Source organism: Gilvimarinus sp. 1_MG-2023, assembly GCF_030548285.1.
On record NZ_JAUOSC010000009.1, the window covers coordinates 57,672 to 115,342 of the forward strand.

At 48.7% G+C, this 57,671-nt stretch carries 40 protein-coding genes (2 of these 40 cut by a window edge); 23 read left to right on the forward strand and 17 right to left on the reverse strand.

The window, feature by feature from the left end; genetic code table 11:
• The 5 genes from Q4563_RS11215 to Q4563_RS11235 form a co-directional block, all read left to right on the forward strand.
• On the forward strand, positions 1 to 912 hold the 3' portion of the coding sequence (locus tag Q4563_RS11215; protein ID WP_303604549.1) for a chondroitinase-B domain-containing protein. Its footprint begins 1,338 nt before the window's first position; the window shows 912 of its 2,250 coding nt (coding positions 1,339-2,250); the start codon falls outside the window, past its left edge; the stop codon is at positions 910 to 912.
• A gap of 108 nt (positions 913 to 1,020) precedes the next feature.
• Complete coding sequence (locus Q4563_RS11220; RefSeq protein ID WP_303604550.1) at positions 1,021 to 1,785, forward strand: SDR family NAD(P)-dependent oxidoreductase; 765 nt, start codon at positions 1,021 to 1,023, stop codon at positions 1,783 to 1,785.
• Positions 1,786 to 1,975: 190 nt separating this feature from the next.
• A complete protein-coding gene (locus Q4563_RS11225; protein WP_215976562.1) occupies positions 1,976 to 3,217 on the forward strand; it encodes an NRAMP family divalent metal transporter in 1,242 nt (413 codons plus the stop codon).
• A 12-nt stretch (positions 3,218 to 3,229) separates the two neighbouring features.
• Positions 3,230 to 3,712, forward strand: a complete 483-nt coding sequence (locus tag Q4563_RS11230) for a gluconokinase (protein ID WP_215976561.1) — start codon at positions 3,230 to 3,232, stop codon at positions 3,710 to 3,712.
• Positions 3,713 to 3,786: 74 nt separating this feature from the next.
• Entirely contained in the window at positions 3,787 to 4,878 is a 1,092-nt protein-coding gene (locus tag Q4563_RS11235; RefSeq protein WP_303604551.1) for a polysaccharide lyase family 7 protein, read from the forward strand.
• 109 nt (positions 4,879 to 4,987) lie between these two features.
• Here the strand turns inward: Q4563_RS11235 and Q4563_RS11240 are convergent, their stop codons facing one another.
• A complete protein-coding gene (locus Q4563_RS11240) occupies positions 4,988 to 5,260 on the reverse strand; it encodes a hypothetical protein (RefSeq protein WP_303604552.1) in 273 nt (90 codons plus the stop codon).
• Positions 5,261 to 5,864: 604 nt separating this feature from the next.
• Here Q4563_RS11240 and Q4563_RS11245 point away from each other — a divergent pair.
• The gene (locus Q4563_RS11245; protein ID WP_215976559.1) at positions 5,865 to 8,261 is read left to right on the forward strand and encodes a glycosyl hydrolase family 18 protein; all 2,397 of its coding nucleotides are present in this window, start codon (positions 5,865 to 5,867) and stop codon (positions 8,259 to 8,261) included.
• A 278-nt stretch (positions 8,262 to 8,539) separates the two neighbouring features.
• A complete protein-coding gene (locus tag Q4563_RS11250; RefSeq protein ID WP_303604588.1) occupies positions 8,540 to 8,941 on the forward strand; it encodes a ubiquitin-like protein in 402 nt (133 codons plus the stop codon).
• Between the two features lie 117 nt (positions 8,942 to 9,058).
• On the opposite strand, the gene Q4563_RS11255 is transcribed toward Q4563_RS11250, so the two are convergent.
• Complete coding sequence (locus Q4563_RS11255; RefSeq protein ID WP_303604553.1) at positions 9,059 to 9,721, reverse strand: hypothetical protein; 663 nt, start codon at positions 9,719 to 9,721, stop codon at positions 9,059 to 9,061.
• Positions 9,722 to 9,936: 215 nt separating this feature from the next.
• Entirely contained in the window at positions 9,937 to 10,683 is a 747-nt protein-coding gene (locus tag Q4563_RS11260; RefSeq protein WP_303604554.1) for a hypothetical protein, read from the reverse strand.
• Between the two features lie 476 nt (positions 10,684 to 11,159).
• On the opposite strand from Q4563_RS11260, the gene Q4563_RS11265 reads away from it, so the two are divergent.
• Positions 11,160 to 11,402, forward strand: a complete 243-nt coding sequence (locus Q4563_RS11265; RefSeq protein ID WP_303604555.1) for a TIGR02647 family protein — start codon at positions 11,160 to 11,162, stop codon at positions 11,400 to 11,402.
• Between the two features lie 237 nt (positions 11,403 to 11,639).
• Here Q4563_RS11265 and sodC read toward each other — a convergent pair whose 3' ends face one another.
• Complete coding sequence (gene sodC, locus Q4563_RS11270) at positions 11,640 to 12,158, reverse strand: superoxide dismutase [Cu-Zn] SodC (RefSeq protein ID WP_303604556.1); 519 nt, start codon at positions 12,156 to 12,158, stop codon at positions 11,640 to 11,642.
• 555 nt (positions 12,159 to 12,713) lie between these two features.
• On the opposite strand from sodC, the gene Q4563_RS11275 reads away from it, so the two are divergent.
• Positions 12,714 to 14,714 carry an Ig-like domain-containing protein gene (locus Q4563_RS11275; protein WP_303604557.1) on the forward strand — a complete coding sequence of 667 codons (2,001 nt, stop codon included), beginning with the start codon at positions 12,714 to 12,716 and terminating at the stop codon, positions 14,712 to 14,714.
• Positions 14,715 to 14,897: 183 nt separating this feature from the next.
• Here Q4563_RS11275 and Q4563_RS11280 read toward each other — a convergent pair whose 3' ends face one another.
• The 3 genes from Q4563_RS11280 to Q4563_RS11290 all read right to left on the reverse strand — a co-directional run bounded on the left by Q4563_RS11280 (position 14,898) and on the right by Q4563_RS11290 (position 21,793).
• The gene (locus tag Q4563_RS11280; RefSeq protein ID WP_303604558.1) at positions 14,898 to 16,772 is read right to left on the reverse strand and encodes a cellulase family glycosylhydrolase; all 1,875 of its coding nucleotides are present in this window, start codon (positions 16,770 to 16,772) and stop codon (positions 14,898 to 14,900) included.
• 1,114 nt (positions 16,773 to 17,886) lie between these two features.
• Positions 17,887 to 20,412, reverse strand: a complete 2,526-nt coding sequence (locus tag Q4563_RS11285; protein WP_303604559.1) for an EAL domain-containing protein — start codon at positions 20,410 to 20,412, stop codon at positions 17,887 to 17,889.
• A gap of 322 nt (positions 20,413 to 20,734) precedes the next feature.
• Positions 20,735 to 21,793, reverse strand: a complete 1,059-nt coding sequence (locus tag Q4563_RS11290) for a hypothetical protein (protein WP_303604560.1) — start codon at positions 21,791 to 21,793, stop codon at positions 20,735 to 20,737.
• 342 nt (positions 21,794 to 22,135) lie between these two features.
• Between Q4563_RS11290 and Q4563_RS11295 the strand changes: the two genes are divergently transcribed.
• Together Q4563_RS11295 and Q4563_RS11300 are read left to right on the forward strand one after the other, a co-directional pair.
• The gene (locus Q4563_RS11295; RefSeq protein ID WP_303604561.1) at positions 22,136 to 22,678 is read left to right on the forward strand and encodes a hypothetical protein; all 543 of its coding nucleotides are present in this window, start codon (positions 22,136 to 22,138) and stop codon (positions 22,676 to 22,678) included.
• Positions 22,679 to 23,506: 828 nt separating this feature from the next.
• Positions 23,507 to 26,644 carry a cellulose-binding domain-containing protein gene (locus Q4563_RS11300; RefSeq protein WP_303604562.1) on the forward strand — a complete coding sequence of 1,046 codons (3,138 nt, stop codon included), beginning with the start codon at positions 23,507 to 23,509 and terminating at the stop codon, positions 26,642 to 26,644.
• Between the two features lie 582 nt (positions 26,645 to 27,226).
• On the opposite strand, the gene Q4563_RS11305 is transcribed toward Q4563_RS11300, so the two are convergent.
• A complete protein-coding gene (locus tag Q4563_RS11305) occupies positions 27,227 to 28,972 on the reverse strand; it encodes a discoidin domain-containing protein (RefSeq protein WP_303604563.1) in 1,746 nt (581 codons plus the stop codon).
• A gap of 1,246 nt (positions 28,973 to 30,218) precedes the next feature.
• Here Q4563_RS11305 and Q4563_RS11310 point away from each other — a divergent pair.
• On the forward strand, positions 30,219 to 32,210 hold the full coding sequence (locus tag Q4563_RS11310; protein ID WP_303604564.1) for a metallophosphoesterase family protein: 1,992 nt from the start codon (positions 30,219 to 30,221) through the stop codon (positions 32,208 to 32,210).
• 440 nt (positions 32,211 to 32,650) lie between these two features.
• On the opposite strand, the gene Q4563_RS11315 is transcribed toward Q4563_RS11310, so the two are convergent.
• Both Q4563_RS11315 and Q4563_RS11320 read right to left on the reverse strand, forming a co-directional pair.
• On the reverse strand, positions 32,651 to 34,333 hold the full coding sequence (locus tag Q4563_RS11315) for a hypothetical protein (protein WP_303604565.1): 1,683 nt from the start codon (positions 34,331 to 34,333) through the stop codon (positions 32,651 to 32,653).
• 726 nt (positions 34,334 to 35,059) lie between these two features.
• Positions 35,060 to 35,464 (reverse strand): RidA family protein, encoded by a 405-nt coding sequence (locus Q4563_RS11320; RefSeq protein WP_303604566.1) that lies wholly within the window; start codon positions 35,462 to 35,464, stop codon positions 35,060 to 35,062.
• Between the two features lie 159 nt (positions 35,465 to 35,623).
• On the opposite strand from Q4563_RS11320, the gene Q4563_RS11325 reads away from it, so the two are divergent.
• Positions 35,624 to 36,205: a TetR/AcrR family transcriptional regulator gene (locus tag Q4563_RS11325; protein ID WP_303604567.1), complete on the forward strand. Its 582-nt coding sequence runs from the start codon at positions 35,624 to 35,626 to the stop codon at positions 36,203 to 36,205.
• Positions 36,206 to 36,584: 379 nt separating this feature from the next.
• Entirely contained in the window at positions 36,585 to 37,961 is a 1,377-nt protein-coding gene (locus tag Q4563_RS11330) for a hypothetical protein (RefSeq protein WP_303604568.1), read from the forward strand.
• A gap of 683 nt (positions 37,962 to 38,644) precedes the next feature.
• Here Q4563_RS11330 and Q4563_RS11335 read toward each other — a convergent pair.
• Positions 38,645 to 39,337 carry a hypothetical protein gene (locus tag Q4563_RS11335; protein WP_303604569.1) on the reverse strand — a complete coding sequence of 231 codons (693 nt, stop codon included), beginning with the start codon at positions 39,335 to 39,337 and terminating at the stop codon, positions 38,645 to 38,647.
• Positions 39,338 to 40,565: 1,228 nt separating this feature from the next.
• Here Q4563_RS11335 and Q4563_RS11340 point away from each other — a divergent pair.
• Together Q4563_RS11340 and Q4563_RS11345 are read left to right on the forward strand one after the other, a co-directional pair.
• Positions 40,566 to 41,333, forward strand: coding sequence for a hypothetical protein (locus Q4563_RS11340; protein ID WP_303604570.1), 768 nt, complete (start codon positions 40,566 to 40,568; stop codon positions 41,331 to 41,333).
• A 633-nt stretch (positions 41,334 to 41,966) separates the two neighbouring features.
• Positions 41,967 to 42,284, forward strand: coding sequence for a transposase (locus Q4563_RS11345; RefSeq protein WP_303604589.1), 318 nt, complete (start codon positions 41,967 to 41,969; stop codon positions 42,282 to 42,284).
• Between the two features lie 65 nt (positions 42,285 to 42,349).
• Here Q4563_RS11345 and Q4563_RS11350 read toward each other — a convergent pair whose 3' ends face one another.
• The 6 genes from Q4563_RS11350 to Q4563_RS11375 all read right to left on the reverse strand — a co-directional run bounded on the left by Q4563_RS11350 (position 42,350) and on the right by Q4563_RS11375 (position 51,162).
• Complete coding sequence (locus tag Q4563_RS11350; RefSeq protein WP_303604571.1) at positions 42,350 to 43,201, reverse strand: hypothetical protein; 852 nt, start codon at positions 43,199 to 43,201, stop codon at positions 42,350 to 42,352.
• A gap of 62 nt (positions 43,202 to 43,263) precedes the next feature.
• A complete protein-coding gene (locus Q4563_RS11355) occupies positions 43,264 to 43,830 on the reverse strand; it encodes a hypothetical protein (RefSeq protein WP_303604572.1) in 567 nt (188 codons plus the stop codon).
• 4 nt (positions 43,831 to 43,834) lie between these two features.
• Positions 43,835 to 44,653, reverse strand: coding sequence for a TIGR04255 family protein (locus Q4563_RS11360; RefSeq protein WP_303604573.1), 819 nt, complete (start codon positions 44,651 to 44,653; stop codon positions 43,835 to 43,837).
• Positions 44,654 to 45,277: 624 nt separating this feature from the next.
• On the reverse strand, positions 45,278 to 46,867 hold the full coding sequence (locus tag Q4563_RS11365; protein WP_215976637.1) for a general secretion pathway protein GspF: 1,590 nt from the start codon (positions 46,865 to 46,867) through the stop codon (positions 45,278 to 45,280).
• Positions 46,868 to 47,372: 505 nt separating this feature from the next.
• Complete coding sequence (locus Q4563_RS11370) at positions 47,373 to 49,949, reverse strand: LamG domain-containing protein (RefSeq protein WP_303604574.1); 2,577 nt, start codon at positions 49,947 to 49,949, stop codon at positions 47,373 to 47,375.
• Position 49,950: 1 nt separating this feature from the next.
• Positions 49,951 to 51,162 (reverse strand): hypothetical protein, encoded by a 1,212-nt coding sequence (locus Q4563_RS11375; protein ID WP_303604575.1) that lies wholly within the window; start codon positions 51,160 to 51,162, stop codon positions 49,951 to 49,953.
• Between the two features lie 352 nt (positions 51,163 to 51,514).
• Here Q4563_RS11375 and Q4563_RS11380 point away from each other — a divergent pair, with 352 nt between their 5' ends.
• The 7 genes in view from Q4563_RS11380 to Q4563_RS11410 are tightly spaced (at most 27 nt apart) and all read left to right on the forward strand, a layout consistent with a single transcriptional unit that may run on beyond the window.
• Positions 51,515 to 54,220 carry a hypothetical protein gene (locus tag Q4563_RS11380; RefSeq protein ID WP_303604576.1) on the forward strand — a complete coding sequence of 902 codons (2,706 nt, stop codon included), beginning with the start codon at positions 51,515 to 51,517 and terminating at the stop codon, positions 54,218 to 54,220.
• 20 nt (positions 54,221 to 54,240) lie between these two features.
• Positions 54,241 to 54,984 (forward strand): SH3 domain-containing protein, encoded by a 744-nt coding sequence (locus tag Q4563_RS11385; protein ID WP_303604577.1) that lies wholly within the window; start codon positions 54,241 to 54,243, stop codon positions 54,982 to 54,984.
• Positions 54,954 to 55,592, forward strand: coding sequence for an outer membrane beta-barrel domain-containing protein (locus Q4563_RS11390; protein ID WP_303604578.1), 639 nt, complete (start codon positions 54,954 to 54,956; stop codon positions 55,590 to 55,592). The genes Q4563_RS11385 and Q4563_RS11390 overlap by 31 nt, the downstream gene beginning before the upstream one ends.
• A gap of 9 nt (positions 55,593 to 55,601) precedes the next feature.
• A complete protein-coding gene (locus Q4563_RS11395) occupies positions 55,602 to 56,087 on the forward strand; it encodes a TlpA family protein disulfide reductase (protein ID WP_215976643.1) in 486 nt (161 codons plus the stop codon).
• The gene (locus Q4563_RS11400; RefSeq protein WP_215976687.1) at positions 56,087 to 56,305 is read left to right on the forward strand and encodes a DUF4266 domain-containing protein; all 219 of its coding nucleotides are present in this window, start codon (positions 56,087 to 56,089) and stop codon (positions 56,303 to 56,305) included. The genes Q4563_RS11395 and Q4563_RS11400 overlap by 1 nt, the downstream gene beginning before the upstream one ends.
• Before the next feature lie 13 nt (positions 56,306 to 56,318).
• Positions 56,319 to 57,470 (forward strand): DUF3570 domain-containing protein, encoded by a 1,152-nt coding sequence (locus Q4563_RS11405; RefSeq protein WP_215976644.1) that lies wholly within the window; start codon positions 56,319 to 56,321, stop codon positions 57,468 to 57,470.
• Positions 57,471 to 57,497: 27 nt separating this feature from the next.
• Positions 57,498 to 57,671: the 5' end (the start) of a DUF1287 domain-containing protein gene (locus Q4563_RS11410; protein ID WP_303604579.1), read on the forward strand. The gene runs 426 nt beyond the window's last position; 174 of the gene's 600 nt are visible here — the first part of the coding sequence; the start codon lies at positions 57,498 to 57,500; its stop codon lies beyond the right edge, outside the window.

Consider the following 57,671-nt stretch of genomic DNA (forward strand, 5'->3'; position numbering starts at 1 on the left):
TCTGATGTTGGAGCCGGATTTTATCCTAAGCAGGAGTCTAATATCAGTTTTGGTAGTGGCAAACGTACTATGGTTGCTGCAGGACTAGATACTTTAATCGACGCCGTTGATAACAGTGAGCCGGGAGATGTCCTAGTACTAGAAAATGGCAAGGATTATCTGCTGACTAAGTTTGTCAAAATAAATCACCCCGTCACGATACTTGCCGAAAATGGCAATAAGCCCGTTATTCGATCGCAAAAGCCAAGCTTTATTGTGATTGAAAACGGCGGATCTTTAAAGTTGAATAATTTATGGTTTGATGGGGCTGAATCACCAGACTATAAAGGCAATAGTGTTATCAGAACCAGCGATAACTCTATGAATCGTAATTATTCACTCTTGGTCGACAAGGTCAAGGTGACGGATCTGAACGTTAATGGTTATTTTGATTTCTTTAAAGCGAATCCAGGTACTTTTGCCGAACAGATCTCTTTGACTAATAGCCAAATGTCCAATATTACGGGGAGCATCTTAGTTCTTAATAAAGAAACAGATGATCTTGGCGTTTATAGTGTGGAGAACCTTAGCATTTTGAACAATACCTTCACTGACATTAAAGCAGAGGTTGCCGTCGTTTACCGAGGTGGATTCGATGAAAGCACTTTTGGGCCTGTGGTGAAGGTTGAAAATAATGACCTAAACAACGTAGGGAAAGGCTCTACTCACCGCTCAGGATCCTCGATGTATTTTCATGGCGTACAGAATTTAACAATAGAAAATACCGAATGGGTAGACAGTGCACCACTAAAGCTGTACTTAACCAATGGCGACCCAGAGACGGTTATTAACAATGTCATCATGAAAAATACAGGTGAGATTGAAGCCAATAATTCGAGTTATAAAGCAACCAATGTGAAGTACGAGCGTTAGCTTAATCGGTTTTTATAGATTTTTAGGCTTTTAAGCACATGTGATCGGCTAGGCGTTAATTAAGACTTTATGGCTTGGTGGCTGATCACCTAGATAAATGGGTTTGATATGAATACAAAATTAAGCAATAAAAACGTTCTTGTTACAGCCGGCGCACAGGGCATCGGCGAGGCTATAGTTAAAGAGTTTATTGATTGTGGTGCAAATGTTGCCATTCACTATTTTTCCAGCAGCGAGACAGCCGATAAATTGGTGCAATACGCCGTTAATAAAGGGCAAAAGGCAGTAACACTTAAAGCGGATCTTACTCAGGAGGCCGAAGCGGATGCGATGGTTGAGTCGGCGGTTAATGCACTTGGTGGCCTGCAGGTTCTAATTAATAACGCCGGTTCACTGATCGGTCGTAAGTCATTGCTTGAGATGGAGGAGCTGTTTTGGAAGAAGGTAATGGATGTCAATCTAACCTCGGCAATGCTTGTCACTCGAGCGGCAGCGCCGCATTTGGCAAGCCATAAGGCCAGCAGCATCGTAAATTTGAGCTCGTTGGCCGGGCGTAAAGGTGGCCATGCAGGGTCGGTCGCCTATGCTGCGAGTAAGGGGGCTATTCTTACCCTAACCCGCTCCTTGTCGAGCGAATTGGGCCCGGATGGCATTCGTGTCAATGCTGTTGCGCCAGGCCTTATTTTGGGTACGTCTTTTCACAATACCCACACTACTGAAGAATCGGCCCGTGAGACAACGTTAGGCATACCAATTGGTCGTGCAGGCAACGCAGAAGATGTCGCACGTGCAGTGGTTTACTTGGCATCGGAATACGATGGGTTTATTACAGGCGCAACACTCGATATAAATGGCGGTGTCTACACGGCTTAAAACTCGGTTATGTTGTTCTACTTAGATATCATCGAAAATGAATAATAATTCTTGATAAGAATATATTAAAAGGTTAGGTGAATCTTGAGCTTCACGAGATTCAAACTAATGAAACAGCAGCCACTGCTTGTATAATTTCACGCAAAGTGGTGGTGTTGGGTCAAATAATAAATAGTTGGAGAGAATAATAATGTCTGCATTAATAAAAGCGATCCTTAGCTTTGGTCCTGCATTTTTAGCAATTGGTTATACCATTGGTACTGGCAGCGTAACATCCATGATTGTTTCGGGCAGTGCATTTGGTATGCAGCTGCTTTGGGTGTTGATGTTGAGTTGTTTGTTTTCCGGGGCGTTAATATATGCCTATGGTAATTTTACTCTGGTAACAGGTGAGACTGCTCTCTATAGTTTTAAAAAACATTTAAAGTTTGGCAAGCCCATGGCAATTCTTATTATCGTGGGAGTGATATTTGGCCAATGGAATTCTCTAATCGGAATTTTAGGTATATCGGCCAATATTATATTTGAAATGATTGCCATGTACTTCCCCTCTGTGGTGCCTCATAAATATGAGGTGGTTATGGCCATAGCTGTTGCCGTGATTGGTTTTATGTACGCTATGCTACTGATTGGTCGTTATTCAATTTTTGAAAAAATCCTTGTCATATTCGTCTCGTGTATGGGTATCTCCTTCATCCTTTCACTTTTTGTGGTGCATCCATTGCCGTCCGAAGTGGCTCGAGGTTTGATCCCAGTAATTCCCGATGTCGAAGGTGGAAAAATGATGGCTGCTGCATTTGTGGGAACCACGATGGCTGCTGCAACGTTTTTATCGCGACCGTTATTTATTCAAGGTAAGGGTTGGACTATTGCAGACTCGGCTCAGCAAAAGAAAGATTCTATTGTTGCCGCATTTCTGGTGTTTTTTATCAGTGGTTCGGTAATGGCCGTTGCCTCTGGGGCATTACACGGTGGCGGCCAAGATGTTAACAATGTGCTTGATATGGTAACCGCTCTGGAACCTATCGCCGGTAAGGGCGCCTTAACGGTCTTTATCTTTGGCACCCTCGCCGCTGGCTTATCATCGGTGTTTCCTTGTATGTTGATTGCCCCACTGCTAATCGAGGATTATCGATCCGGTAAGTTGGATACCCAGTCGACGCAGTTCCGCGTTATTACGGGTATTGCTGCTGTTATAGCACTAACCATTCCGGTTCTGGGTTTTAATCCAATAAAAGGTCAGCTGTTAACACAGGTCTTTAATGTGTTTGTCTTACCGCTGGTTATTCTCGGCATCATTCTTATGAGTAATAAGAAAAATCTGATGGATGATAAGTCTGCCGGTGTACTATTGAATATTATTCTTGGCTTAGCCTTTTTATTCTCCATTATTATTTCTTATAACGGCGTTCTTGCGTTAATTGATTTGTAGGGGCTAAGTATTGTGATTTACATTATATGCGGTGTGTCGGGTACCGGTAAGTCTACGATCGGCCGTTTATTGGCGAAGGAAAAAGAAATTCCGTTTTTCGATGCGGATGATTTCCATCCCATCTCCAACGTTAATAAAATGAAAAGTGGCACACCTTTAACCGATGCGGATCGTGAGCCCTGGCTAGAAGAGTTGTCAATACTACTGCAGCGCCAGGAGCAAGAAGGGAGTGCTGTATTAGCCTGTTCTGCGTTAAAAGAGAGATACCGTGAAACTTTGTCACGTCGTTGTCAAAAGCCGGTAGCCTGGGCTGTACTGCATGGTGATGCTGAAACGATCTCGCTGAGAATCGATTCGCGTGAAGATCATTATTTTACCTCGGACCTTCTACGTTCACAGCTACGAGATTTTGAGCTACCACAATATGGTTTGGTGCTGGATATAAGACGGTCACCCAATCAAATTGTAGACACGATTATCGAAACTTATACCTAAACTGGCGACGTTACGATTTTTATGTGCGAAAAGCCAATACCAAATCAAAACATCGTTTAATTGAGGATATTAAAATGCGTGTAAAACAATTTATGGCCGTAAAGCTAACAATAACCGCAAGCCTTTTACTGTCATCTGCTTATGTTTTATCGACTACTAATAACAGTGAGAAATCAGAGTTGAAATATCCTGCGCAAGAATTTGATTTGCAGCAGTGGAGCCTTAACCCCCCCACCGATGTGGATGGTGACGGTATTGTCGATGATGTCAGTGTGAAAGCGTTACAAGAATATCATCATGAGAAATTTTTCTACTTGGATGAAGACCAAAATATGGTCTTTGCTGCCCCTAATAAAGCGGTAACATCGGTAAATTCGACTAATACTCGCAGCGAGCTGCACCAAAGACTCTCTGGTGTTGAGGCGGGGAGCTTTTACACAGATAACTTCTCGATAGCCGCTAATCCAGAATCCGAAAAGTACCCTCAGGTCGGAGGTTATATGGAGGCGACTTTAAAAGTTGACCATGTACCCAGACGCGCCAAATATACTGAGAAACCCACGGCCTACTCTGTGGTTATAGGCCAGGTCCATGCCGTGCAGGACGAGACGATGCAAAAAAAGGGGCAAGGCTATGGCTGGGGTAATGAGCCTTTAAAAATCTATTACAAAAAACACCCTGAGCACGAATACGGTTCGGTTTTTTGGAACTATGAACGTAATTTAGTTAAAAACGATTCTAATCGAATAGACATAAGCTATTCAGTGTGGGGTGAACCATGGTTGAGTAAGCAAGAGCCGGGTAAAGATGGCATTGCACTGAATGAGCCCTTTAGTTATAAGGTGAATATACACGAAAATATCATGTATCTAACATTTACTTCTGATCGTCTTGGCTCTATTAATTACCAAATTGATTTGGCCAATAACGTGGATGCACTGGGAGAAATTGATACTTATGACCACCCCGCCGGCTATACCGGAGAGGCTTTCCACTTTAAGGCGGGTGCCTATAATCAATGTAGCACCAAAGATGCCCTTAGCTTTCGTTACCCCGCCTGCCCAGGCAGCGGTGATTGGCAGACTGATAAATCCATGGGCGATTACACGCAAGTGACATTTATGCAGTTGCTGACGGATAAGGCACGTGAACCCCAAAGCCACTAATCGACAGGCTTTCTCCTTAGGGTGCATATGCTATGTGTGGTAGAAAACGCTCGCGGCAATGTGCGCGAGCGTTTTCGCTGGGTCGGAAAAATAAGTTATAAAAGCTCGGTTAGATACTCTTGGACGACTGCTCGTCAACTATAACCTCAAGCTCTGCATCGTAAGGTTCAGCATAACCTTTGACCTTGTTCACAATCGATGTGTCTTCTAGTGCCTCTAGCAGCGTTAGACATCGAGTGTCGCCGCTTAACCGAAGAATACGAATTGCCCAAGCACAATCGTCGCTTATGGCGTAGGATTTTAAAGTATTAAAGAATGCTTCATTCTCTAATGTCGAGGCGAGTACTGCAAAAGGTAAGTGTTTTTGTGGGGCTGTCGACAAATAACTATTAAAGTATGAACCACATTTTTTTGTAAAAAGTTAATACTATCGTCAGTGTGGTCATGTGTTTTTCGAAACAGCCTGCCAGCTGCCCTCGGTCTTTGAGGGTCGCGTATTAATTTTTTTAATTGCCTCGAAAAGGTCGAAATTATCGGTCATTCTAAGCGCACAAAGCCGTCATTTAATCTGACTAAAAATTGAAAATTGAGTCGTAAGGGGCAACTTTTAGCGTCTTTTAAGCTCGATAAAATTTTATAGATGGCAGATAAATTTTCATTTTAAGCTGATATTTTTTGCGTTTTAATGACAAATGTGACGGATATAATGTGACGTGTGTCGCGTTTTTATGATCTTTTTGTGCGTTTCCTGCGCATTTTTACCGGATAAACCTTGACCAATTAGTTCAAATTGATCTCATAATGGGACAACGTTGTCAGAACGGACACGGCTCATTTCAGTGGGTAGGGCGGCAGCGAATAAACAAACCAAAGGCGCACACCGGATACCCCGTGAGCTTTTGGTTGTGTGGTCGTGTCTGGCAAGCTCTCCGGCAGCCTGGCTCGGCCCGTCATAATGAATTAATAACAATATCGAGGAAACTAGCATGCGAACAATTAGCGTGATTTGCCTAGGTGCAGCCTCCGTTTTTGCGGTGCAGGCTTCACAGGCGGCAGACTGCTCAAGCCTGAGTACGTGGGATAGCAGTGTCGCCTATACCGGTGGCAATCAAGTCCAATACAGCGGCAGCGCCTACCAGGCCAACTGGTGGAGTCAGGGTGATGACCCGGCGCAGAATTCCGGCCAATACCAAACCTGGAGCCTAGTGGGGGCCTGTGATGATGGCGGCGACACAGGCGGTGGTGACGATAGCAACCTTGCACCTAGCGCCGATGCGGGCGGCCCTTACAGTGCCGCGCTGGGTAATGCGATAGCATTTGATAGCACAGCCTCCAGCGATAGTGATGGCTATATCGCCACCTACAGTTGGGACTTTGGCGATGGCAATAGCAGCACTCAGGCTAGCCCCTCACACAACTATGCAGCTGCAGGCAGCTACAGTGTCTCCTTGACCATTACCGACAATGATGGCGTTAGTGCCAGTGCGAACGCAGTGGCTACCGTGACTGAAGACTCTACCGGAGGTGGTGACGACTGTAATGGTCAGGCCTATCAGGCGGGTACCGCATACAATGCGGGCGATGCAGTGATTAATGCAGGTCACACCTACACCTGTGATGTTGCCGGGTGGTGTTCATCCAGCAGCGCTTGGGCCTATGAGCCTGGCGTGGGAAGCTACTGGCAGTCAGCTTGGAGCGATGAGGGTCAGTGTTCGGGTGATGGCACCCCGGCCAATCAAGCGCCCAGTGCCGATGCCGGTGGCCCCTACTCGGGCACCGTAGACACGGCCATTAGCTTTGCTGGAACGGGTACCGACGCAGACGGCAGTATTGCCAGCTACAGTTGGACCTTTGGCGATGGTGCCACAGCCAGCGGTGCCAGCGCGGCGCACAGTTACACCAGTGCCGGTACCTATCAGGTTAGCTTAACGGTAACCGATGATGACGGTGCAACCGCTACCGCCAGCACACAAGTGGAAGTGGTTGCGGCGGATCAAAATCAGGCTCCGGTGGCCCAGTTAAACGGTCCGTTCAACGTCGACGCCAATGTGAGTATCGACTTTAGCAGCACCGGCTCTTATGACGCCGATGGCAGCATCGTTAGCTTCGCATGGGATTTTGGTGACGGTAACACTAGCACCCTAGCCAACCCCAGCCACAGCTACAGTGCCGACGGTAGCTACACCATTTCTCTTACGGTAACTGACGATGAAGGCGCCACCGATAGCGCGGTCACCAGCGCTAACGTAGGCGAAAGCAGCGGCGGCACTGGCGGTGATAAGGTCGTTGGTTACTTTGTCGAGTGGGGTATTTACGGTCGTAATTATCACATTAAAAATATTGAAACCAGTGGCAGCGCAGATAAACTGACCCACCTGGTTTACGCGTTTGGTAATGTGCAGAACGGTCAGTGTGTAATGGACGACTCCTACGCAGCTATCGATAAAGCCTACGATGCACAAACCAGTGTAGATGGTGTTGCAGACTCTTGGAACTCCGACGATGTGCGCGGTAACTTTGGTCAGATTAAACGCTTAAAACAAATGCACCCTAACCTAAAAGTGGTGTGGTCGTTCGGTGGTTGGACCTACTCCAGTGGGTTTGGTCAGGCGTCGCAAAACCCTGAGCAGTTTGCAAAATCGTGCTACGACCTAGTCTTTGATCCACGCTGGGAAGGTGTCTTTGACGGTATCGATATCGATTGGGAATATCCCAACTCTTGCGGTTTAGAATGTGACACCAGTGGCTTTGATGCCTACCGTGAGCTATTGGCGGCCCTGCGCGCTGAGTTTGGTGATGATAAATTGGTCACCTCTGCCATCGGCGCCGGTGAGGCCAAGCTGCTCGCTGCAGACTACGGTGGCGCAGCTCAGTATCTAGACTTCTACATGCTGATGACCTATGACTTCTTTGGCGCCTGGACTGCCGAAGGACCTACTGCACCGCACTCCGCACTCTACACCTACGATGGTATTCCCCTGGAAGGTTTCACCAGCAACAACGGTGTACAAACCTTGAAGAGTTTGGGTGTGCCATCAGAAAAAATCCTGCTTGGGATTGGTTTTTATGGTCGCGGTTGGACTGGTGTTACTCAGTCAGCACCTGGTGGTACAGCAACAGGACCTGCCAATGGCACCTACGAAGACGGTATTGAAGACTATAAAGTCCTGAAAAATACCTGCGCTTCAACGGGTACCTTTGCCGGCACCGCCTACGCACATTGTGGTAACAACTGGTGGAGCTACGATACCCCGTCAACCATCATTAATAAGATGAATTACGCTGACCAACAAGGTCTGGGTGGCGCCTTCTTTTGGGAGCTGTCAGGTGACACCACTGACGGTGAGCTAATCGAAGCCATCGATACCGGCCTGGGTAACTAACATGACCCGTTAAAGTATAAGCGTTTACATCAGACGTATAAGCGGCCCTTTGGGGCCGCTTTTTTTATGAGAGTTAGCTACAGCTTTATGTATTAATGGCCGCATACGCGACACGATTGATGCATTGGGCTGCTTATGGCCCGATAGGCCGGAAAAGGGCAATTGTAATTTATAATTACTCGTGGCACAATTTTCAACGTATGGGGTGGCTTATACAACATTTGTATTCGTAGATTACCAGCCCGATTTCTTAACGAATCGCTTGAGGTGTTAGCTTGATGCTATCAAAGTCGATGGGCTGTGTTTCCGTCAAAGTCGTATGTGTATTATTAAGTCTATTTCTATCAGTCAATGCCATGGCAATGCAGATTTTTGTGCGCGATGAGTCCGGCAAAACATTTACTTTAGATGTTGAAGCTAACGATACTATTGAGAGTGTAAAGTCAAAAATTCAGGAAAGAGAAAGTCATTTACCCGAGCAACAGCAATTGATTTTCGCCGGGGTTGAGCTGGAAGATGACAGAACACTGGGTGATTATAATATTCAAAAGGAATCAACCCTGAATTTGATTGTGCGAGGTGAGACTACCGCATTGCCAGTTGGTTCTCCGTTATTTTATATTTTACTCGCCGGGCTTATGAGCTTAGTTGGGTTTCGCTGCTACCGTACGAATCCATAAATAAAACCTCCGATTTTGTGAATTTCAGAAGCCTGTTATTGGGCAACTCTTTAGCTCGTCCGGGAAATGTCCTAGCACCTCACCGATAATATCTACTGTCAATGACTTGCTCGGTTGTTAACGAGAGTCGGGGCCCCAAAGGGGTTCGGTGATCCAGCGAGGGTGGCTGCTCGAAAGCACAAAGGCGGTGATAATATGAATATAAGACCAAAAATAAAACTGGCTGGTATAGAGTGTGGTAAAACCGAAATGCCCTGCCAGGCCTATAGGCGACATAAGCAAAAATAATCCGGTAATGGACGTGGAAAATACTACATAGCGGCCTAGTTCAGCTTTGCTGATGGCCCAAAGCTTGGGCATAGGAATAAATGCCCACAAAATAAAATGAAACAGCACCAGCTGAAGAAAATTAATATTAACAAAAATCGATAAACCCACCGCGAGTACAGAGAGGGCTTCCACCTGGTGTTGGCTCCAGGGGCTAGCAGTCCGGGGTTGGCGGTTTAGGCTATACAGATAATAAATAACGGTCAGTGCCAAACCGGTACCCAGCACTTCTATCGACAAAGTGTGAAACGATAGACTGGTGCGCAAAATTATTAAATAACAGAGAAGGTGTAAAAGCGCTCGCACCGGCGCCAGTGCTTTGGCTGCTGCAGGGCTTTCAGTACGTTTGCCGTAAGCCTCATTAAGTGCGTGATGGATTCCAAACAGAATGATTAAAGAGAAGCCGGATTCGAACAATAGGACTCCCAGCCCCAAGGTTGTTACACCTAGCATAACTGCCCCTGGGCGGCGTACCAGGTTAGATATACGCTGCCGAGAGTAGTAGTAGCCAAGTGCATAGTGACCCAAGCCTATGGCGAAAACCAGTGGCAGCCAGTAGCCTGTGCCAGAGAGCGTCGAGGCAGCTAAAGCGGTGAGGGCCGCAGCTGCCAAACGTATGGCGGTAGGTAAATAAAGCACGGTTAGTTTAGTGAGTTAACCCGTCTCAGTTATGAGCGCACTTTGCGGCGCTGAGATGCCACACCAATAAGAGACAGCAGTACAGCCATAATACCCAAACCCACCGGGCCGAAAATTGGCAGAGCGGAAACAAACCCACAGCTGGCACTCATCACAGAGGTAAACTCTGCAGGCAAGGGGGCATCGTCATCGGCTCCTGCACAGCCGATTTCTACGATAGAGCTTCCGTCTTCCAAAATGGTATAACTGGCCAGTACCATGGTGAGGTCAGCTGTTGAAGCGGTCACACCGTCGATAGAAAAGCTTATTTCACCGGTATCCGAAGGAATCAAGCCCGAATTCGCCGGGCTAATATAGTAGAACTCCTGATCCGGGTTAGACAGCAGGTCGCTGAAAAGGCAGTTATTGTTAACAGAGTCGTAAGCGGCAAACGCGCTCTCCATATTTGCCAAGCCTATGAAGGGAGGAACAGACTCGGTAGGAATACTAACTCCGTTGACTGTTCCGGAATAGCTTCCCGAGGCGGGGCTCCAACCGCTTTGGCCATTCACAGCAAAGATAACCCCCTCCCCTAAAATATCATCTTCAACGCTGCCTGGGAGGCCATCTTTAGCATCATCAATAAACAAATAGTTATGAGTTGCGTTTACCAAAAGCTCACTTTCTGTTTGTTGGCAGGACAGGCCAGTTAAATTGCAGCCGCTGGCCATAAGTGCCAGAGCCATAACAGTGCCAGCGCTCCAGCGAGATAAAGGTGAATGGCTGAGTTGAGTCATCCTGATAATCCTTTTTGTTTCAATGGCTGCAAGATTAGAGTGGCTACTGACCCTGTCAGTACGAATAGTGAACTATTATACACAAGAAAAATGGCTTAAAGATTACTCACCTATCTTTTAGCGTTAATTAAGAGGCGATTAAAATTATCTATGCTGATATTGCCGGGCCGCTACTGATTCTTAGGCGGGATAACCAATCCCACTGTTTGCCTGATTGATACTGTATTGGCAGTAATTAGGGGTGTTTTTAAGGCACTATGGCAGTCACCCCGAGAAGGGCCGTAAGTTCAAAATATTGATTATGCTTAAGACTCTTTTTGTAATGGGCAGGCTTGATAGCGAGCTTGGCATTAATAGTGACGAAATAGGCTGCAATTTATTAGCAAAACCAAGTAGAGTCGGTTTATGCTAGCCTTACTAAGGAGGGCTCTTCCCGGCGGAGGGGCGCCTACCCATACAACAATAAGAGATGCCTTATGCCATTTTCCCAAGAACAGCTCAACGAACTTAACCTACTCGCGCTATTTCACTCATCGTCTTCGCAAGAAGGCATTAAAGTGCATAAACATTCTGCCGATCCCGCAACCGTAGCCGCAGCCGAACGACTCTATACAAGGGGGCTTGTAACCCAGCCCGACGGTGGTTATCTCACGCCTTTGGGTAGTGAAATCACCGAGCAAGTGCACAAGTTACAGTCGGTGCTTAACAGTAAACCTTAGATGTACACCGCGGGCAGAGCCACGGCTTGTATGAGGGGCGTTGGGTTCGATGGCCTTGCCGGTGGAGTGAGGTAAAAGACGCGGAGCCGAGTGAAGCTCGCTAGGCTCGTTAAGTCTTTTGGAAAGTTTTAAGCCAGAGCGTTTTAGTCTGTACATTATAGTATGCAATATACATAATTAATCTAGCCGTCTCGGGAAGGCACCAGCTTTGCCGGTGCCTGTTTGCGCTTGTCACAGTTAATCGATAACGCCACAGGCGACACGTTTACCGCCGCCCCCTAATTTTTGGGGCGTATCAGAGTAATTATCGCCACCGCGGTGAATAATCAACGCTTTTTCATCTAAATCGCTCAGCTGCAGTCGTGGTGCCAGAACTGCGCTTGTGGCTTCGCCGCTTTGGGATACATACAAGGCGGGCAAGTCACCTAAATGGCCTTCACCCCAAGGGGCGCCGTGCTTATCGATATTAATGGGGTCGTAATGGCCGCCCGCTGCACCGCCGGGTGTGCCATCTTCACTGGGCTCACAACTGCCGTTGCTGTGCAAATGAAAGCCGTGAACGCCCGGTGCCAGCCCCGATAATTCGGGCTTAAACACAATACCGTACTGATTGTGCTGGATGTACATTTCACCCAAAGCTTGTGAGGTTCCTTTGGCGTCAAGGCTATACATGGTGATCGATGCAGTCTCGGTCGCGGCTTGGCTGACGATTGCCGAGCAACACGCGGCGGTTAACAATGTCTTTAAGGGCAACATAGTGGTCTCCTTTTGACTGAAAATAATATGTACATAGAAAATGCACACAGACAATGTCAATCAAGCAACGTCGGTGCCAGTGTTGTAAAGGCTAGCCGTAACCTACCAAGGCCCAGTAAGAGGGCGATACAGAAGTTTTTTCAGATAGAAGGGCGGGGAATAATCGAAGTTTTAAACTAGGATTTTGTAATTAACGCAAAACAAAGTAAGTAGAACACAACAGTCAATCGTAAGTGGTCTAATCCGGCGGTGTAGGCAGGTAGTTAAAGAACAAAAAGTAAAGTCTAAGGATTGTGGCTAATCTTTAAATCTGCCAAAATCTTGTCGCCTCTAATGTGCCAGTTAGGGCGGTAAGATAATAAGAGCGTGCACAAGGTAACGTTAACCCTCTTCTATCGTATCGTCAAAGCACTCTCGGAATTTTTGACTCGGAACCTTTTGGACACTGTACTTGCAAGTGAATTGTAAGACCAGCACCAATGGTTTGTCTATTTTAGGCTCCGAATAACTAGGCTCACTGAGTTGTTTTGATGCAAACAAGGAAAATGCTCTTACATGAAATCTACATCGATTGCCCTTACATTAATATGCGCCTTAGTGTTTTGTCTGTTCAACCCGGCTCAGGCTTTTCAAAGCAACATCGGAAGCGCAGAACAGCTTGGTCCGTCAGCTAATGTTTGTTTTGAGGCCCGCTGGGGTGCCTCGGGTAACACCCGTATCCAGCATCAGGCAAACAATAGCCAATTAGTCGCAGGTGAGTTTTGGTTAGCAAATACAGATACCATTATGCCAGGGTCCACGGTGACAGTAGCTTCGATTGAAAGCTGTGGCTATACAGCTCCGGTTATTATTAGCCAAGTCGGCCCAACGGGCGCCACTTATGCCGCGGATGATTATATTGGCATTATTTGGCGCGCTAGTGAGTTGGGTGGTGCTGACGTTTATCAGTATGAATTTGCTATTACGGGCGCTGTAACCACAAGTGCTCTGAATACGAGAACGCTGATGGGCACGCGTCCAACGGTGGGGGTCACATCCAGCTCGGCGGCGGTGGCTGCAGGTGACACTGCGACAATCACCTTTACTATTGATCAACCGGTCACACTGGCAAATGCCGCAGCTATCAGCGTTAGCGGGGGAACGTTAAGCAGCGTGACGGGTTCAGGCACAAGCTACAGTGCGACTTTTACCCCTACGAACAACTCTAATGCAACGGCCCAAATATCCGTTGGCAACGGCGCCTTTGAAGTGAGCCCAGGGCAAACAAACCAGGATGCGGCCGACGCTAACAATACGGTGAGTATTGCCGTGGACACTTTGTCCCCGACCATAGCCATAGCGCCTTTTACCGGGCCTGCAAACGGCAACCAAACCGCGCTGATTACCCTATCGGAAAACAGTACCGATTTTACGCTCGCCGACTTAAGCCTAACCAACGCCAGCGCCACCTTGACCGGCTCGGACGCCAGTTACACCGCTGTGCTTACTCCTTTAAGCGATGGGTTAGTTACCCTATCGGTCGCGGCTAATACATTTAACGATGCGGCAGGTAACGACAACACTGCCTCCAATCAAGTATCGATGACTTATGATGGTACGCCGCCCAGCATAAGCATTGGGGCTTTTACCGGGCCTGCAAACGGCACCCAGACCGCGCTGATTACCCTATCGGAAAACAGTACCGATTTTACGCTCGCCGACTTAAGCCTAACCAACGCCAGCGCCACCTTGACCGGCTCGGGCGCCAGTTACACCGCTGTGCTTACTCCTTTAAGCGATGGGTTAGTTACCCTATCGGTCGCGGCTAATACATTTAACGATGCGGCAGATAACGACAACACTGCCTCCAATCAAGTATCGATGACTTATGATGGTACGCCGCCCAGCATAAGCATTGGGGCTTTTACCGGGCCTGCTAACGGCAACCAAACCGCGCTGATTACCCTATCGGAAAACAGTACCGATTTTACGCTCGCCGACTTAAGCCTAACCAACGCTAGCGCCACCTTGACCGGCTCGGGCGCCAGTTACACCGCTGTGCTTACTCCTTTAAGCGATGGGTTAGTTACCCTATCGGTCGCGGCTAATACATTTAACGATGCGGCAGGTAACGACAACACTGCCTCCAATCAAGTATCGATGACTTATGATGGTACGCCGCCCAGCATAAGCATTGGGACTTTTACCGGTCCCATTAACGGTGATCAAACTGCGGTTATTACTCTGTCCGAGTTAAGTACAGATTTTGAGGTAAGTGACCTGACGGTTACCAATGCAGCAGTTGATTTAACCGGGGCGGGTGCCAGCTACACCGCTGTGTTAACACCTTTAGCCAACGGTACCGTTACACTTTTAGTTGGAGCCGGTACCTTTAGTGATACGGTAGGTAATGTAAATGATGCAGCCTCAAATACAGTGAGCCGTGAAGTATATCCATTATCACTGGGATCAACACACTCACTTCCGGCCGGAAGCGGATTAACTTATTTATTATTAAGCGCGCTTATTTTGATATCTGGCTTAACTTATTTGTACTCTACACAAAGAGCTCGTTAGGTAATAAAGGGTTAGTTGCAATTTGCGGAATAAAAGGCGAGCTTTTAATTTTATATTGATCGCTCTCCTGAACAGCCTGTTGCTATTCTCGCAAAATCTGGTGTGATGAGTCTTGAAGTGTGTAGGATTTTAGCTTGAAAAAAACCGGGCACTGGGCCCGGTTATAGCTGCGATGGGGAGAGGTTAATTTTCGCCCCACAACTCAAACAGAAGGTTCCATTTGCGTTGCTCGAAACCGTCCCATGTGCCCCAGCCTGCTGGGTTAGATACGGGATCATAGGCGTGTTCGTATAAACCACCGGTGTCGCCCGATTCGGGGTTGGTCGACCAGTAGCAGCCATGGATATTCTTTTCTGCCATGTAGTCAACGAGGGCGCCCTGCCACTGCGCATCGACACCAGGCTCAATGTGATCCCAGCGCTCTTGATCGCGCAGCGGTGCACCCATTGGCCAATCCAGATAGCCACCAAATTCACCCACAATCATGGCGTAACCCTGATCGCGCAGATAGCCAAAGTGTTCTTGCCAACCCGGCTCAAGACGTGTTGAGTCAATCACAATATTACACTCAGCATCGCCTGCCGCATCGCCGTCCAGGTCCGCACATTCAGGCTGTGCTTGATCTAAGAAATGGTTCTGTACAAACACAGATGGACCGTAAGTATGCGGTGATAAAATCAAACGCTCTTTGGGGATATTGAGTGGATCATCCTGGAAGGGGTATAGGTTTTCACCCCAGTTAGGGTTGGTTTTTTCCGCGCCGTGAGGCACTTCCGTTCCATCACTCGTTTGGTTAGAGATGCCTTCTACCATGATCAAAACATCATCATTGACTTCACTAATGGCGGCGTAGGCGTTCTCAGCTAGAGTGCTCCATTCGTCCCAGGTGTAATCCCATGGTTCGTTGAAAATATCAATAGCCATAATATTATCCACACCAAGCTGTGCAGATAAACCAGCAATTTCACGTAAGTCGTCTAACCACATTTGCTCGTTATACTCATGTACGATCACGCCATCGTCATCAACCTGGCCGCACGAATAACCTTCGCGAGTATAGTCGTAGTGTTCACGGTCGCGATCGACGTAAGGCGGGGTGGCATCTAATCGACCCGCACGCCAGCCCACATAGTTTGAGCAGGAGTGAATATCGACAATAACCTCAATATTATTTTGATCGGCTTGAACGATAAAGTCTTCCAGTGCCTGACGCGCGTTATCTTGCTGAATTGATGCGGCATTTTTCAGTACACCCCCTTCGCGAATATCTCCAATACCTTGTGGGTCCGTTGGATCGAGTGTTTGCGGCGCAATAGGCAAGCGTATGGTATTAATGCCTTGGGCGGTAATCTCATCCATGGTTTGTTGAATATCGCGGCCGGAGTCTACCCACCACATGTTACCCACATACAACTCCATGGGCGCGCCATCGGGGTTGTCTGCAGCTGAAGGCGGTTCGTGTTGGCCCTCTAAGCCAAACCAAGACGAACATTTAACTGGAAACAGATCGCCATTTTTGGTGATATTACCAGTTTCGTCCACTCGGAAATTGCCATCACCTGATGGAGTGCTAGACGAAGAGCTAGAGCTAGAGGATGTAGACGAAGAGCTGCTTATAGAGCTACTCGATGAACTGCTGGAGCTGGATGAACTGCTGGAGCTGGATGAGCTGGAGTCGCCGCATACATCGCCGGTGACTATTGGTGTTTCAGCTGAGCTGCCATTAGTGTTGCCTTGAAATCCAAAGCTAACCGTTTGGCCCGGCGAAATCGTGCTGTTCCAGCTTAAGTTGGAAGCGGAATAAGGGTTGCTTCCGTTCATGTTGGCATTCCAACTATTGGTTAAAACATTGTTGGTGTATTGCCAGTTGACGTTCCAGCCATCAATAGGGGTACTGCCATTATTGGTAATATCAATGGTGCCGGTAAAGCCAGTCCCCCAGTCGTTGCTGACTGTATAACTGCAGCTGGCATTTTGGGCAGCTGCGCCATGAGACGCCGCGGCAATTGCCAAGCCAAGTAAAACCGCAGGTCCGCGGCGTTTTCTTGTAGTGATCATTATATTGCTCTCCATTACGGTAGAAACTTTTTATTTACACTGTGTATTGCTGACCAACTAACACATGCACGCAATCAGACGCGTTACTCTTAATCATCATTGGCAGCGTTTTTTACGAAAATGGCAGCGCTGTCATTGTGGCTAAAAATAAAACCCGCATAAATTATTATTTTTGATGATTTTGTCAGGCGCATATCAATGATCAGATAGTGCATCCTTGTCAAAAAAAACAAAAAACCTATTTTTCGGATTTCTGAAAGTCACCGATTAAATAGCTGGTGCTATAAATTGCATCAGCGATGCAATTGCTGAGAAGTATAGTGATGAAAAAAAATAACAAAACGGCATTACGTGCCCTCCTTAGCGACAGGAGTCACAAAAATAATTAACTCGCGGCGCATAAAACAAAGTTGTAAAAAAATATTTTCTATTTTTCTTTAGGGCGTTTATTGGAGTTACTGATGATTGGAATTATTAGAGTTAACTAAAAGCAATAAGAACAGGTTGGTTTAATTTCAATAAATAGAAAAAATTTTATAAATAAAGAATTGAATTCATTTTAAATTATTTCAGGCTTCTAAATAAAATTATTCTTTCGATCACTTTAACGTTACCATTTGTTTTGCTTCACAACTAATATGAGAACTGTACGGCTTTATAGATGAGACGTAGATGCTTTAGTTATATTTAATATCCAAAAATAGGATCATTAAGTTGGCAATAATTCTGTAGACGGTTGGTTATGTATATTATCGCGGTAATGTTTCTGGTCGTAAAAAGACCATAAATATAGCGTGTTTTAGTGGTGCCAATATAATTTTGGAATTATGTAAAAGGTTTTGACAAATAAAAAATCACTATCATTGTTTTTATCATATTTTAAATGGGAGGTACAAAGCGAATTAAGCTATAACGTGGTTCTATCTTCTATGCCACTTGGGTAAAGGTTTGTCTGCCTTGTATGTGACATTGCACACGTTTTGAAAGTTGTGAACAATGATATCTAATGAATCTTAGGGTGTTTTAATAGGTTACTTTGGTATCGGGGCTCTGTGCCCCCGTTGTATTGGAAATAAACTCATCAAGAGTCACGGAGGGGGCAAGGCGCGACTTTCTAAAATTGGCGTGGCCGGTTGATTTGCTCACGCATTAATTCAGAAAATTTTTCTGGAGACTTGGGTGGGCTAAAATAGAACCCCTGTGACTGGTCGCAATGATTCAGTCGTAAAAAGGTTTCTTGCTCCACGGTCTCTACCCCCTCAGCAATAACGGTTAAATTTAAGGTTCGTCCCATGGCGATAATAGCTTCGGCAATCGCTCGGTCTTCGGTATTTTGGGGAAGATCACATATAAAGGACCGATCAACTTTAAGGGTATCGATAGGGAAACGTTTAATTTTTGCAAGGGAGGAATAGCCAACCCCAAAGTCGTCAATAGCCAGGCGAACTCCAAGCCCTTTTATGGCCTGCAATATACGGATAGCACGCTCGGTGTCTTGCATCACCATACCTTCGGTTATTTCCATCTCTAGTAGTTCGGGCTGTAATCCCGATTCTTTGAGTGCCTGTGCAATATCATCAACGAGATGTCCGTCATATAGCTGTCGAACGGATAAGTTAACTGCCATGCCAATAGGAGCAAAGCCGTCTTTTTGCCATCTTCTTGCTTGCGTACAGGCCGTCTTAAGTACCCAGCGTCCAACGAGCACAATCAGGCCAGTTTCTTCAGCCAGTGGAATAAAATTGTCGGGTGGAATCACGCCATACTTCGGATGCTGCCAGCGTATAAGGGCTTCAACGCCGCAAATATCGCCCGTCTTAAGATCGCGTTTTGCTTGGTATTCCAAAAACAACTCATCGCGCTCTATTCCTAGGCGCAAGTTGTTCTCTAGAGTGAGTCGATCGAATGCCCGTGTGCTGATATCCGCCGAATAAAATTGATAGGTGTTTTTACCTTCGTCTTTCGCGCGATACATGGCGATATCGGCATTTTTCATTATGGATTGAGTATCTCTGGCGTCGCCGGGGTAAATTGATACGCCAATACTGGCGGTAACACGGCACTCTTGCCCAAGTATAGTTGCCGGGCTGGCAGTTGCATTAATTACTTTGCGAGCCACTTTAGCGACTTGTTCTGGATCGGTAATATCTTGTATTAAAATGGCGAACTCATCGCCCCCTAAGCGAGCGACAACATCACATGAGCGTAGGCTGGTCGAGAGACGAGATGACATCTCAACAAGTAGGGTATCGCCCGCATAGTGGCCGAGGGTATCGTTAATATTTTTAAAACGGTCTAAATCAATAAATAGCACAGCCAACTTTCGTCGGTTTCTCTGTGCGGAGTCAATGGCAAGGTCTAGTGTTTCAAAAAACATGGCTCGATTAGGCAAGTTGGTGAGACTGTCGTGAGTGGCCAGATACTGTGTATGTGCTTCGGCGGTTTTACGCTCGGTAATGTCGCAGCCGATGCCCCTGTAGCCATCAAATTTCCCGTCGTCGCCAAAATTAGGTAGACCGCTTAAGCTTAAATAGCGGTTGTTTCCTTCAGCATCGACGACTTGAAATTCAAAATTGCGAAAAGGTAAGTTCGAGCTGATGCATTTTTGATGTGAATTCCAATCGGAACTAAGTGCTTTGGCATGAGGCAGCTGTTGTAAGGTTTTACCGCGAACATCGTTGAGGCGGTAACCCGATTTATGATTTGGATCGGCCAGTTTAATGAAGGCAAAGTTTTTATCTTGCTCCCAATACCAATCGGAGGATAACTCTGTCAGGTTACGAAAGCGCTCTTGGCTCTCTTGTAATGCCAGCTCACTGGCTCGCCGCTCGGTAATGTCTCGGCCTATTCCAACTATACCGATAACCTTACCCGCACTGTTTCGCACAGGTACTTTGCTGGTCATTACCCAGCTTAATTGATTTTTTCCTTGGTTGAGATAGGGCTCTTCTAGGTGTACTGGCCTGCCGGTTTGAACTACCTTTTGCTCCGAGTCAAAAAAACTCTGAGCCATTTTATTGGGGAAAAATTCAAAATCAGTTTTGCCTAACAATTGTTCAATCGTGGTTCCCATGGCGTGAGCAATGGCCTGATTGGCCAGTAAAAAACGGCTTTGAGTATCTTTAACAAAAACATTATCGGGCAGTGAATCCACTAAGGTGCGCATTAAATTTCGTTCATGTGCTAACACATCGCTGAGCTTTTTTAACTCTTGGGTTCGTTCTTCAACCCGTTTTTCAAGTTCAATATTCAGCTTTTTAGCTTCTTCCTCGGCCTGTCTTCTGGCTGTTATATCGCGAGTTATCCCCATGATGCCGATAACTTTTCCGTTATCAGTGAGCGGGACTTTTGTGGTGGAGTGCCAGCGGGCCTGCCCTGTATCGGAATCCAAAACCAGCTCTTCTCGGTCGGTCAGGGGCTTGTTTGAAAGAATAACCGCTTGATCATCCTCGAAATACCCTTGTGCTAAATCCTTGGGGGAGAAGTCAAAGTCAGTTTTACCGATCATTTTATCGGCAGAGTCAACGCCTGACATCTGGAGGAGTTTTGCGTTGACGTAAAGAAAATGCCCTTCTAAGTCTTTAGCGTAGATTAAGTCGCGAGTATTGTCGCCTAGGGTGCGTAGTAGGGTGCGATCCATATAGACATGCTCGTCTGGGGCTTTTACCGTTGTTCAGTAAAGTATATAGGATAGTCAATAGAGAGCAACTTTGCCTGTAGAGCATGGGTGAAACTCACTCACCACCCTGCTAAAACCCGCTGTAGGTGGGAGTACAGCGGGTTCTGGTTAGCTTAATGAGCCCGAAGTATTAGAAGTTATATGGCGAAGTCGTTAAGCGGATACCAATGCACGAAAGTCGTACTACTTCCGCGCATTGGGCCCTGTGAGCCGTTATGTCGATTTTTGAGAATGTAATAATTAAGAATCAGCGAGCGACTTCACAGGTCAGCACTAGGGCTACTTAGTGTGGATACCCTGGGATTGGGATTGGGGTTGGGTTAATATAACCCGGCCCGGCAAAAGGGAAGCGCTCCTGATAAGACGGATAATCTTTTGCAATTTCAGACAAAGTGTTTGCGGCGTATAAGTTATAATATGGCCATGTATTGCTCACGGGTTGATGAAGGCTAGGTTTAAACGGGTTTACCATCGTGTGATATTGCGTTAAAGATGTCATTGTTGTTTTCAAATTATTGTCTGGAGACACGCGCAAATCGATAATCTCAAACGCCCAGCCGTTATTCATATTAGCCTGAGTTGTCATTTGTACAGTATCGTAGCCGGCGCTTTTGGCCAGATTAAAATTATCCTCATCCACCTGCCAGCCAGTGTCGTTGACGCGGCCATAAAAGTAATTGGTCTCATCAATCGCTGCATCAATAATCGCGTTTTGGGCCGTTTCAGTCGTTACACCATATTGGTCCACATACTTCGAGACTAAATCTCTGAAGAGCTTCTGACTGCCCGGCGGTGGTAGCTGGCCTCCGGTGTAGTAAGGCCAGTATGCTGTAGCGGGAGTATTCAGCGCCGTTGCAATCTGATCGTTGCTACAACCCAGTTTGCGCATTACATCTAATTTGTTGCGGGCCACAAGAGTTTTGCCAAGATCAACCGCAATGCCCGAGCCGGGAGCCAAATAGTAGTAGATACCCGCGCTACCGTTGTAGACATTCGAGTGGCATACCTCTACCCGGCTGCCGGATGCAAATCCTTTTACAAACTTGTTGTTGAGAGGGTTGGTAGGGTCATAAGGATTACGGCACCAAAAGCCTTGCGGGTTAATCACAGAGGGCCAATAAAGCTCGCCAATTTGGGGCAACTCGACCTGATTACGTGGAGAAATTTTCCCCGGAGGAATAACATCGATAGGTTGCGGGCTAAGTTGAAAGTAAAAGCTCAGGGAATTGAAAAATTCATTTACCGAAGCATCACTTATAGTGTCTAAATCAGACTGTGCGAGTGGGTATACATGCTTAAGGTAATCGCGAATGGACATAGTAGAACTGGTCATTTTTAACACTCCCTGTATAAATCAACTTATAGAAATCCTATAATAGGCGCGCAGCAAGAAACAAGTCAAAACCTACTTCAGCGCATCGTTCCAGTTCAGCCATGTTTGGCGGATAAATCCATAAATATAAACACCATTTAGGTTTTAAAAAACGAGCTGGATAGATACTTTCAATCAACTGGAGCACTTAAGCGTAGTCCATTCATAAAACAGATAACAATTAACAAAGATTCTGGTTCGGCTATTCAAGCTGAGTTTCTGGATTCATAAATTACCCCTAAATAGAGGTTCGTTTCGTGGGAAGAAGTACGATATGCTTCGCCCCTCATATTGATTTCAAGGAGATAAATGATGGAAAAAATTATCGCGTTGGTAGCCGGCCTTTTCGCCGTGAGTTGTTTGGCCGGCGAGGCGCCAAACTTTCGTACCAGTTATCAGAAGTCTTGTAGCGATCATCAGCAGGAGTTAGGGCTCAGTGCCGAAGCGGCCGAAGAACAATGCAATTGTATAAGTGATGTATTGGCTCAAGAAGCCAGTGTCGATGAGAAAAAAGTTTATCTATCGGGTAACTTCACTATACTCAATGCCGTTAATGATAGAAGTAAAGAGGCGCTGAAAAAGTGCCAGACAACAGCGACGGAAAAAGCACTAAAAGGCAATGCTAGCACCTACAGCTATGCTGTTTGTAAGCACTGGATTGGTACCACTAAACACACTTGTAAAAGAACTATTACGGGTGGTCATGCTTGGTGCTTTACTGGTAATGACAACCTAAATCCAGGCGATGTTTTGTGCAAGGATGCCCCTACCGAGAGTACTTGCTCGAAAGACACGGTGCAGTTTGGCATTATTCCTACCCTTCTGCCCAAAGATATTTGCACATTTAGTGGGTGACGCATAGCTTCGCCTTTGTGATTAGAGAGGGGGCTATTGTGGCGCCCCTGGTCGATCATAAAATAGGCTCTTGTTGAGGTGTTTCTGTCACTTGAATCAATCGGGAGATAGCGCCGTCCCACGGTGGCGCTTTAAACGCACTTGGTGCGCAGAGTTATTAAACCAATATTCAATTTCCAAAAGTATAAATTTGATATAAAAATATAGCCAATCAAGAAGGTGAAATAATAAAAATTAGTTTAAAGTTTTATCTAGTGAATGTTCTTATGGACTGCTAACACTAATTTATTGAATGGGTATATCGCTCAATAATTTTATTATATAACCAAGGAAATGAGGTTAATATTTATGAGCTACGTTATTTTTTAGCAAGTTTTTTCATCGGCACCTTCGGATTATGTACTGCAAAAATTTCAAGGGCTTCCTCAATCGAGAGAACCTTCAGGTGCTAATAATGTTTCTCTGGAATCTTTAAATGGTCAGACTCTAAATAAGTATTTGTTTGATTTAAAGATCCCTAAGTTGGCAAGTAAAGATCAATTTTATAAATTGGATAAGCAGGCTTATCGAATCATTGAGTTGTCTAAAAAATGCGCTTTAGGTGATCTCAATAAATCCTCACAAGTTCAAAGAAATGACAACGCTGTCATTGTGTCGGAGTCAGAAATAAGCACTCTGAATAAAGAGCCATTCAGTGTGATTTAAGGCACAACAGAGATATTTTGTTGGTATTTTAGCCAAAAAGACTTGTTTTTAGATCTATGTGTTTGCATACTGATCATGCTTATTCTAGATGTGAAAATGTAATTAAAAGCCGCCGGCTTTTTTTTGGCTGTAAATGACAACGTTGTCCCGTTGGTTCAGATCAATGGGTATGCACGACCAGATGGGCGAACAAGCGCTGCCGGTAAAGCGCTGATGGAGGTGGGCATTGATACTTCGTCAATGACCAATGCTTTAATGACTTGGGAGAACAATAATATGACTATATCCATACGAGGTAAGCTACTGACAGCTTTGTCTCTTACCGTGGGGACAGGCGCTGCTATGCAGGCTCAGGCCTATGATTGCGCGAGTCTCAGCGATTACGCCAACACTACTTATGCCGCGGGTGATCTGGTTCGCCACAATGGTGAGGCCTTTCGCTGCGAGGTGGGCGGCTGGTGCTCCACCGGCGGCGCTTACGAGCCTGGAGTGGGCTGGGCTTATGCAAATGCCTGGACCGGTTTGGGCCAATGCGATGGCAGTAGTCAATCGAGCCTGTCTTCTAGTTCGGCTTCGTCGATGTCATCTGTATCCTCTACGAGTTCATCTATTGCTAGTTCCGCCTCATCTTCAACGGGCAGTTCCTGTGCAAACGCTTGGGATGCCAGTGTCGCCTATACGGGTGGTGCTCAGGTCACCGCCGGTGGCTTTCGCTTTGAAGCCAAGTGGTGGACACGCGGTGACAACCCCCAAAACGCGGGAGACTACGGGCCTTGGGAGCTAATGGGCAGCGCCAGTTGTGGCGGTGATCCGTCGTCGAGCAGCTCGTCCTCCAGTGTGAGTAGTGTTTCCAGCAGCAGTTCATCAAGCGTAATCTCTAGCTCGTCATCCAGTGTGAGTAGCGTTTCCAGCAGTTCATCAAGCGTTATCTCTAGCTCGTCATCCAGTGTGAGCAGTGTTTCCAGCAGCAGCTCATCGAGCGCAATTTCCAGCTCTTCTTCAAGCTCGGGTAGCGTTGATGTCGGTGAGCTGTGTGAGGACTACCCTGTTTATCCGAACTGGCCGCAAGCGAATTACGCACAAAAAGACCAAGTGGTGGTTTACGGCAATATCGCTTACAGCGCAAAGTACTACACCGATACGATTCCAGGTAGCGACGATACATGGGAGCACGTGGTTAATTGTGATGGTACTGCTGAAGGTGGTCCGGCTTTGCTTTCTATGCCGAACCCGACCGATCCGGTTAGCCTAAAAGTCGCCGGTTGGCCAAATCAAGTTGTCGCCGCCACACCCTCAACGGCACCTGAAATTGTTGACATCACAGCTTCTATTGCAAGTGTTACCAGTACTGCAATATTGACCAATGCTTTTGAAGCCGCTATTACCACTGCACAAAACGCCGGTTCCAAAACTGTGGTTATTGGTGGTGACCTGCTCGACTCAATTGTGGCGGACAAAGGCGCCTCTTTAGGTACTGTAAATGTTCAAGCGGCACTATCTGCTACCACAGCGTCTATCGATGCAAGCGACCTTAGCAACGATGCTAAAGGCGTGGTACAAGCCTACAATCTAATTCTCAACGAGATGGCACCTAACGCTGTCTTCGGCTGGGAGTTGACCATTGGCAGCTTTGCCAACGATTACCACTCAGGTTACCGCAGTGTTTGGGATGCCGCCTCTAAAGCAGCTGCAGACGCCTTGTATTCTTTCGAGCTGTACCGTGGCGACAACGCCGCTGACATCGTCGCCTTCGTCAAGACGACAGAGACGGCAGCTTTAACGTCGGATCAGTGGGACAATGGATTGCGATTTGTTAAACAAGTCTCCGACTTTATTGAGTCACCTGCCTTGTTGTCTGTACCAACAGCCCAAGCCGGTAGCTACTTTCTGGGTACAACCTCTGCGGAGCGTAAATTGCGTCACGCGGCACACCACAATGTATTTGCGGTTCTGTTTGATGCTGACAGCACAAGCTTGAGCGACAAGATAGCGGACTATGCGACGGCAACTGTTCCTTTGTATTACGAGGGTCAAGGCAGTGCTGTGGACGATAATCTTGAGCTAACCTCAAACGCTTCATTGAACTCAACGCTTCTATCCGTTGAGCAAACAATGAATACAGAGGCATTCTTGTATGAGGTATCTCAGGGCTCTTACGCACCGTCGACCGTTTACAAGTGGAACGACTACCTGAAGGCGTTAAGCTCCATGCATAACGTCGGTATTGCCGGCAAAAAACTTTGGTTGCTCGATGAGAATGCAGACGATGCCACCAATGCCAAATATGCAAAAGTCGCCATCGCCGCTTTCCTCTCGCAAAGCATGAAAGAAACCATTCGTTACAATGCCTGTGATGAAAACAACTGGTCGATTGGTACCGGTGATCCGGTGGACTACCCGCTGAGCTCTTCCTGCGGCCAGCTGCAGCAAGACTATGCCAGCTATGGTGTTAACCCTAGCACCGGTGAAGACCATCCTTATTCGTGCCCACTCGCACCCAAGATGGAAGTGACGGCGACAACACATGCTGGTTGGTACGGTGCTCCTGCGCCGCTGTTTGCTGCGCCGGATGCGGTGCTGGAAGAAGCCGGCTTGTTGGTTAATGGCGCTGTCGGCTACTGGAATTTCGGTGGTGGCTGGTGTGCTGAAACACCTGAGCGCATCGACACATCCAAGCAAGCTTGGGAGCGTGATGAGTGTAAAGTCTATGTGGGCCAAAAAGCGGGTGAGTTTGTTCACAATGGTGCAGCAGGAAAGTCTGTTGAAGGTTGTGGTTGGTGGGGCCGTGGTGTAATTCAAACCACAGGTCGCCAGAACTTTGGTACGCTTAACCACTTTTTGGGGCGCAGCCATGTTGACCCTGCCACTGTGGGTACGGTTCAGGAAGGTATCAATGTTGCACCAGCACCAGCAGACCCGCTATACGCAAACTTAGATTTCTGTTCAAATCCGCAGTTGATCTGTACCTCGCAAGAGCACAAAGAACTCAAGTGGATTGCAGGTCTGTTCTACTGGGTGAACGATGTACAAGGCTACAACGTAGATGGCGGTCCTTACGGTGATTGGGACTACCTGACAGAACTAAAAGCTTATGTTGATGGTGGCATGCAGGGCACCGAGTTTATCGATGACATCTCCGGTATTGTTAACCGCGGTTGCCCGGATTCATCTTGCCCAATCAGTGGTGAAGTTGACGGTATTGAAGACCGTCGTGAAAACTTCTTCCTGGTACTGGAAAAATTGGGTTTGAATCCGCAATAAATTGCAAAGCAGTAAGCACTGACCCGAGGCCTTATTGCCAAGGGTCAGTGTGAATTTCGGCTTCTAAATCTTAAATGTTTGACCGCCGACATTGCATAATTTCTAAAACACCTTCCCTTCTTCATAGCTCAATTCATCACGTTAAATTATTGGCCTTCTGTCAGGCTAAATTTCGTGGCTAACAGTAAGTTCTTATAGTTTAAAGCCTTTCAACGTTTACCGAGTGGCCCCCGTAAATTATGGGCGGTTTTTAGCCGAAGGTGAATTCACTTTTGGGCCAGCCAATGAGGGTGTATAGGCTGTTGAATAAAAAGAGCCGAATGTGGATGCTGTGTTGAAAAAAATTAAAGCGGCGATAGCCAAAAATGGAACAGAACAAACGAAGATTCCCGGTTAACTCTACATTAAGCAACCGCAATAGGCGCGACAGTGTAACCAATGGCTGTGTGTTGGTTTATTCGGTTTATTCGGGAAATACTTAGGCAGTATAGAAAACGCAAACAATAAAAAACCTCCCACAACCGCAATAAGCGGCGGGGAGGCTTTCGAATCAGTTTCCGCTAAGTGCGGAAACGACAACTCTTACTGGTGATCAACCCAGTAGTCGTAGACAACCACTTCACCATAGTTATCTGGGTCACCGGTTTCGCTGCCTTCTTTATCGGCGTTACTTTGTGTGTAGTTGCCAATTTTGAAGTAAGCTTCGCCGTAGCTACGGTCCATAACGTAGTCGTTAGAACCGTCACGTACCAGGTACTGGCTCGCATTGCCTGAGGCATAAGCACTGTCTAGGTTGCCATCTTCGCTGTAGTAAACGTAATGCTTACCGTCAACCACATCAAAGATTACTTCGTGATCGGTACCCAAGCTGTAGTCGTTAGACACGGTTACATCACTGCGCAGCTTGCCGCCGTTAAAGCTAAGGAATAAGTGGTTGTCTTCAAGGCGAAGAACCAAAGCATCGTCAATACCGTCGTCTTTGTTGCCGTGAATCTGGGTGGCAACTAAGTGGCTTTTAACAATTGGCAGATGGGTGATCGCTTGCTTAACGTACACAGTGTGCTGACCTGAGGTGGTCCAGTAAATATCTTTACTGCCATCTGCTTCGCGCTCACGCAACTCTGAGCGAATATAGCTAGAGTTGGGTGTGGTGCCATTGCCGCTGCGAACTGGTGCGAAGAAGACCAGACCATTGCCTTCGGTGTTTACGTAGAAGTATTCGTTGTTATCTTCACCGCACAGGGTTTTATCTTCTACACCGTCGGGATAAGTGATTTTCCACTGGTTACAGTTGCTCATCAAGTCTGACGGAATGCTGGCAGAACCGTTGTTTCCACCGCCATTATCGCCACCACCGTTGTCGCCGCCGCCATTGTCGCCACCGCCGTTATCACCGCCGCCATTGTCGCCACCGCCGTCGGTGCCACCTTCTGAACTGACGCTCATTTCGGTAACCGAGTTCCAGCTGTTAGCGGTGTTGCCGTTACCGACATAACGCACATAACGCGCTTCGCTTTCTTCCACGGCAAAGTTTTCCAGTGAGGTGGTGTTGCCACTGCTTACGGCACTGTAAAGAACGGTGTCCCAGTTTGAGCCGTTGGCGCTGGTTTGAATTTCAAACATTGAATTGCGCTCATCACCTTTAAAGAAGGCGATATCGACACTGCCAACGGTTTGGCTAGTACCCAAATCCAATTCCAGAATTGCACCGTCGCCATTGCCAGACCAGCGAGTATTCAAATCACCATCCAGAACATTTTCAGCTACATTGCCATCATCGGTACTGGCCGAAGCGGTAACATTGGTGCCGCAACTACCACAACCCGCTGAGCTACTTGAGGACGATGAAGAAGAACTGCTCGCGGTAGAGGTTTCGATATCAACTTCGGTAATGCTGTTCCAGTCGTTTGAACTGTTGCCGTAGCCTACAATACGGACGTAACGGGCATCGCTGTCGGTTACATCGAAAGTCTGTTGGCTGCTAGTGCTGGAAGGCTGCTCGCCGGAGAAAACGGTTTGCCAGTTGTTGCCATCAGCTGAGGTTTGAATGTCTAAGGTGGAAGTGCGCTGATCGCCTTTGTACAGCGCAATTTCAAGTGTATCCACAGAATACACCTGACCTAGATCATACTCGATCCACTGGCCGTCACCCTGAGCTGACCAGCGGCTAGACAAGCTGTTATCGAGGGTATTGTCTGGGGTGTTGCCGTCATCGCTAGAAGCGCTAACGGATACTGGGTCGGCGGCGTAACTCACACCGGCGGTTGACAGCGCGATAGCGCCAGCCATTACTTTTAGTGCAGAGGGAATTTGCATGATTTTTTTCATGGGGAATAATCTCCGAGATTGTTATTAGTATTGTCACGACCTGGCGAATCATTAAGACTCACCTGCGTCTGACTCAAAAGATCACTGAACGGAACAGCAAAACGAAAAACCAGAACTGTCTTACATTGCGAATCTAGATTTATTGTTTTTCACATCAGTCATACCGGGCATCGAGACCTTTGCGTTCCAAGGAAAAGGCTCAAGGCTCACAACTGGCAATCAACCTTGTCTTCCTAACGGTTAACCACTAGCGGTGATTGAATGGTAGTTGCTCTAATACCGTTCTGTAAACCAAATAGGCTACCATGCTGTGCAAAAATTAACATTTTGTGACAGGCGTGAAACAAAATGGCGCATTTTTGGAGGTTAATGCTGATATTTATCCCCAAATAAGTGTTTTGGTTGACCAATATGACTACAAAATAATATTTATACTCGAATGATTAAGCGGTTTAGACAACGCCGCACCATAATTACCCATCCCACCGTAAACAGGGTGCACATTTCCCCAAAAAGTACTTTGGTTGCTATTAAAGCTAAAGAGGTGAGATTTAGGCTTGGGAGTTTCGCCCAAAAAGACTTGGATCTTCGATCTCCGCTACTGCTTGAATACGGTGGTTTTAAAGGGAATAGGGGGCTCGCAAATTCATGGCGCAATTAACCACATGAATCCACATTTAACCAGTTAGGAAGGTTAAATAATAAAGGGCAAGGCCCAGATGTTACGCAGTAGTTCTTCCCCCCTGCTTTTTCAATTGGCCCACTTAAAGCAAAAATTTAAATGAACGAACTATTGTGTTTAGGGTTTATGAGTTGTGTGAAATGAAAGGTCTGGCCCGGATGACTTCACAAGCTCTAAGTATTATTGAGAATTAACTTCTGTGAAAAATATTTTCATCCGGCGCGCACCGCGCTGAATAATCTGATGCGGGTAATGAGAAATTCGCCATCAAGGCATCTTTGTCTTAAGTAGCTCCTGTCAAATTCTAAGCATTAAGTACAATAAGGCCTATAAACCTAATTAGGTAAACTTTCCCCGAAAATCCAAGCGCTTAAAGCGTTGAGGAGCTACTACTGTGGAGCTTTTACAGCCAGGTAAGCCAATACTAGGCCATTGGTTTAGCTCTTACTGTTTCTTCATCCAATTGTAACCAAATATAATATCAACCGTCATTTATATAGCTTTTAATGTGCGCGCCACGCTCTGTTTAGGAGTGTAACTCACTATTATCAAGCGGAATGACTTATGTTGACTAAACAAATTTGGACAATATTTGCCTGCTTTGCACTGACAGGACTACTTAGTGCTTGCGGTGGAAGCTCTAATAAAGATAGCGAAAATGCTATACCGGACACCGAAACAGAAACTGAAACAGATAAAGACCAAGTAGAAGCGCCAACGCCAGAATCGACGTTCAAAATAGGTTTGCTACCCGATACACAAGGAGGCACTGACTCAGACAATCAGGCGCATGTGGCTATGCACCCGATGGACGAAGTGTTAGCGCATCAGCAGAAAGCGGGTGTCGACTTGGTAATTGCGGTTGGCGATCTTACCGATCACGGCTCTACGATTGAATTTAATGAATGGCGTAGTGTTGCAGAGCCATACCGAGATTCAGGTATGACCTTTCTACCCGTCATGGGCAACCATGAAACTAGCTATGCCTATACCGTGGAGTGGATCGAGAATATGCGCGATTTTATTCCCGAAGATGCTGTCCACATGCATGGTTATGAGTGGGTGAATTACTATGTGATTCGGGACAATGTGCTTATTATTGGTTTGGCCTACTATAACTTGCCAATTGCTTTTGACTGGATTACCGGAGTGATACTTGAGCACCGCGATGATGTAGATCATATCGTTGTGGCCAGCCACGATGGTCTAATTGGTGCGAAATACGGTCAAACGCGTGAACAGATTGTCGATGGCACAAAAGATGACAATTGGGTGTACGATGTACAGCCTCGCATTCGTGATTTTTTTGCTGAGCACGATGTTATCTATGTGCAGGGCCATGAACATCAATATCAGCGATCAGTGGTTAGTGCCAAAACCATCTTAACGACATTACCTTCGGGCTCGACGCCCACAGGTGGTAATTATCGGATGGACGTTTACACGCAGATTATGTCAGGCAACGCTTCGTATAAAGGCTATGAATTTCGTTACGGCGAGCGCGACTTAGTGCAAGCCATCGTTGCTCAAAAAAATGCAACCATGAGTGGTGGCTCACAGAACTTTGACGTTAACTCCTCGGTGCTGAGCTTTACCGGAACTCGAGTTGATTACGAAAGCTGGTTCGCTCCACACACAGCACAAAGTAACGACGCAGATCAAGACTTTATCGCCGATTGGTCGCTGCTAGATAAATTTTCACGATCGACTAATCGTTGTGAAATGCTGATATACCCTACCTCAATTCCTGAGGGTACACGCTCGGTCATGGTATTGCAGCCGGAATATCGCAGCGACATTTGTATTTCTGACAGTGGTCTAACTGCAAAATTAATAGGTGGTGAAAACGCGACATTTAATCGCACAGATACTCGTACTCGCGATATGAGTTACACCCCCGGAATATCACGTGCAGAGTCGCTGATGGACCTTACCCGTTTAGCCTACCAATGGTTATTCCAGGTGCATGAAAGCTGGACACCAAATTTAAACAGCGCCGCGCGAATTATTCCTAATTTTGAAACAGAAGAATTGGTAATACCCGAAACCACATTCGACCTCAAAGAGCACGTTACATTAAGTTGGTTACCGGCAGCTAATACGGCCTCTGAAATTCTTCTGATCAGTGGCACCCAAAATCAAACTGGCGTGTATCAGGATGACTACGGTGCCCCACTGGATATTGAAGCTGCGACTGGATTACCACTTTCTAGCGCGACAGGCACTGAGAAGCCAGCCGTTGTTCTGCCACCCACAGCATCGAAAGAATGGGATTTGGCTACTGCCGTCTCCGACACCTATGCAGTGTCTCTGCAGTTAAGTGATGATCACAGTGATAGCGAACATACGCTAGCGTGGAAAATCGATGGTCAATGGACTGAACTCGTCAGTCATGATTGTCGTGTTGAGGGCGCGTTCGATGAGGCCTTCCTTAACGAAGCCCCTACACGATTAGAATCATGTCGTACAGAGCCAGTGGCAGGTTTTGATACCGACAGACAGCTTTGGTGGGTCTTGCTGAATCAAGATATTGAGCTTGCATTAATTACTCAATAACGAATCGTTTACCCCTGAATCTTCTCCCGGCAAAGTGGTTAGGTTGCCCACCTTGCCGGGTATTTTTTAATTGAATTAAGTCAGATAGGAATGCTAGCAAAGTCTATTCTGGAAAACCGATTAACCTCCCGTCGATGAATACAGCCTTCTATCAATATTCAAATACTGAAGTTAAATGGATTGTTGGGGGGGTACACGTGATTAACCGTATGGCGGTTATGGTAGATCAGTCAATCTGCCAGAAGGCAGGCACCATAACCCCAGAATTAGCCAGTAAGGAAGGTGAGATAATAAAGGGCAAAGCCCAGGTGTTACGCAGCAACTTATTAGCCACCCCTCCTAACAGCCCAATCAAACGCAAAGCATATGGATAAGTCTTGATTGATAATAAGTTAAAGACCTGACCCAAGTTATTTCTTGTTCTTTACAGGCTAATATTATTATCGCCAAAAAATATTCCAGGAGACTGTCGAATATTCATAGACTATTTCCTCTTCTGGAGTTCCATCGGCGTCAGTATCGATTTGCCTTAAAATTGTCGATAGATTTTCATTACGAGAGTAGGTTTGAATATAATCAATAATGTTATCAGAATCCGAATCTCGTTCCGATTTTGTTAAATATCCATAAGAATCGTAGCTATACCAATAATGCTGGATGTTTAACCCATCACCATTGTTATCAACATCTTGCGTGATACGATTATTGTTGCCATCATAGGTATTAACGATACGATAATCTACAGCCCCATCATTTTCAGTATCTGTTTCGTCTAATAGTAAATTCCCATTAGCATCATAGCTTCGATATCGCGTATATTCTGCGGTACCATCGGCATCGTCATCTCTTTCTATTGAGGTCCAATTTTTATTTTCATCCCACGTATAAGCAAGCGTCCAATATACTTCGCCCTCTGGGTCAATCCTTCTTTCTTCTAATATTTTATTATCATTGTCATCATATGTATAAGTCACCTGGCTAGTGACATCCCCACCGATGCTGAGTCTTGATTGCAAAAGTATTCTATTACCGCGATCGCTGTACTCATAAGTATGATAATAATTCAGAATTCCATCATTATCGGTATCCGCCTCTAAGGACGTTAGGTTGTCTAATGCATCGTAATTGTTACGATAAACAGAATCAATAATACCGTCAGCATTATCATCTTCTTCACGAACAATCAGGTAACCACTGGCATTGTAGGTATAGAAGGTTATTTCGTCTATTATACCATCGCCATTGGTTTCAACTTCATATCTAATTCGTTTGCCAAATTCGTTATAGGATATTATTGTTTTGGAGTCTTCAGTACCATTGTTATCATTATCATGTACGTAGACCGTCGTATTATCGTCAGAATTGTAGGTTCTTATCTCCACACTGTCGGCGTCACCATCAATATCTGTATAACTCTTAAGCTTGCTTATAATGTATATTTCAGGTGTTAAATTTAATGCCGAATACAAACTTTCTATTGCAATGCCTTGATGGATAATTCTTTTCACTCCACCCCAAATTCCAGAGGATTTTCCTTCGGCTATCAATACTCGGAATTCATAAACGCCAGGAAAGTCATAGGATGACTGATGAAAATCAATAGATTTACCAGCGGCTATTGTATGGAGTTCTTCTGGTATTTGAATGCCATTACTTAGATCGTTGTCGGCGTCTAATGTTTGTAAGAATACTGTCATATTAACAACAACATCGAAATTTCCAGCATTTCCTAATTCAGACAGGGTTGCATTAATATCTGGCGCTAAAGTTGGTGCCGTTATTCCCGCAAGATCAAACGGAGATATTGTTTCGGCAACACTAGCACTGCCAATTTCTATATCACCTACATAAAACGCTATTGTTTCTCCATCAACATACGTGAATTCACTGTCACTGTTGGTGTATCCTGATTGAGTTGCCGTTTCAAATCGTAAATTTTCAACTGAGCCACCAGTAAAGATTCCAGTCTTAACCGTTGGTGTAGATGAATTACTGCCACCACTACCTGTGCTTTGGCTACTGCTTGAATTACCACTAGAGCTGCTACCTCCTCCGCCACACGCAGTAAGACTCAAAAACAACCAGGCCACGACCAGTGGCATTCCCACTTTTAACTTAAACATTCCTTTCTCCTGTAGATTTAAAATACCTAACTATATATGTTATTAAGACACGACAGATTAATAACAAAAAATAATGTAAGTTGAGTAATACGAGCATTCTCGCTTGCCTTTATTACTTCGATATCTAGACCAAGCTATATATCGTGAATACATGATGGGGAGAACGTTTTATATAGGTATTAATAAAATATAGCAATTGAGTTCGTTGCCAGACGATTGTCGCCGAAATCTACCAGACGGATTCAATGTGTCGCCTTAATTCTCTTTTTAAAAATATCCATTAAGTTACGTTTATTGTCGGGGATAAAGCTAAGTTTAAGGAGAAGGTAATAATTTACTATATGTCACTTACAATTCAGTATCTTAAAAAATCGTGTTAATACAGGGTGAAATCATCCTTTATTAAAATAACATGGCAGGAAAATTCAACAGAAAACCGTTTGTTAATTTCGGATTAAACCTTAGAGATTCGGATTACAAAATACAAATAGCATCAATTTGATTATGGTTCCCAATACTGCAGAACGATAAACCCATTAATTATTCAAGCTGACAATAACGACAAAAGGCCTTATTTGTCGACGAGAGGCTAGGAGGGTGTTCAAAAATCTGTGTCAGCTAAAGGCGGGGCGTACTTACCAGTTAGCAGTCTAATGTAAACAAAGAGCAATTCGTGAACACCCACAAATCCGATTACTCAAGGGATCAGAACGGTTTGATTCACAATTAATGATCTGACGTCGTTTGCTTTATTCTCGCAACCACTTTGATTTCAAAATCAAAGCCTGCCAGCCAATTTACGCCCACCGCTGTCCAGTTTGGGTAAGGTTTGGTGCTGAACTCTTGCGACTTTACTTCCATAATCTCCCCAAACTGATTCTCCGGATCGGTATGAAAACTTGTCACGTCGATAATATCGGCTAGGGTGCAGCCGGCGGCGGCCAGCACGGCTTTTAAATTTTCAAAGGCTAGCTCTACTTGCCGCTTAAAGTTTGGCTCGGCGGTGCCATCTACGCGACTGCCTACCTGGCCCGAAACAAACAACAAGTCGCCAGACTTTATGGCGGCGGAATAGCCGTGGGCCTCGTATAAGGCGTGTCGGTTGGCTGGAAATACTGCTTCATTTTGCATGTGTGTACCTTTTGAGATGGGTATATCGCGGCGGGTTTCGCCGTCTGGGGCCGGAATGTGTTTTGATTTTGGTGCGAGGGTGGCCTTAACATACGCTGCGTATGTTAAATTACTTCACATACGGGGCGTATGTCAACCGTTTTGTGGGATAATGCCGCCATGAATAAACGTGATGAAAGCGCCCGTCAAAACAGAGCCAAGTTAATTACCGCAGCCCGCCAGGCATTTGCCCAGCATGGCTACGCGGCAGCGTCTATGGATGAACTAACCGCCGCGGCGGGCCTTACCCGGGGGGCGCTGTACCACAGCTTTGGCAGCAAACGCGGTTTGTTCGCGGCGGTGGTAGAACAGCTGGATTCGGAAATGGCCCAATACGCGCAATCGGTGGGCAATAGCGCCTCGGGCGATTGGGAAGGCCTGCTGGCCGAGGGAACCGCCTACATCGAAAAAGCGCTAGACCCCGAGGTGCAGCGCATCGTGCTACTGGATGGCCCCGCTGTGCTAGGCGACCCCTCGCAATGGCCCAGCCAGAGCAGTTGCTTGCAGGCCACTATCTCTATTGTGGAAAAGCTGATTCAGGAACAAACCTTAAAGCCCGTAGACATTGAGGCGGCCGCCAGGCTGCTAAACGGCACGGCGCTAAATGCAGCGCTCTGGGTCGCCGCCAGCGAATCCCCCAAAGACGTACTGCCAAAAGCCATAGAAGCCTTCCGCGCCCTAGCGACAGGCTTATTAAAATAACCGGTAGGTTAGTGCTTTAATGCAGTGCTGTTATCTCAGACACAGCCGGTCCGGTAATCCCTCGCCCCTCCGCCAGAAAGCACCCGGTTGCCAACCCCAAGACTGCATGGCACACTAACCCACATAGCGCGTAGGGTTATGGTTGGTCACCCAACCTGCCAGAAGGCAGGCACCACAACCCCCAGATTTAGCCAGTTAGGAAGGTGAAATAATAGAGGGCAAAGCCCCAGGTGTTACGCAGCAGTTCTTTCCCCTACCTTTCCAATTAGCTAATTCTTCGCAAAACTATTAATGAGTGAATCATCGTACTTGGTCTTTGCATTGTGTGAAATGTAAGGCCTGACCCCGGTGATTCTGCTGAGACCGAGGAAGGTATCTTATGAAAAATACGAATATTTTTGCGTTGTCGGCTTTATGTTTGGCGCTCGCTGCTTGTGGCGGTGGCAGCAGTGATAGCGGCAATAGCAACCCTGGCGGTGAAAACCCAGCCAACCCTGGCGGTGAAAACCCAGCCAACCCTGGTAGTGTGGAGGGCTGCGAGGGCGGGTATAACCAAGCTCTTGGCAAGTGCAACACCGACGGCGGCCCCAGTGAGAACATCTCTTCGTCGCGACACCTGGTAGGCATCGAGGTGATTGGATACGGAGCACACGTCAATTTGCCACTGCTTACCGTTGATACCGGCGAAAAACCAAGCTTCCCGCTCGAAGTAATGGCTGGCTACGAGGCAGATATTAGCGGCTGCGGCGCTTCAGCGGACGGAGGCATGATTGTGTTTGAGTCGGTCAACGACGACTGCACCGCCACTGTTCATGTATCGCCAGAGACTGACGACACTGTTTTGGTTACCGCGCTGCCAAGCACCACTGTAGGTTCTTCGGGGGGACGCATTGTGCCGAGTGAGGCCGTGATCCCTCGCGGCGGCAGTGCAACTCTGAAGGTAGCTGCAAATCCCGGCTTTGTTCCCGAAATTGCCACCACATCGGGGTGTGACGCCAGCATTGCCGGAGACATACTCTCCATTACTGACGCTGCCGAAAACTGCGCGGTCGATGTTCTGTTTGATGTTCGAAGCCCTGGCCTGATAAAGCTGAGCTTTGACGTTTCCGAAGGCGGCTACGTGGACATTCACACCAAAGAGAATGAGCGCTCGATTTTCCGAGTACCCACCGGAGAATCTACGGTCGCCTTGGAGCATCGCACTTTCTTGCATCTTCTAGATCCTGCACCGGCCAAAGGCTATGACGCTGCATATACGGATACCGATTGCGACAATTCTCGCGTTCCCGAGCACTCTGACTCAGAAATGATCGAGGTCCGGGGTGAGTGCTCTATCAATGTCACCTTCTTTAAGGGCGACAAGAGCGATGAACCCCGAACTCCTTTGAATATCACTCGATTTTCACCAGAGGGCGCGTCATCGAGTGTACTGTGGGTTTATGCAGGATCATCAGCTCAGATCGCTATCGCGGATACTTGGGGTGGTAACCCGCTGGCCTCTATAGGTCTTGGCGGCAACATAGTGCCTTACGAGATGCTTGCGAAAAAGGCTGTGCCCTCTGACAGCCCCCTCTCTGGCGATATTATTGAGCCTGAATCTAACGGCTGCTACACAGTACCATCGCTGCATTTGTCTGCAGCCCAATGCGACGCGATCTATGATGCTGAGGCTGGTCTTTTGACCACTCCCCCATTGTCTACAGAAAGCAGCGCAGGCGCTCTGTACGGCTCGACTGCAGTGGACGAAATATACTAACACCAAGTAATAAAAAGGCCGCCCCAAGGGGCGCAATGCTGTTCACTTAAGCATTTGAAGTACAGCGTGGCCTAGTAGAAAATCCGATTTCAGGCATGGAATCGGATTTTTTTATGGCTTTTCAACAAGAGGAATTACGGGGACAGATACCGTCTTAAATGGCAACATCTTTCGCTCCTTTATTGTCGTCAAATGGCATACCACCTGAGTTCCGGGGACAGTTTACTCAATTCAAACCAGATCTTAATTATACTACGTAGTACCGCACCAAACTCCCCTTAGATCCAGCCGAGCGGAAGTCTATTTTAGGGGGTAAGCAAACAGGGAAGTTTGCGCAAGTATCGTCAGGGCATGGACAAGGTGAATGCAGCATAGCGGCAGAGAAGGTGCCCTGGGGTACGCCCTGTCGATACGGCCCTCTAAAATGGACTGGAGCGAGGGAACCCCGCAGGGGCAGGATCTCGCCCCGCCCGGCGACAGAGGGCGATTGTCAAAAAAGAAATATAAAATTTTCGCTTTAACGCAGAGCTCGCTTAGTGCTACAAACCCCACCGCCAAACGGCGAACCCCCAAGCGTCAAAGACGCCAAGCCGCCGCAGGCAAAAAACCTAAACCGGATTCCCAATCCCCCCATTACAAATCGCATTCATCGCCGTTAAAATAAACAGATCATTCTGGCTTAGTTACTTTGATGGAAGCTCTCCATCGTAAAGATAATCATTAAAAATATGAATTGTTTGAATAATATTTCTTGGAATAGCGATCTGAAAATCAGCTAATAATTCTGGATGATCTTCATTGTCGTCTAGAACGTAATCGAAAATCACATCGTATCTTCTGGTAAGCGTAAATTTTAATTCATCTTTTGTTCGGTAGCCGCTGTGCAGGGGAAGTATTGTTAAATGGCTTCGTTCTTGATCGGGAGCTAAAGTATCAGTAATCAAGCCAACATAAACTTTTCGGGATTCAAGTGTTACTGCTATGGGTTTTAAACTATTTAGAGCTTCGTAGCAGATTCTATCAAAATCATCATTCTTCCATGCTCGTACCATTGATTCATATTGAGGTATTAGTCTATTTGTAGCAATCGTCACGCCGCATGAAATCAATAAAGATGTCATAACGATTAATAGTGACTCAACGGATTCAGAAAGTACGAAAATGGGCTCAATAGATAATAGCTTTGTGAGGCAATACGTGATTTCAAAAACGCCTGAGGCAATTAATAAAAAAATAAACCCGACGGCTATTGCTACTAAATACAGCTTGTAGCCGTTTTCTCTCGCAAAACGATAGCGCCAGATATAGCTGAAGTATATATAGCCATAACCCGAGGTGATAGAAGCTAATAAGGCAAATCCAAGTCCGTTTGTCATTTGAATTGGCTAGGCTGTGGAGTGGCTCTTAGGAGTAGGCTTTTGATCTTGTGAGCGAGACATGTTCTTCAAGCGAGCTTTTAGATCAGGGTCTTTCATCATCCGGTTTATATCGGCATGAGCAACGCCATTACCTCTAACTTCGAAGTATTGTGTGAACGCACCTTTCTGTTTCATTTTGCCCCCTGCCTGAATCTCTATTAACCTATTGATATAAAAGAGGTTTCTGCTCTGTCACCGTAAGCTTTAATTTAAAGCTTACGGTGACAGATGGTCGTAGTCAATACACTCTCTATATCCAATGTGCTCGATTACCAACGTAATTATAGTAGATCAAATCTTGTGGTTTTACTTAATTCGACTTAGACACTTTATCTTGCTACGAAGCGCCGAATCAAACTCCCCTTAGATCCAGCCGAGCGGAGGTCTATTTTAGGGGGTAAGCAAACAGGGAAGTTTGCGCAAGTATCGTCAGGCCAGGGAAGGCCTGTCGATACGGCCCTCTAAAATTGACAGTAGTGAGGGAACCCCGAAGGGGCGGGATCTCTGGGGCGTGTTTCTTGATACCTTCTTTTCACGTCAAAAGAAGGTATTCGCCCCGCCCGGCGACAGAGGGCGATTGTCAAAAAAGAAATATAAAATTTTCGCTTTAACGCAAAGCTCGCTTAGTGCTACAAACCCCACCGCCAAACGGCGAACCCCTAAGCGTCAAAGACGCCAAGCCGCCGCAGGCAAAAAACCTAAACCGGATTCCCAATCCCCCCATCCACAATCGGATTCATCGCCGTCATGCGATCCATCAAGGTCGCCGTCCCCAATCCATCATGGCGCCATAAGTATCAACCGACCCCGCTTATTCTCAACCAGTTGCCAAACCCGCCCCGCCATGGCACAGTAAGCCACATAGCGCGTAGGGTTATGGTTGATCACCCAACCTGCCAGAAGGCAGGCACCACAACCCCAGATTTAGCCAGTTTGGAAGGTGAAATAATAAAGGGCAAAGCCCAGGTGTTACGCAGCAGTTCTTTCCCCTACCTTTCCAATTAGCTAATTCATTGCAAAAATATTAATGAGTGAATCATCGTACTTGGTCTTTGCATTGTGTGGATTAAAAGGCTTAACTTCATTTGGAGTCGGTTGAGTATGGTGGGTTCACAATTCAAGATTTGCACCCGCTGCTGAGACCATAGTGATGAAGTTCTTTGTTTTTAATACAGGAGACTAATGGATGAGTGCTGATCGATTAATAAGTGGACTGATGCCGAATAGAATTACTTTCGGATTATTTTTAACGTTTGTGTTAGCGCTAGCGGGCTGTGCTAGTGGGGTAAAAACAATACTAGGCAAACCATTATCTCAAGATGAGACCTACTTAAAAGGGATTATGCGAACGGTTAATGTGGGCGACTTCATGACGTCTTCCGCATCGTTTTTAGAGCGCGATATTATTATACTTCAAACTAAAATTACCGCTAATACAACCCATAGGGGTAAAGTTAGAGAATTAGTTGCAGCACCGGGAAAGTATACAATGGTGCGCGAGCACGAAGATGGTAAATTTTATGAGGCTAGCAAGGGGAGTCTTGTTGTAAATGCTCAAGAGAGGCCGGGTGGTATTTTTATATCCAATAATTCGATTGTCCCCAACGCGTTATATTGGACCTCTTCTTGGACTTGGCAAGCAGTGCCCGACAGTACTATGGCGATGCATATGGCTGACTTCGAAGCTAAGCCGGAGCTAACAAATACTGCCACAATTTTCTCCCCTGATTATAACAGTGGGTTTGTATCAAGCCTTACCTACGCAGGTATGGCTAGTGGGCAAATTAAGTTCTCATATCGTGAGTTTAAAGATGGATTAGCACGAGACGCATTTACCCAAGAGGTGGCGTTAGATTATGAACCAGAGAAGGTGTATGTTTATAAAAGCGCCCAGTTCATTGTCCATCATGCTGATACAACCGAAATTAGTTTTACTTTGTTGCAGTCGTTGTAGAGCTCGCAACATTGGGGGCTGGAATTAAAGTTCATAGTGAAGAGTCAAATGTAAGGCCTGACCCCGGTGGCTACGTGAGGCCTGAAGTTCCTTTTCGAGTTAATAGTAACTCCAACTCCGTTTGTATACCGAGCATCTTTTATACCAAGTCAAAGCATTGGGCGTACGAAAAGGAATTTCGTATTGTTAAAAGGCTCGTAAGTAATGACGAATTAGAATTCTATCGAAAATTATACGAAAACAATGAAAGTATGGCAGATGAGATCTCTGGGACTATTTGTGAAAGTAGTGGGCCGGGCCTTTATGCCTTTGATGAACGCAATGTTCGAGTAGTATATCTTGGTGCAAGGATTGAAGAGTCAGCTAAAATTAAACTTATAAATCACATTAGAGAGAAAAGTAATCGAATAAAAGTTTTTCAATTGAGGATTGATTGGAAATATTACTTACTCAACAGGGAAAGGTTAAAGATCTGAATTATTTATCTAGCTGTGATCAATGGAGGTATGGTGGTTGATTCCCGACTATATTTTATTCTTATGTAAGTCAAAAGCCTTCGAGATCAGGTCTTACAATTCACGCCGAAGTGTAAAATGTAAGGCCTGACCCCGGTGACTATCATAAATCGTAGACCTGACCCCTGTTCTTTTAGGCGTCACACCCAAGCAGAAACAGTCTGGAACATCGATTAATGGACGAAGCAGTCTGTCACGTACTGGACATAATGCTGCGAGGAAAGCCCTTTTTATGCCCGGCATGGTGGCCAAACGCTTCAACCCCGTCATCATTGCCGCATCAACAAGACTCGAGGTAAGAGGACTTACACCTAAAGCGATTATTGGGGTCAGTATGAGGAAGCTGGTTCACATGATCTACGGTGTCGTGAAGTCAGAAACCCATTTTAATGCGAAAATACCGCTTTCAAAGCTTGATTTTCAAGAGGGTATCTGACCCCGGTGATTCCCCGGTGATTCTAACTGTAGCAAGTTCAGCCTAACCCTGGGACGCGGTCTTTCTTAAGTTTTTGAGGGGGTCATTTCAGCGGGAAGAGGATTGCCAGTTCCAAACTCTGATAGGGCATATGGTGAGAATCTTGAAAAATGTCGAAGGTCGTCAAGAGTAATATTATTTTCCTCTTTAACTTCTATCGCCACTCCATGTACCAGATTAGTCCTATCTTCACGAAACGTAACAGAATCCCCAAATGCAGCTAGCACTTCATTGGACAAAATAGCCAGAACAGCATCAATATTTTTTTCGCTAAATTCCGGACGAGCCTCTCGTATATGCTTTACAAGAGCTCTCAACTTCCCAGATTCGATAGCAAGGATAATAGAAACTGTATATTTACCACCTGATAACTCTTCGTAAGAGTGAAGGTGTAAATACAAGCCTCCAACGAATTCATTGTATCGCTTATATAGTTTTTTGAGCTGCCTTTCACGCCGTTTCACGGCAGCATTAAAGGCGTCTGGCCAAGTATCCTGCCTGTATCGTTCCGCCAGCCACTGCTTTAAATCGGATTTAGATGTATCACCTAAGCGATATGACTCGTCAATTTTTAACTTCAGAAGCAGCTCACGACTCACTTGGCTAATGCCTAAGGCATTTGTCTCAAAATTTAGATCTTCACCGTCTTTAGTCACACGGAAATGTAATCGTCTTGCGTTGCGTCCTTTGGATAGATTTTTATTAAATTCAGCAGGAACTGCCACCAAAAGCTGCACCCAAGGCTCTTGATCAAAACATCCGTTCACAACTCCACAGTCATATAAAGCAACAAGAATAACTGCCCCTTGGGCAGAAGCCATACCTATAATTTTTTCTGGCAATTCTGGGGAAAGAATCTTAAGACTATCTTCAGACATAGAAATAACGCTATGCCTTCTCCACCCCTGCTCGATTAAGACTTCTCTCGACAAACCCTACCTCAACCAATTTTTTCGTTGGAGGACAAAGTCGAACGGTATGCTTCAAATTTAGAGAAAAGGCTGTCATACCAGCTAAGCAACTGGTTGCTTTCTGCACCATCCAAAATATCACCACCAAACTTAGGGTCACCATAAATGGGGCTGAAAGCAACTTTGAAAAGCAAGGGACGATGCTCAGGCTCCATTTCATTTTTTAACAAAGACAAGGCAACTAAACGATTTTCAATCCTAGGGCCATTTTTCTTTGCTTTTTCAGGATCGTACTTCCAATTGTAGAGGGACCTTCTAGTAACACCTAACCACTTAGACATTTCGGTGTGCGAAACCCCAAAATCATCTTTCAGTTCTTTGTATATTTTAAGGGCGCCAAGAGGTTCAGGCTTGGAATTTGACTCGACCACGTCTTCAGGTTTTTCCATCGCTATGTTGAAAAAATCGTCAGGAACCCTTTGAGGCATAGAGGACTCGCTAACCATAACAACAGGCGTGATCTCTGCCTGACAAAGCTGCGGTGAAAAAGCCGCAGATGTAGTTAGAGCAAAGGCTGCAGATTTTTTTAGAAACATAGTTTCAATCCTTTGTAGTAATATCAAAATAAACGTTGTTTACTATGTTATGCAACTCGTCAAGCGATCGCTTTACAGCATCCCAACTGTACTCAGAAACATTGTTTTGTTGCCTCGGATCATTCACTGGCGCCTCATGGCGAGCAGCGTTAATATCCACAAGCAACTTTGCCTCAGATTCATTCTGAACCGGAACTGCGCCCCTTAGTTTCCATATATCCCACTCATCTTGAGGTATTTCACTTTGATTCCTCAGAACGACACCACTGGCTAACTGAATTTGCGTTTTATAATCTTGGGAATAGTATTCGTGTCTCGTGGAAGCACCATTACACATGAAATTGTCTTTTAACGTGTCAAACTCCTGGCGCCCCCAGTAGCTCTCCTTCTTTATGTCTACAAAACGATTTTGCTCACCCTCAACAAGATTAAATAAATTAATATTGCGTAAAAATACTCGCGAAAAGTGATAAACACCGAGCACCTCTGTAATGACATCCACAATTTTTTCTATGAAAGCAACTGATTCATCATAAGAAACGTATCTTGCAGTTGAAAAAGCAACTCCGGAATTACCAATTTTAACGCCCCACAAACCATGGGCATCAACCATATGAAGCTCCCTATGGGTCTCTTCTACCTGCTGAGTAGGGATACCACGTTCATTGACATGGAATTTAAACCCCTGAATAACCGGAACTTCTTTACGAGGAAAATAACGGCGAAGCCTTTCCTGCAAATCAGACAGCTTCGCAGCAAAGGTTTCGTCAGGGACAGCCGAATACATTAAGCCAAAGAATTTGACCGATATATGGTTACTCATTACTGCTCCCAGCTCAAGACGTCTTGTTTTAGGGTGTTGCACACCTCTTTGCACATTCTATTGCACAACGACATATTATACAATATTTAATATTAAGACGAATACTACTAGTTATTTTATAACCCACTGATTCTAAAGGATTTATTTTACAGTTATCGAAGCCAAACAATGTGTCTTAATCCGAGCGCAGCTGTTCTTAAGCCGCACCAGCGAGCGCTCAAGAACCTGACTCACCAGAGGAAAATTAGTAGAGCTAGCTATCATATTTTCTTGCCGCCGCCAACGTAAACCGCGCCCAAACTATATCGATGCGCCAAAGACCCTTTTACGGAATTCCGGAGACAGTTTACTCAATTCAAACCAGATCTTAATTATACTACGAAGCACCGCACCCAACTCCCCTTAGATCCAGCCGAGCGGAGGCCTATTTTGGGGGTTAATCGCGCATGGACGCGCGATTAAGGAAAAGCGCGAGGACCGCGATTTTTTCCGACCCTCAAAATCGACCGGAGCGAGGGAAGCCGAAGGCGAAGATCTCGGGGGGACGGCTTTTTGGTGACTTTTTACCGCTAAAAAGTCACTCGCCCCCAAGGGCGAAACCCACCCGCACCGGCAGGTGCAAACCTAAACCGGATTCCCAATCCCCCCATCCACAATCGGATTCATCGCCGTCAACCGATCCATCAAAGTGGACGTCCCCAACCCATGCTGGGGAAACAGCGTGGGGAATAAATGCTGCTCGTTATGCAGCGCCATATAATTCAGCACCAAGGTTTCCACCAACAAATTCACATTGTTGGCCGCCGGGCTCGATGCGGTTTCCACGTCGCCGCTTTGGCGCATGTAGCCCAGTTGTTGGTGGATGGCCTGCTCTTCCAGCGAGCCGCCAACGATACCGGGCCGGCCGTTGGGGTTGTACACCAAAAAATAGCTGGCGGCGGTTTGCTGATTGTCGCCGGTCCATACGCCCTTGCCGCGCCCCTCTGCGGATTCGTCCAGCATGCCGTTGGAGAACACCGAGCCGTCGGAGAATACATAAATCATAACCGGCACGCCGATGCGGGCGGCGTACTCTAAACAGGCGCCGATGCAGCGCCCGGCGCGCAGGTCGCGAATTTCGCCGGTGGCGCGGTCGCCGGTGTGATAGTCGTAGCCGCCCATGGTAATGGTGCCCGCTCCGGCGTAGCCGTTCATCACCAGTTTCATGACCGAGGCGGCCTTGCGAAATTCGCCATCGGAGTCGAACTCGTCAAAGGTAAAAATACCAGCGGGGCCGACAATGTCCGGGTCGGCCACAGGGTCAATGGCGGACGGGTCGCCGAAGCGATCGGCCAGGTCCGCACTTTTGACATAGCCGCAGCGCATTAAGTCTTTTAACATCGTATCGCGCACGCTGCCGGTATTGACCGCACCCAGCTTGGCGTTGCTGATACGGGCCATGGATTCCATCACCGCCACGGTGTCGGATTGCTCGAGCAGGCCGACTAAATCGCCCACGTCCACCAGGCCAGAGACATCGCTGGGGCGGTCCACCTTGGTGGGGCGTGCCTCGGGGTTAATCAGTGCTTCCGGGGCCATTGAGTTGCCGCCCGAGTCGCTGGAGCGCGAGCCAATAAGTGACAGCAGCGAGCCACCGGCCCCGGCGCGATTAATACCGTACATGGGGTTGTGGGGATTGTTACCGGTGTCGTTTTCGGAGCGAGCGGGAATGACTGCACCGTTAATATTGGCGGCGCGGTCGGCGCCTATGCGTTCTAAAATGCCGCGCAGCATTTGGCTGTCGGAGTGAAAGGCGAGGCCTAAATCCTGATTAATAAAGTTGCCCTGGCCGCTCTGGGGCGTCATATCGCCGGGCAGGCCCTGCTTGCTGTAACCGGCCGTGGAGAGAAAATCCATTTGCCCGCCGGCACCGCCCACCAGTACGTTGGAGCCGGCAATATTGGCGCCGCCGGCCAAATCGAAACAGATAAACGGAATTTTGCCCGCGCCCTGAGTGCTGATACCGCAGGCGTCGCGCATGGCGGCCAAATCGGACGACAGCGCCGCCTCGGCCTGGCGCGGGTTGGCAAACAAGCTAAACGCGGAGCCACCCACCACTGTGGCGGCGCCGGTGTAAAAACCCTGGCAGATCATATCGCGCCGGGTAATGGGGCGGCCGTGGTCGTTGAGCTTTAGCGGCGCGTCCGGATGCAGGGGGTGTTTGGTTTTACGCATAGCGTGGCTCCTGAGCCTGCCTTTGTTTATAGATGCCCGTGTCGCCGAGCGTTGCGAGTTACTTACTATCCCTGATTATTTACGCCTTAATTGGCGTGTTACTTTTTACGCAAAAAGTAACTGCGTCGCTCCTGCGCACAGCCCAGGCTGCCTTCTCTGCCTTCGGCATTCACCTTGTCCGTGCGCTCGCGACATTAGTGAATCCCTTCACGTCAAAACTGTGCCCAACAACTGGCCCCTTCGGGGTGTCCTCCCTCCGACAAATTTTCGAGGGCCGCATAGACGCGCCGTGCCCCAGGGCACCTTCTCTGCTGCTTCACAGCATTCACCTTGTCCGTGGCCTGACGATACTTGCGCAAACGCAGCCCAGGCTGCCTTCTCTGCCTTTGGCATTCACCTTGTCCCTGTTTGCTTACCCACTAAAATAAGCCTCCGCTCGGCTCAGTTGTAAACGGGCGATAAACCCAAGCAGTTCCGCGTTCTCCACTTCGAAGTCAAAACATTTTTAATGCACCAACATAATCGCGCTGCCGAGTGCGGCGGCGCAGGTGGCTTTTACGGTGGTGGCGGTGCGGGCGTTGTCGCAGCTGCCGCCGCAGGCGGTCATGGTGTCGATTAGGCCGTTTAGCTCGGCGCGTATGGTGTCCGGGTCGGGCTGGTTGGCGAGTGTGCTGCCGGTGATTTCGCCCGCGACCAGTGCGCCCAGTAAGGGCTCTATCACTTGGTTGCGGCCGCTGCTGTCAAAGGCGCTGGCGGCTTGGGCGCTGAAGTTAAAGCCCGGGAAAAATGCGGCGCGCAGGCTGGTGTCGTCCACCAGTGCGCTGCAGTAAGACACGGCCAATTGGGTAATCCCCATTTGCTGGGCGGCGAGAAAGCCGTCCAGTTGGCTGGCCACGGGCAGTTGCTGCTCGACCTTTTGATAGGTGGCCAATACCGCTTCGGTGTTGTGGCTGACGCCGGTCATGGCCGAGAGCGACTGGTTGATGGCGGCAAAGGTTTTGATGCCAATACTGGGCTGGTCGGCGATATCGGCCGGGGGTTGCGCCGCCGGCGGTTCGGCCTCTACCCGCACGGATTCGTGCTCGCCCAGGCGGTCGAAGGTTAAGAAGAAGGTGTCCAGCTCGGCGCCCTGCTCCAGGCCGATCACCGCACCCTGGCGGGATAAATCCTGCTTGCCATCCACATACGCGGCGGCGGTTATTTCGGTATCCAGCGCGGCGAATACCTGGCCGACGATGGCCTCGCGGCCGTTAATCCCAATGCGAATGCCCTCCAGCGCCACGGTGGGGATGGCTTCGTCCCCCAGGCTGGCGAAGAAAGGGTCGCTAAACAGGTAGCTGTAGTCGTCAAACTGCTGCACTTGAAATACCACATAGGCCTGGCTGAGGCCCACCTGTTCGCTGACGTTAAACAGCAAAAAGTACTTTTGGCCCACACCCACGGCGTAGTTGGCGGCGACTGCCTCGGGGCTGAGGGCGCGGTTGTGAATGGCTAAAAAGCGCAAGCTGCCCAGCCACTGCCGGTCGGAGGAGACCTCATTGCCCACCACCAGCGCGTAGCTTGAGTCCCACTCGTTGAGGTTGCCGGGCTCGGTTGCATCCATATCGCCGGTAAACTCGCCGTTTACATAAATGCGGCGGCCGTTTACCGGGTCAAAGGTGATCACTGCGTGCTGCAGGCTAGCTTGTAAGCGCTCGTCCGCATCCGCCGTGGAGTGGGCGGGCATGCCGTTGCCATCGGTGGTGGAGCTGCGGTGGAAGAAGTCATAGTTGTACAGGGTTTGGCCCAGGGTAAAGTTGCGCACCTGTGTGCTGCCGGAGTAGCTGACGATGTGCGCCTCTTCCTGCGTGACATTGTCGGGAATCACCCAGGTCTCAATGCTGTATTCGCCCGTGGCGGTGATTAAATCGAACAGTTTGCGGCTGGTGGCGGTGGCGGCCTGGGCTTTGCCGTCGGTCAGGCGCAGCCCCCAGCTGGACATCCACTCCACGTCGCCCGATAGGGTTAAATCCGCCGCCGGCTCTACGCCGCTGGTGTCGTAGGCGATGCTGCCATCGCCCGCTTTAAATTCGTATTTGGCGATCAGGTCGCTCTCTACCCGGCCACCGGAGCTGGCGATAATGCCGTCGCCCAGTTGCAGCGCTTTGCTGATGACTAGGTTGGGGTCTACCTCAGTGACCGGTAAGGTGGCGATAAAGTCGGTGATGGCCTGCGACATGGTGTTGGCGTCGCTGGTGCAGTTGCCGCTCCAGCAGTTGTGGCTCTCCAGCGCCAGGCGCTGCACCAGGCGCGAGTCGGCCGGGCTGTCGAGGCGGATACGGCTGCGCGCGGCCTCATAGGCGACCTGAATATCGGCACTGCCTAAATAGGGTTGCTGTTGCAGTGGGGCGCTCTCGGCGTGGCAAGCGCTGCAATATTGGCTCAGCAGTGGGTAGACGGTGGTGCTAAACGCGCCGGGGTCACTGGTAAAGTTTTTACTGTCGGCCACCTCGCGCTCCTCGGGCGGGAGCAGAACAATTTCGTTGGTCAGGGTGCCGACGCTGCTGGCCCAGCTGGTGATATAGCCTTCGATAATATCGGCGCAGGCGGTGGCGCTGTCCAGCCAGCAGTTGTGGCCGCCGCCGACTTTGCTCACCAGAGTCGAGAGTTGCGGTGTGCCCAGGTCGATCAGGGGCTCGGCAATGCGGTAGGCTTCGTTGATATCGTCGTTGCGCACAAAGCTCGGTTGCTGGCCGCCGGCGCCGTGGCACTCACCGCAGCGCTCGGGCGCGGCCAGATTGTCCCACACGTTGAGTTTAAACAGTTGTATATCGTCGGTTTGTGGTGGCGGGCCGTCGTACTCAATGCCTGTGTTGCCGCCGCTGCCGGTGTCCGGGTTGACGTTGGGGGTGGTGGGTGCGCCACTGTCTGAGCCACAGCCGGCTAGCAAGGTTGCGCCTACCAACAGTGCGGTAACTTTCAGTGGTGTGCAGCGCTTTTCGCGCTTTATGGCATTGTGGGGCGAGCGGTAACCGGCGCCGCTACCCGCCCAGTGAGAGAGGTAATTCGCTATTGTGTTCAGGTGTGATTTGATCGCCGCCATATTATTCACCCTTGCAGTAATCGGCGGTGTCGATAAACACCTGCTTTAAGTTGTACCCACTGGCCGCGAAATTGGCGGTGGCATTGGTTACCAGGGCGCGGTCGGCACTGTTGCCGGGCTGGCGCAGGCACACCTGATTGAATACCTTTTCCACCTGGCAGCTGGCAAAAGCACCGGAGTGGGCCAGCTCTTGCCCCAGACTTTTTGCGCCTGTCCCCTCGCCTGCCAGCGTTGGGTCCCAGGCCAAAATAGCGTTGGGGCCGCGGCGCCAATAATTGTCCCACTCATCGTTGGGTGTGACGTAGCCCGGGGCGAATGTGCCGGCGTTGATATGGTATTTGGCCTCTACCCGGGTGCCGGTGGCGGGGTCGGTTTCGCCCTCAAGGTTGTAGTGGATCGCGCCAAACTCGGCGTCCGGGTCTGTGTTCGGGTCGTATTCGTAGTCGTAATAGGCAAAAGCTTGCGCCATGGGGTCCATGCCGGTGTGGCAACCTATGCAGTTGTTGAGGAACACCCGGCTGTCGCCGCCGGGGCTGCGGCTGACATCCTGGCGGATGCGATCGGGTATGCCTGTGGTGTCGTGCACTTGTTCCAGGTCGCGGCACAGGTGGTTGAGCAGCGTAAAGCGGAACATCGCGCGGTTGGTGCCGGCAACAAAAAAGGCCTTGGCGGCGGCGCGGCTGGTTATGACCCCGGCGGTGGCCTCGCTGGGCAGCGCGGTTAAGCTGGATTGGGTTTTCGCGCTCAGAGCGTCTACCAAGGCGACATCGGCGGTTTCCAGCGCTTGGTAGTGTTGGTTATTGGCGCTGCTGTAGGGGGGCAGGCCGAGGTTGTCCGCGCCGGTGTACAGGACATCGTCATACAACAGGGTGCGGAAGTCGCGCTCGTCGCGCACCAGCCCCATAACGGTGGCGGTGTAGTCGTTAAGAGGCGCAAACGGGGTAAGGTCGCGGTTAGTCCAGGGCGTGGCCATGGCTTTTAAGGTAGCGCGGTAGAAGCCGTCGTTGTCCATCGCCAGGCGCACCGCGGCGGCCACATCGTTATTGTCGATATGGTTGGTCATCTCCAGCAGTACGGCTTCGGACGGCGGCACCCCGGCTACCCGGGAGTGTATTTGCAGGGCTTGTTCGCGCGCACCGGCCACTGCCTGCAGGCTGCACAGTGCCAGGCTCAGACACAGCGCCCGCTGTAAAAATCGTTGGGTGAGGGACATTCCCCGGCTCCACGGTGTATAGAATAGGTATTAGGGCACCTCTGAATAATAGAGTAATGCCTCTGCGAGACCTCAAGCGCAACCCGCACTCGTCGTTGCTACTTTTCGGAAGGTCTAGACATTCCCTCAAAGTAGCGCCTAGATTGCGAGTTGCGTTGTAAGCCAGAGGTACCACACTATTGTTCAGAGGTGCCCCTATTATAGGCGGATGCAGCGGGGAAACCTGAGTGTTCAAACCTGCTGCGGGTGTCTACCCATTCACAAATCCGCCAAATAGCCGCAGTTGTTGGCTCCGGTGGCGCTAGAATAGCGAACGTTTGATAACTTTACGCCGCCAGGAGAAGGCTCACCCATGACGAGGCTCCCACTATATCGCCCCCGCGCTCGTCGCCTGCCGGATCGAGCCGCGCCTATTTTTGCCTCGGCATTGGCGGTGCTGACCTTAACCGCTTGTGGCGGCGGAGGCGGGGGTGGCGTATCTGGCGGCGGGCAGGCACCCGACCCGGTCGTGGTGGACTTGCCCATCGCCTACATCGAGCGCCCGCTACCGCGCGATGACGCCGGTGAGTTGCTGCCGCCCGACCCCTTTCGACGCGATGAGTTTAACCCCGGGGCGCAGCTGTTTATTAAAGAGCGGGCCACCGACGATGCGCTCACCACCAATATCAGTGCGCGCGCGTTTGCCGAGGGTGAGGTGGATGTCAAAGATCTGAGCGCCCACCCCGACGGCGATCGCCTGCTGTTTGCCATGCGCGCGCCGGAGATTGAAGACCTCGATGAGGACGAACAGCCCAAGTGGAATATCTGGGAGTACAACCTGGAGCTGGATACACTGCGCCGGGTGATAGACTCCGATATCGTCGCCGAGCAAGCCGACGATATAAACCCGCGCTACCTGCCCGATGGGCGTATCGTTTTTGCCTCTACCCGCCAGGTGCGCAGCCGCGCTATTTTACTGGATGACGACAAAGCCCAATACGCCGCCGAGAGCGAGAGCGGCGATGGCCCGGCTTTTGTGTTGCACTCTATGAATGACGACGGTTCGGACATTCGCCAGCTGTCATACAACCAAAGTCACGAGTGGGACCCACTGCTGCTGAACAGTGGCCGCCTGCTGTTTACCCGCGCCGACAACTACAACAATAACCGCGTCAGCTACTACACCGCCCGCCCCGACGGCACCGATCTGCGCCTGCACTACGGTTATAACACCCGCCTGGAGGATGAAACGCCCTGGCTATTTAACCCAGAACTCATGCCTGATGGCCGGTTGGTGGGTATTTACAAACCGCGCGAGAATTTGCTCGGTGGTGATATGCTCGCCATTAACCACAGCGACTATGTCGAAGACAACCGCTCGGTGGACTCACTCAATGAAGAGGATACCGAGGCCGATACCGCCGCGCTGGATACCTTAACGGTCTTGCCGGTAATGATTGACGGCAGTGTTTCGCGCCACGGTGAGTTTTCCGCGCTGGCGCCTCTGAACGATGGCACCAATCGCCTGTTGGTGAGCTGGAGCCAGTGCCGGTTAACCGAGCCCGCCGACCCGCAAGAGGCCGGTAGCACCGAGCGCTACCTGCCTTGTACGGAGGAGAATTTAGCCGTGGAGCCGGCCCTTGAGCCCGCGCCGCCGGTTTATGGACTTTGGTTGTACAACCTGGACGACAACCTGCAACAGCCGGTCATTGTGCCCCGCGAAGATGTCTACTACACCGATTTGATCACCCTGGAGCCGCGCGCCCCGGCGCCATATCTGGCGTCCGAAGTGGATGCCGATTTGGCCGAAGAGGGCCTGGGGGTGCTGCATATACGCAGTGTGTATGACATCGATGGTGAAGACAGCAGTGCTCAGGGCTTGAGTGCGCTGCGCGACCCGGCGCAAACCACTGCCGCCGAGCGCCCGGCGCGTTTTTTGCGCCTGGTCAAAGCGGTGTCGCTGCCGCCGGATGACATTCTCAACTTTCCCGGCAGCGCTTTTGGTTTTAGCGGGGCGCAGCGGTTTAAAGAAATTTTAGGCTACGTCCCCATTGAGCCGGACGGTTCGGTCAAAACGCTGGTGCCGGCCGATGTTGCCTTTACCGTGTCGGTGGTGGATGCCAGCGGCCAGCGTATCTCCGATCGGCACGAGCACTGGTTGCAGGTGCGCCCGGGCGAAACCTTCCAGTGTAAAGGGTGCCATGAAGATGGCTCGCCCGTGCCACACGGCCGCGCCAATGCCGGGCCCGCGTCCATCAATACCGGGGCCGAAACCACCGGCCAGCCCTTCCCCAATACCGAGCCCGCCCTGTTTGCCGATATGGGTGAAACCATGGCCGAAGTCTACGCGCGTATTGCCGGTGTTCGCACGCCCAGTGTGGATATCGAGTTTACCGATGACTGGACCGACCCCTCCGTGCGCGCCAAAGACCCTGATATCAGCTATCGCTATGCGGATATCTACGCTGCGCCGGACCCCGCCAAGCTGCCCGCCACCGAGCTGTGCCAGCAACGCTGGAGTGCCGCCTGCCGCACAGTGATTCACTATCCGCAACATATTCAGCCCCTGTGGGATGAGCCGCGACTGGAACTGGCCGAGGATGGCAGCCTGTTGGCCGATAACACCTGCACCAGTTGTCACAATACCGTCGATACCGATGGCCTTGTACAGATTCCGGCGGGCCAGTTAGACTTAACCGCCAGCGAGAACAACACCCCGCATATCACCTCGTATCGCAAATTGTTGGCAACGCACTTTGAGCAAGAGGTGGTCGAAGGGGTATTGCAGGACGTGCTGATCGAAAGCGGAGAGTTTGAGCGCGACGAAGAAGACGAGCTGATTCTCGACGCCGAGGGCAACCCAATTCCTATTTTGGTGCGTGTGCCTGTGAGCCGCTTAATGTCATCGGCCGGGGCGCGCTTTAGCGGCGGCTTTTTTAACCGCATGAACCGCTTTGATCAAGAAGACGCGACCTTTGACCATCGCGGCCTGCTCAATGCACACGAACAAAAACTGATTGCCGAGTGGTTGGATATCGGTGCTCAATACTATAACGACCCATTTGACGTGCCCGATTAATGCAAACAACTGGCAACACAATGACAGCCCTGGTGCTGGCCCTCGGCGCCTGTTTAGCGATGCCGGTGCAGGCGGGTTGGTTTGATCAGGCCGCGCCTTTAGTGGTGACCGTCGACAGAGTTTATATCGACGTTTACTCCGGCCCTGGGCGCGGTTATCCAATTTTTCATGCGCTGGAAAAAGGCGAGCAAATCACACTGCTTAAAAGCCGCACCCAGTGGATTAAAGTGCAAACTGAAAACGGCACCGAGGGCTGGGTAAAACGCGAAGCGATGCTGGCGACCTTAGACGCTACCGGCCAGACTCCCGATTTTTCCGACGCTTCGCGCGCCGACTCTGTGGCAGGTAGCTTTGAAGTGGGGGCGGGCTTTGGCGATTTTGGCGGCGCCGATTCCACAACCTTAACGCTCGGCTACCGCTTTACTCAGCACTTAACCATTGAGGCGCGCTATGCCCAGCAAGCGGGTAAGTTCTCCGACAGCGAAATTATCGCCGGCGGGCTGACCCATCAACCGTTTCCGGACTGGCGGGTATCGCCTTATATTGGTCTGGGTGCCGGGCGTATAAAAATTCACCCCAGCGCCACCTTGGTGGACACCGTCGATAGGGAAGACTCCGTGCTGCAAGCGAGCCTGGGTACTTATGTGTATTTGTCGCGCCGCTTTTTTATGCGCCTGGATTACACCAACCACTACCTGCTCACCACCCGTGAGAACAACGATGAGGTAAACGAATGGCGAGTTGGATTCAACGTTTTCTTTTAGCCGGTTGCTGCCTGGCACCACTGGCAGCGAGCGGGCAAAGCGACGACCCGCTGGAGCCGATTGTGGGGGCGGATATCGAACGCCGCGCCATCAGTGAGGATATGCTCGATACCGAGAATTTTGAAATCGGCGTATACGGTGGCGTGTTGGGCATTGAAGATTTTGGCAGCAGCGCCGTGACCGGTGCCAATATCGCTTATCACATTACCGAAGATTTTTTTGTCGAGGCGATTTACGGTATTAGCGACGCCAATAAAACCAGCTACGAATTATTGAGCGGTACGGTGGAGTTATTGAGTGACGAGGAGCGCGAACTCACCTATTACGCTCTATCGCTGGGTTATAAACTGTTTCCGGGCCAAATATACCTGGGTGCGAATACGGCGTTTAATACCCACTTTTATATTACCGCCGGGGGTGGCAATACCGAGTTTGCCGGCAACCGTTACGCCAGCTACACCCTGGGGGCGGGTTACAAACTCTATTTAACCGATTGGTTCGCGCTGGATGTGGGTATGCGCGATCATATGTTTAGCCACGAGTTATTTGGCGAGTCGCGCAACACGAATAATTTTGAAGGCCGCTTGGGCCTGTCCGTGTATTTTTAGGAGTACGGAATGATTAAAACATTACGATCTTTAGCGTTTATTTGCAGTGTGTTTTGCACCGCACAGGTGGCGGCGAATGATGTCGCCCCCGACTTTACTTTAAAAAGTAACGGTGGTGAAAACCTGCGCTTAGAAGAGCAGCGAGGCAATGTGGTTATGCTCAACTTTTGGGCCACCTGGTGCGCACCCTGTCGCAAAGAGATGCCCGTGCTGGAGCAAATACATCAGCGCTACAGCGCCGCGGGGTTTGTACTCTGGGGGGTAAATGTGGAGCAAGACAGCGCCGCGGCCGCCGCCATGGCTAAAGATTTGGGGGTGAGCTTCCCCATTGTGTTTGACCCGGAAAGTAAAGCCAGTCAGGCCTACGGGATTGATGCGATGCCAACCACTATTTTGATCGACCGCGATGGCAATATTCGCTACAAACACCGCGGCCTGCCCAAAGGGTACGAAGAAAAATATCGAACCCAAGTGCGCGAGCTGTTGGCTGAATGATGCGTTGGGGTCGCGTTGGGTTGTTGGTGGCGCTAACGGTTTTCGTTGGCGCCTGCACGCCTTGGGTTAAACCCTATGAGCGCGCACACCTGGCCGATGAGATTATGAGCTTCGATCGCGACCCCATTGCCAATGGCTATTTGCACCATGTGTACGAGGCCCGCGAAGCGGCGCGCGGCGCCGATGGTGCCAGTGGAGGTGGCTGTGGCTGTAATTAATAGGTGGGGCGGAATGCAGAACGCGGAACGCAGAACGCTGGCCGCTCTAGTTGCAGCGCTACTATTGCTGACTTGCAGCTGGGTTAAAGCCGAGGTGTTGGCCCCCGATCGTTTGGATGTGATGTACCACAGTTACGACGGCGGCGGTGCCACCATTGATGGGCCGTCGGTTCTGGTGCGCAAAAATATCGGCAACAGTTTTGCCGTGTCAGCCAACTACTATGTGGATATGGTTTCCAGCGCCTCGATCGATGTGTTGGCTACGGCCAGTGAATACACCGAAGAGCGCACCGAATATTCGGTAGGCGCTGAGTATCTAAACGACCGCACGACTATTCGCGCCGGTTACACCAGCAGTGAAGAAAACGACTACAGTGCGCAAACCGGTAGCATTAATATCAGCCAAAGTTTTTTTGGTGACCTGACGACATTAACCCTAGGCGCGAGCTATGGTGAGGATGTGGTCGGCCAAAACGGCAACGACACCTTCGAAGAAGATGTGGCCCGTCGCCGCTACCAACTGAACTTAACGCAAATTCTAACCAAGTCGTTAATCGCTGCAATCAATGTTGAGTCCGCCGTGGATGAAGGGTTTTTAAATAATCCCTATCGCCAGGTGCGCTATCTCGATACCACAGCGGCTCAGGGCTTTAGTTACCAAAAAGAGCTCTACCCCGAAACACGAAATTCCGATGCCGCCGCCCTGCGCGCTATTTACTATTTGCCCTATCGCGCCAGTTTGCGCGCCGACTATCGCTGGTACCAGGACAGTTGGGGCATTGACGCCAGCAACTGGGCGCTGCGCTACACCCACCCGGTGGGTGAGCGCTGGTTGTTTGAATTAAAATACCGCAGCTATGAGCAAACCCAAGCGGATTTCTACGCGGACTTATTCCCCTATCGCGATGCACAAAACTTCCTCGCCCGCGATAAAGAGCTGAGCGAATACACCTCCGACACCATCGGTCTGGGTGTCACTTGGAATGTGCCGCAAAAGTGGCTCTGGGTTTTTGATAAGAGCACAGTGAATCTGTATTGGGATCACTTCCAGTTCGACTATCAAAACTTTCGCAATGTATTAACGGAACAGGCCAGTGTGGGCGAAGAGCCCATGTATAACTTCGACGCCAATGTTATTCGGTTGTATTTTTCGTTTTGGTATTAAGCCAATGCGTTCGGATTGAGTGTCGCCATGGATAAGTTGGCTCTGTGTTGTGGTTTTTTCCTGATTGCACCGCTGGCCGGTGCCGATACATTTGACCGGCAATTGGCGAGTGCGGCTGAAGAGCGTACACAACACGAGATTACCTACGATGGCTCTTACCGCGCGATTGGATACCCCAATGGCGATGTGCCAGAGCATATC

What these genes read in the sequence shown, in the direction of transcription:
- Q4563_RS11280 (WP_303604558.1), bottom strand. Translation starts at nt 16,772, where the DNA reads ATGATCACTACAAGAAAACGCCGCGGACCTGCGGTTTTACTTGGCTTG.
- Q4563_RS11405 (WP_215976644.1), top strand. Translation starts at nt 56,319, where the DNA reads ATGCAGAACGCGGAACGCAGAACGCTGGCCGCTCTAGTTGCAGCGCTA.
- Q4563_RS11385 (WP_303604577.1), top strand. Translation starts at nt 54,241, where the DNA reads ATGACAGCCCTGGTGCTGGCCCTCGGCGCCTGTTTAGCGATGCCGGTG.
- Q4563_RS11390 (WP_303604578.1), top strand. Translation starts at nt 54,954, where the DNA reads ATGGCGAGTTGGATTCAACGTTTTCTTTTAGCCGGTTGCTGCCTGGCA.
- Q4563_RS11305 (WP_303604563.1), bottom strand. Translation starts at nt 28,972, where the DNA reads ATGAAAAAAATCATGCAAATTCCCTCTGCACTAAAAGTAATGGCTGGC.
- Q4563_RS11275 (WP_303604557.1), top strand. Translation starts at nt 12,714, where the DNA reads ATGAAATCTACATCGATTGCCCTTACATTAATATGCGCCTTAGTGTTT.
- Q4563_RS11330 (WP_303604568.1), top strand. Translation starts at nt 36,585, where the DNA reads ATGAAAAATACGAATATTTTTGCGTTGTCGGCTTTATGTTTGGCGCTC.
- Q4563_RS11315 (WP_303604565.1), bottom strand. Translation starts at nt 34,333, where the DNA reads ATGTTTAAGTTAAAAGTGGGAATGCCACTGGTCGTGGCCTGGTTGTTT.
- Q4563_RS11380 (WP_303604576.1), top strand. Translation starts at nt 51,515, where the DNA reads ATGACGAGGCTCCCACTATATCGCCCCCGCGCTCGTCGCCTGCCGGAT.
- Q4563_RS11235 (WP_303604551.1), top strand. Translation starts at nt 3,787, where the DNA reads ATGCGTGTAAAACAATTTATGGCCGTAAAGCTAACAATAACCGCAAGC.
- Q4563_RS11295 (WP_303604561.1), top strand. Translation starts at nt 22,136, where the DNA reads ATGGAAAAAATTATCGCGTTGGTAGCCGGCCTTTTCGCCGTGAGTTGT.
- sodC (WP_303604556.1), bottom strand. Translation starts at nt 12,158, where the DNA reads ATGTTGCCCTTAAAGACATTGTTAACCGCCGCGTGTTGCTCGGCAATC.
- Q4563_RS11350 (WP_303604571.1), bottom strand. Translation starts at nt 43,201, where the DNA reads ATGTCTGAAGATAGTCTTAAGATTCTTTCCCCAGAATTGCCAGAAAAA.
- Q4563_RS11375 (WP_303604575.1), bottom strand. Translation starts at nt 51,162, where the DNA reads ATGTCCCTCACCCAACGATTTTTACAGCGGGCGCTGTGTCTGAGCCTG.
- Q4563_RS11245 (WP_215976559.1), top strand. Translation starts at nt 5,865, where the DNA reads ATGCGAACAATTAGCGTGATTTGCCTAGGTGCAGCCTCCGTTTTTGCG.
- Q4563_RS11370 (WP_303604574.1), bottom strand. Translation starts at nt 49,949, where the DNA reads ATGGCGGCGATCAAATCACACCTGAACACAATAGCGAATTACCTCTCT.
- Q4563_RS11395 (WP_215976643.1), top strand. Translation starts at nt 55,602, where the DNA reads ATGATTAAAACATTACGATCTTTAGCGTTTATTTGCAGTGTGTTTTGC.
- Q4563_RS11325 (WP_303604567.1), top strand. Translation starts at nt 35,624, where the DNA reads ATGAATAAACGTGATGAAAGCGCCCGTCAAAACAGAGCCAAGTTAATT.
- Q4563_RS11340 (WP_303604570.1), top strand. Translation starts at nt 40,566, where the DNA reads ATGAGTGCTGATCGATTAATAAGTGGACTGATGCCGAATAGAATTACT.
- Q4563_RS11260 (WP_303604554.1), bottom strand. Translation starts at nt 10,683, where the DNA reads ATGACTCAACTCAGCCATTCACCTTTATCTCGCTGGAGCGCTGGCACT.
- Q4563_RS11255 (WP_303604553.1), bottom strand. Translation starts at nt 9,721, where the DNA reads ATGCTAGGTGTAACAACCTTGGGGCTGGGAGTCCTATTGTTCGAATCC.
- Q4563_RS11220 (WP_303604550.1), top strand. Translation starts at nt 1,021, where the DNA reads ATGAATACAAAATTAAGCAATAAAAACGTTCTTGTTACAGCCGGCGCA.
- Q4563_RS11360 (WP_303604573.1), bottom strand. Translation starts at nt 44,653, where the DNA reads ATGAGTAACCATATATCGGTCAAATTCTTTGGCTTAATGTATTCGGCT.
- Q4563_RS11400 (WP_215976687.1), top strand. Translation starts at nt 56,087, where the DNA reads ATGCGTTGGGGTCGCGTTGGGTTGTTGGTGGCGCTAACGGTTTTCGTT.
- Q4563_RS11285 (WP_303604559.1), bottom strand. Translation starts at nt 20,412, where the DNA reads ATGGATCGCACCCTACTACGCACCCTAGGCGACAATACTCGCGACTTA.
- Q4563_RS11355 (WP_303604572.1), bottom strand. Translation starts at nt 43,830, where the DNA reads ATGTTTCTAAAAAAATCTGCAGCCTTTGCTCTAACTACATCTGCGGCT.
- Q4563_RS11320 (WP_303604566.1), bottom strand. Translation starts at nt 35,464, where the DNA reads ATGCAAAATGAAGCAGTATTTCCAGCCAACCGACACGCCTTATACGAG.
- Q4563_RS11335 (WP_303604569.1), bottom strand. Translation starts at nt 39,337, where the DNA reads ATGACAAACGGACTTGGATTTGCCTTATTAGCTTCTATCACCTCGGGT.
- Q4563_RS11265 (WP_303604555.1), top strand. Translation starts at nt 11,160, where the DNA reads ATGCCATTTTCCCAAGAACAGCTCAACGAACTTAACCTACTCGCGCTA.
- Q4563_RS11225 (WP_215976562.1), top strand. Translation starts at nt 1,976, where the DNA reads ATGTCTGCATTAATAAAAGCGATCCTTAGCTTTGGTCCTGCATTTTTA.
- Q4563_RS11250 (WP_303604588.1), top strand. Translation starts at nt 8,540, where the DNA reads ATGCTATCAAAGTCGATGGGCTGTGTTTCCGTCAAAGTCGTATGTGTA.
- Q4563_RS11310 (WP_303604564.1), top strand. Translation starts at nt 30,219, where the DNA reads ATGTTGACTAAACAAATTTGGACAATATTTGCCTGCTTTGCACTGACA.
- Q4563_RS11365 (WP_215976637.1), bottom strand. Translation starts at nt 46,867, where the DNA reads ATGCGTAAAACCAAACACCCCCTGCATCCGGACGCGCCGCTAAAGCTC.